Raw genomic sequence first — 41,878 nt, forward strand, 5'->3', positions numbered from 1 at the left:
CTAACTGGAGCAGATCAGTATGGCTTGCACTCGCTTTACTCTGCCGCGCAGCGGCTTCGTTCAACAATAAATTTAAGAGTGATTCACAACGCTTGGCGCTTTCATTTCAGCCAGTTTAGTGTTTATGGCACAATGCTTTAGGTTTGGGTGGAGGCGTTGTTCACACCTTCATTTGGGGTTAGGTAATTATAGGAGAATAAATTTGAGATCATATCATAATTCAGATCCGGTGGAGGATGCATTAGCATTTTTAATCCAACATGGTTTTGTTGCTTTTAATGGCTCAGAAGACAAAATAAAAAAATATCGAGAGATAGTAGTAAATAGCGCAAAAGAACGAAATATTGAAACCATTAGTGGTTGGCACGAAGTAGGAAAGAATACTGGAGAGGTAACTGACTGCTTTTACTATATATATAGTTGCGAACGATTTCCATTTGGAGATGAAAAGAGCAAGAGTCAACTGAAAGCAATGCTCGATTCTGTCACATAGAGACTCGTTCGCTTAGTGTATCTACGTCCAACTAATAAGGATTAAGGTGTTGCGCAGCCAAAACTAAATCCCAAGTGTTGAACAAGCCCGAAGCCACTTTATTAAGTAAATTGTACGATTGAACTTGAAGGGCACACCGCTTTGAGGCTTTTCTCAAGGCGAGCGAGGCCAAGATAAGATTGTGTCATCATGTGGATCTACGCATCAGTGGCATATTTTCTATTTTAGTCAGTAGTTTAGAGCGAGTTGCTGATTTATGAAGTATGACCTTACCATTTTGGTCTACGGCATGAGGACTAAAGTGGTTTTTAGCTAGGTCGATTCCGCAGAAATAAGAATAATCCGACATGGTGCCTCCGATGCATTTAAGTACCACATAAGTGTGGCAGATCCTCGGGAGGGGGAATCCATGTCATTCGTTAAATGAATTTGGTAGAGGTAGCATACAAATTGAGTGAGTCAAAGTTAGGTAGTTTACGAACACTACTTTCAGTTATTGAAGATCTTCATGACCCTGATTATGTAATATTCTATCGTGGTCATGGAAACAAGAGCTATGGGCTAACTCCTTCGATCTATAGAAAAGATGAATGGATAAATAATGAGCACAAAATGATTCAGGAGTTGCTTATTCGCTGTCCTAAAGACTTCGACGGGAAGCAATCAAGTTTCGAGAAGTTAGTTAAAATGCAACACTATGACTTGCCAACCCGTTTACTGGATATCACTGAAAATCCACTAGTTGCATTGTATTTTGCTTGTTCATCTAAGTTGGATAGCGAAAAAGATGGTGAACTTATCTTTTTCAAAATACCAAAAAAAGACATTAAGTATTTTGACAGCGATACAGTTAGTGTTGTCTCAAATATAGCTTGGTTAAAAAATAACTTTTCGTTACCTAACAAATTTAGTGGTGATAGCCAGTCTTTCCATTCCGAGGATAATGAACATGCTGATGTTTTAATGCATTGTATACGCCAAGAAAAGCCTCACTTTAGGGAAAGAGTAAACCCTAAACACATTCAAAGTGTCGTTTGTGTGAAGCCTAAACTAGACAACCAACGCATAATCAGACAAGACGGTGCATTTCTGCTGTTTGGTGTTGATGAAACGAAAAGATTCTCGGCTCAAATTGAGCCTGACTGGATACTACAACCAAATGGTAACCGATACATAATAAAGGCAAAAGACAAGCCAGAGATCAATAAACAACTTGCAAGTCTTGGTATATCAAAAGCAAAGCTGTTCCCTGAAATTGATATGGTTTCACAGTTTATCAAAGACGATTTAGATTTGAAGGTGGAGAGCCATATGGATGACAAGCCTTTAATTCTTGAGAAACCGAAGCTTTCAGATTGGTTGTAAAAATTCATTTAACAAGGCCATCAATACGACCATCAACGCTCGGTATTCTAGGTCTGAATTGGCTGTGGTGCTTTCGGTGGTTTATCAACATTATCGTAATGCGTTGTGGCGTATTATGGCGAGCGTTAAGTTTTTGGAGATATAGAAGATTTTATGAACGACTTTTTTAAGACAAAGGTTGGTTTTACTATTGGTTTACTTGCTGCTGTCTTTGCTTTTAAGCCACTTGTGGACAGTAATTCTGATGTTGGGTTTGTTATTTTTGACATTTCCTTAACGATAGAGCATACATATATTTTTCTAACTGCATTTCTTGGTTTGGCAGTGTATTTCATTTCATTGCAGTTTGCTTCTGCTAAGCATTTTAGCTTTCTCGATACTATAAGTAATGCGTGTTACGCGATAGCTTTAGCAACTCCGCCTGTATACCTTTTCCTCTGGCTTTTGGTTAAAAGCACAGCCATTGCTGAGCAACATATCGATAAAATTACTCCATTCGCTATAAATGTAGTTAGCTCAGTTTTAGCTGGTATTTTTGCAAATATATTCGCCATGTTCATTAGCAAGTCAATGAAATCAAAATTCTCAGAAAGTGAGAAGAAGATGGAGAGAAATGAAAATATTGAAATCATGGCTAAATCTCAAGAGTTAATGAATATTGGTATGTATGACATGTCCGTACTTGAATCTAGTAAAGTTGTTGAGTCATTATTAAAACGACTACTAGAGTCTAAAGGAATCAAAATTGAAAAAGGGACAATGCTAGAGTTAATTTCCCTCTCAAAAACTTACAAACTTTTAAGTCAGAGAGATATTGAAACTTTTCATGAAATTCGCAAAAAACGCAATGAATCAGTCCACACTTTGGATGCGGTAACAAAAGAAGATGCACAAAGAACCCTACAGCTCTCTAGAGAGCTAATAATTCGTTTAGACTCAGTAAACTCTTCAACAGGTTATGAATGGTTGGAGTCTCATCGCAGTAAAGTTATCGAAAGCTTTAAAAGCGGGGACAAGAAGAAGTCTCTATATGCTTTAGCGATGTTGAAAGAGGCATGGGTTAACCGAGATGGTGCTGTTTGGTTAGAGTTAAGTGAATTTTTTGCAACTATCCTCAAGTACAAACCGAGCATGCTGCTTACAGTGTTTGAAGATGATGATGATCTTCTTGATAGTTGGTTAGATAGAATTGAAGGTCAGTTATTTACAGACTTTCTTGGAGGGGAGGTAGAGCACTTGAAAGCGTTGAAAGTGGAAATAGTAACTAGCCTTGAGTCTGAAATTGAACGTTGTGAAAACGGTAAAAACTTAGCTGTGTTAAAGAAAGTCCTCGAAAGAGTAAAACAAGCTCAAATCAGTGCGGTGGACTAAAAACTTAACGAATAAGGATTAAGGTGTTGCGCAGCCAACACTAAATCCTGAGTGTTGAACAAGTCCGAAGCCACTTCATTAAGTAAATTGTACGATTGCATTTGAAAGGCACATCGTTTGAGGTTCTCTCAAGGCGAGTGAGGCCCAAATAAGGTAGCGATAACAATCTTATTAATCATTTAGCCATTTTCCTGTTTCTTTCGTCGTCACATCTCCTCTGATTCCGAAAATGCCATTCTCTTTATTTGCGATGCCTTTCGGCTGGGTTAAAGTCACCATCAAATTATGAACCGATACCGGATGTGATAATGGGAATTAATCGCATTAATCATTTACCTTGCAAGTATTGATTGGTAAGGTGTTGTTAAAGATAGGTTTATCGTATTTTAAGTTGGTTGGCTTTATGGAGGAGGAACAATGGAAAGTGGCAAAAAGAATATTTGGCTTGAGTCTGATTCGATTGTAACAAGGAAGAGCCCAAAGCCTCTTAAGCTTAATACGTTAGAAAATATCTACGTTAAAGAGCATGACATTAAAAGTAAAATCACAAGGTCGTTTTTTATTGCGGTTGTGTTTAGTTTACCTATTTTCCTTTTTCGTCCACTTGCTGGTATTGGTGTGTTTTCCATAATTGGTATCGTTGGATATCTTTTAACCAAAAAGTATGAGTTACGTGTCGGTGTTTTCAATAACGATGACGTTGGTGTTGTAGAGTCTGGGTTATATTCGTCAAACGAACGCGAGGAACTCGATGGAATAGTAAGGCTCGTGATGGAATATAAAACAGGCAAGTAATAAAAAATAAGGATTAATATGATGCGTTACGCTCGGTGGTTACAGTAAGAGTACCGTGTACTTGGCTAGCTCTGTGGGGCTCACTTTCTTACGGGCGTTAGGATTGATATTGATTATTTACACATATAATAAGTTGGTTGGTAAAAAGCATGAAACAAGCTGTAGAAATGAAGAAACTTAACTTACCTATTAAGAAGGTAGGTGCCGGAATTGCCGTTGCTTTTGTTCTCTTTAGTTCAGTTTATACTGTTAATGAGGGGCACATTGGTATTGTTAAGCGCTTTAGTGAAGCGAAAACACAGGTAAGCCCAGGTTTACATTTTAAAGTTCCGTTTATCGACAGCGTTGAAGAGATTGAAGTTCGGACACGCAAGAATGAAGAGAAAATGGCCTCAAGCACAAAAGAGCAGATGCCAGTCACGGTCGTCGTATCCGTTAACTGGACGGTAGACAAATCTGCAGCGTTAGATCTCTTTAGACAGTATGGCGGTCTTCCACAGTTTGAAGCTCGCATTCTTGACCCTAGGTTTAGGTCAGCAACTAAGGATGTGATTCCCAAGTATGATGCAGAGCAACTGATTCAAGATAGAGCAAGTGCTATTCAGGCAATTGAATCCAATTTAATTGAAGAAATGGCCGCGTTTCCAGTAAGCGTAGATAATATACAGATTGAAAATATAGCCCTACCCAAAAAATACCTTACTTCAATCGAAACGAAGCAGACTGAGAAAAACTTAGCAGCTGCCGAGAAACATAAACTGGCTAGGCAAAACTTAGAAGCTCAAAGAGCCGTAAATACGGCAAAAGCCGAAGCTGATGGTATTGAGCTTATCGCTATAGCTGAAGCAAAGGCGATTAAATTAAAAGGTTTTGCTGAAGCAGAAGCGATTAATGCAAAGGCCAAAGCTCTAGGAGATAACCCATTAATCATTAAACTGACCGAAGCTCAAAACTGGGACGGAAAGCTACCAGCAACAATGTTGGGTGGTGAAAATATGCCTATTTTGGACATGAGAGCTAAGTAGGGTTAAGGAAACTAAAAGTTGTTCCCAACACAGACTTCATGTCGGTGTTGGGTTTGTGCTTTATACCAATCTATACCAAATCACACTTCAGCGTTGAGGTACATTGTTCCTCAACGTTATCTGATTCAAAATCCTGCTGTTTGATCAAGCTAATGGCGAGACTTATTGGCATAGGTTTATAGAAGTAGAAGCCTTGAATGAAGTCGACGCCTAGTTTCGACAAGATCTTCAGTTGCGACTCGTACTCAACGCCTTCAACTATGACTTGCATGCCTAAGGTGCGTGATAGCTGAAGCATGGATTCTAATAGTGGGATACCAAAACTGGATTCGTCGGATATGTTTTTCACGAACACGCGATCAATCTTGAGAATACTGAACGGAAATTGCCTTACAAAATCTAATCCTGCGTAGCCAGTACCAAAGTCATCTATGGCAATTCTTACACCAAGATCAGATAGCTTTTGCAAGTTGTCCTTAATTTTGACCATATCGGCATCCGAACACTCACCATCCTCTGTCACCTCGAAAACCACTTGCTTGAGAATCTCAGGGTGTCTTTTAAAGATGCTAATCACTTTATTAGTGAAGTTACTGTTGGATACAACGTTTCGGCTGATGTTGACGCTGATGTACTTTGATGCAAACACCTCTTGATTACTTTTCAATGTCGTTAACACTTCATGCAGCACGAAATAGGTCAGCTTCTCAATCAAGCCTAAACTTTCAGCCAATGGAATGAAGATAGCAGGGGATACGTTACCTTCAATTGGATCGTTCCATCTCAATAATGACTCACAGCCTACGATTTTATTGGTGCTTTGATTAACGATAGGTTGCATGTGAACATGTAGGTGTTTATTTTTCAGAGCACTGGATAGCGAATATTCTAAGCTACGTTGGCTCTGTTTTTTATGCTTGAGGGAAAGGCGAATAATGGTCGTAATTCCGGCCATGAGAAAGCCAAACCATAAGTGACTCAGCATGAAGTTAATATAATACTGATAACCAATATATGAGGTGACGGTGAATGGGTAGATGTCTGACTGTATCCGTACCGTCGCGTTGTATGAGCCGAGGTCGGTAGGGTGAATGTCTCTTTTGATCACCTCAACTTTAGAGTTAATGCCATGGCTACTCAAATTAGCTTCTACAAGCTCAAAGATGAAGTGCGGAGGAATCATCAGGCTCACTCCCGAGCCTTCCTTAGTCGAGAATATCAGCATGATGGATTGCACCTTAGTAATCGCTGAGTTTGAATACGATAAGGTGGTTAAATTTGGGGCTTCATTGAGTCGCTGCCTGATGGTGTTGTATAGGCGAAATGAAACTTCACCATCGGTGGTTGAACAGTAAAATCGGTTCTCTTTGTCGAACACCGCGGCTTCTTTCACCCAATCAGCTTCAAAAACGTTTTGTCGAAGTTGTCTAACAATCGTGTCGCAAGGCTGATCTGGGGTAATTTCAGATAAAAAACGGTCGAACCTTGATTGAACCCCTTCTAACCTCGTTTCTACTAACCTTGATGTGTCTTCGGTTAACGTTTGGTAATGAGAAGGTGTCAAAGGAATGAGCAATGCCATGAAAAAAAAGAAAGAAATGGCAAAGAAGAACGAAGTTTTGGCAAAATGCTGGTACTTGATATCCATATTAAGAGAAGCGTGACCGATTGGTGTGTGCATGCAACTTAATTTATAAATTTAACGATAATAACGCAAGCTTATGCATAAATAGTGTGAACAAAAGTCTGAGTTATCGATATAAATAGCGTAACGCATGGTCGCACAATAGAAATCAGGATGTTAGCCGTACCTTTTGTTTGATGATGACGTGATGAATTTTTGTTATTGGGTCTCAGTTGAATGGCTGAATACTGGTCCGTTTTTAAACTAATCGATAATATTGCTATTCATTTTGGTGGTGACAGGATTAAGGATGTGTATGAAAAGACTTATATCAGCACTCATATCTGTGTGCTTTTCATTCTCTGCACTGGCAGGTGAAAACGTTGTTGATTGTGAGAATGCAATGACTACATTGGATATTAATCACTGTGCTGCAATTGAACTAGAATCCGCACAATTGGAGCTTGAACAGTACCTTGAAGCCAGCTTTGAGCACAATGCTTATGATGCGGAGTTGGTCAGTTCAATCAAGGTGGCTCAAGACAGTTGGCAAGCTTACATGACGGCACATTGTGACTCGGTGTATACCCAATGGCGTGATGGTACCATTCGAGGGGTTATGGCGCTTTCTTGCAAGATAAGGTTAACCAAGCAGCGTACACATGAGGTATGGGCGAATTTCTTGACCTATATGGACAGCACGCCAGCAGTTTTACCAGAACCCAAGCTGCTGAAGTCGACAAGTAAAACGCAATAGAATCGAAAAGGGCAAGGTTAGATAACCTTGCCCTTTGTGATTTAGTATGTGGAGGGCTAAGCTCTAAATCGCTTTGACGCTGCTTCGTTCAACTAACGTTGGCTCTAACTCAACAACCTGCGAATACGCATCTGGTGTTTTGAGTCGGTTCAATAGAGTGTCTACGGCCGCTTTACCTAAACGGTGCTTTGGCTGGTGGATAGTGCTTAAAGCAGGGGTCATGTACTTAGATAAATGGATGTCATCGTAGCCAATGATCGAAAGATCGTTTGGAATCGATGTGCCATCTTGAGCCGCAGCGTGAATCACACCCATTGCCATCATGTCATTGCTAACAAACAGTGCCGATGGCATTTCGCCACGCGCTTTTAAGGTTTGGTATGAGTCAAAACCGCCATCGCATTCGAAGTTTGATTCAACAATCCATTTAGGGTTGATCTCGAGCTTCGCTTCTTCCATCGCTTGCTTGAAGCCTTGATAACGAGAAGATGCTTGATTGCGGTGCAGTGGGCCAGTGATACAACCAATTTGAGCGTGACCGTTATCGATCAAGTGCTTGGTTGCCATGTAGCCGCCTTGATGCGAGTTATCTTGGATCTTATCACTCGCGAACAACATTGGGCCCCAATCCATTACAACAATAGGTAATTCTGGGTAGCGTTCAAATACATCAATGTGCTCGCCTTCAAGGGTTGAGCACATTAGCATTAGGCCATCGACACGCTTCTGCAGCAAGGTATCGATAGATGATTTCATGCGCTCGCTGTCGCCTTCGGTGTTACACAAGATAAGGTTGTAACCTTTCTCGTAGCAACGACGCTCAACACCTTTTACTACTTCACCAAAGAATGGGTTAGTAGAGGTAGTTACTAGCATACCTAAGGTTTTGGTCTGCTTCATTTTCAAGCTACGAGCCAATGCAGAGGGTGCGTAGTTGAGTTCTTTAGCCGCACTGTTAACACGCTCAGCTATCTCTTCACTGACAAAACGTGACTTGTTGATCACATGGCTGACGGTTGAAGTTGAAACCTTTGCTAGCCGAGCGACGTCTTTCATTGTTGCCATAAAAAATCCTTGTGGGAGTAACTTGCCACGTTGCGCGATATTCTGCCTGAATACAGGGGCTTATGCTTGTTATTTGTTGTTACCGAATTTGAAGGCTAACATCCGTTAACTACGGTTTAGCTCAAGAGTTTAAACCTTCAAATAGGTAGCAAGCTAAGCAGATAATTGCTCTGATAGAAACGCATCGGTTTCAGAACGGCTTGGAATTGAGGTTTGTGCACCAAAGCGAGTCACTGAAATGGCTGCCGCAGCGTGAGCAAACTTAATCGCACGCTCAAGTGGCATGTCTTCAAGTAAGCCTGTCACCAATGCGCCGTTGAAGGTATCGCCAGCAGCAGTTGTGTCTGTTGCTTCAACGCGGAACCCAGCAATAAGCTCGCCCTTGTCGTTTTTACTTACCCAAACGCCTTTCGCGCCAAGTGTGATCATCACAGTCTCGATGCCTTTCGCGTGCAAAGCCAAAGCTGCCTGATGAGCGGATGCGCTGTCAGTCACGGTAATGCCTGTTAGTACTTCAGCTTCAGTTTCGTTGGGTGTGATCACATCAACACAAGCAAGTAATGAATCCGATAATGGACGAGCAGGAGCCGGGTTTAGAATAACTTGAGTGCCATTCTCTTTTGCTACTTTTGCTGCGTATTCAATGCCTTTAATTGGCGTTTCAAGTTGAGTTAGAAGGTATTTAGCGCCACGAATCTTCTCTAGATGCGGTTCAATTTGGTCGCAAGTCAGCTTGTTGTTGGCTTCAGCAGAAAGACAAATGCTGTTTTCACCCGTTGCGGATACTTGGATCATCGCGATGCCTGTCGGCGTGTTGTCTGCAACGATCACACCGTCGATGTTGATGCCATCTTTAGCAAAATCTTGACGAATATTGATGCCGAATGGGTCGTCACCGACACAGGCGATAAAGCCGATATCTGCGTTTAGTCGCGCAGCAGCTACTGCTTGGTTTGCGCCTTTGCCGCCAGGGATGACCTGATAGTTACCGCCAATCAAGGTTTCACCCGGACGAGGGAAAGAAGGAACTTGCAGTACGTGGTCAGCGTTAACGCTACCTAAAACAATCAGTTGAGTCATGATACGAGCCTTATGATATATCGTATTTGAAAATGCATGGGTCTTTCTCATTACGTAAATTGCTCGCCTTGTTAGACGGCTTATGAGAAACAGCGATGCACTGTCGGTTTTTTTGTTTTTTCTTGAGTCGCAAGTTAGTGAGCTAATGAGCAGGGAGATAGGGGACTCCCTGCTTAATTAGATCTCAGCGTTAAACTGAATTACTTAGTAACAAACAAGCTTACTTAGCGATGATTTTTAGAGCTACTGGTACGTACTCGTCTACTGTCTCGCCTTTCAGTACTTTGTCTGCTATTTCAATACCTAAAGAACCGATTAGGTCAGGCTGTTGTGCAACCGTTGCGCCTAGTAGGCCGCGGTTAACAGCAGCGATACCGTCTTCAGTGCCATCAAAGCCAACGATCATCACTTCTTTACCTGAAGCTTGAACGGCGCGAAGAGCACCTAGTGCCATTTCATCGTTTTGAGCGAATACCGCTTGTACATCTGGGTTAGCAGCAAGCAAGTTTTCCATTACGTTCAGACCTTTAGTACGGTCGAAATCAGCAGGTTGGCTTGCAAGAAGCTCAAGGTCGCTGCCGTTTACTGCGTTCATGAAGCCTTCGCCACGTTCACGAGCAGCAGATGTACCCGCGATACCTTCAAGTTGAATTACTTTCGCTTTCTCGCCCACTTTTTCCATGATGTAGTGACCCGCCATTTCACCGCCAATTACGTTATCAGAAGCAATGTGGCTCACTACGTCACCACGGCTTGCACCACGGTCTAGTGTCAGTACTGGAATGTTTGAACGGTTAGCAATGCGAATTGCGTTAGACACTGCATCTGAATCTGTAGGGTTAATCAGGATTGCCTTAACACCACGAATGGTTAGATCTTCAATGTTCGAAAGCTCTTTGCTTGGATCGTTTTGAGAATCAAGAACGATAAGCTTGTAGCCTAGCTCTTCTGCTTTCGCTTCTGCGCCATCTTTCATGGTTACAAAGAATGGGTTATTCAGTGTAGACAGAACGATTGCCATTGTATCTTGCGCCTGTGCAGACACAGATACTGTTGTAGAAAGAAGGGCAGCAGAAATAAGAGTCGCTAATTTTTTCATGGTGTAAGTCCTTTATGTAGGGTGAGCTAGGTTGGATAACCCTAGCTCGTTGTTACATTATTTATAGATTTAATGTTTATAGGTTTGTTACTGATAGATCTTTTTATTAAAGGTGCTTTTTCTATGGGTTTTCTATAGATAAAGCAGGGTGTTGCATTGACTCAAACTAGAGTCTTATTTGTTTTTGTTATCGACCAATACTGCCAGAAGAATAACCACTGCTTTTGCAATCATCTGGTAGTAAGAAGATACGTCTAATAGGTTTAGGGCGTTGTTTAGGAAGCCGATTATCAGTGCACCAATCAATGTACCCATGATGCGACCACGACCGCCCGCTAAGCTTGTGCCGCCAAGAACCACGGCTGCGATGGCGTCTAGCTCATAACCCATACCTGCGGTAGGTTGAGCAGATGACAAGCGAGAGGCCACGATGATGCCAGCCACTGCAGCTAGCAGGCCACAGATTGCGTAAACGCCGATTTTCACTTTGTCTACGTCGATGCCTGATAGGCGAGTTGCTGATTCGTTGCCACCCAGTGCGTAAACGTAACGACCAAAGCGTGTGTGGTTTAATAGGTACCATACTGCTGCGAACACCACGACCATGATCCATACTGGAACTGGGATGCCCATTGCGTAGCCTGTACCGAACCAAGCGAATGCGTCTGCTGTGTCTGTGAAGCCTGTTGAGATAGGGCGACCGTCGGTGTAAACCATGGTTACGCCGCGAAGTAGTGTCATGGTTACAAGCGTTGCGATGAAGGCTTGGACTTTACCCTTAGCGATAATCACACCACTAATAGCACCTAATGCTGCACCAGCTACTAGAGCGGTTGGCACTGCGATCATCACAGGGATTTCCATGCCAATCATGCTGGCTGCGAATGCACCACAAAGCGCAAGTACAGAGCCGACACTCAAGTCGATACCCGCGGTTAAAATAACCAGTGTCATACCGACTGCGATAATCGCGTTAACTGAGGTTTGACGCAGGATATTCAGAATGTTGTCGACAGTAAAAAAGTTTGGGTTTAGGAAAGAAACGACAACAATCAGGAAGATCAAAGCAATCAATGACTTTTGATCAATCAGCCACTCTTTGCTGATTAATGGTTTTTTCTTTGGCGCTTCAGTTTCAGTTGTTTTGCTCATGGTTTTAGTACTCATGCTGCGTCCTCGTTGATCTTTTTACCGACCGCACACGCCAGTAATAATTCTTGGTTTGCTTCTTTAGCATCAAATTCACCGCTTACACGGCCTTCATGCATCACCATGATGCGGTCACTCATTCCTAACACTTCTGGCATTTCAGATGAGACCAAAATAATGCTCATGCCGTCGGCTTTAAATTTATTAATGAGTTGGTAAATCTCTTTCTTAGCACCGACATCGACACCACGCGTTGGCTCATCGAGAATCAATACTTTTGGTTTTGTCATCAAGCCTTTAGCGATAGCCACTTTCTGTTGGTTACCACCAGAAAGGTTGCCAATGATTTGCTCGCGAGTCGGGGTTTTGATGTTGAAGAGCTTGATGAAGTCATCCACGGCGATCACTTCGTCTTTATGTTGGATTTGACCGCTCTTTGTCAGTAGGTCAAGTGAACATAAAGACATATTCTCTTTCACTGAAAGCCCTAGAACTAAGCCATCGCCTTTACGGTCTTCAGAGATGTAAGCAATGCCATTCGCCAAGCCATCTTTCGGGCTTACCGGGTTGATGGTTTTGTTTTCTAGGTTGATGACGCCGCGTTCACTTGGAAGGGCACCGTAAATCACTTTCATCAGTTCGGTACGACCTGCACCCATTAGGCCAGATACACCAAGAATCTCGCCGCGCTTTAGAGTAAAGCTCACGTCATGAACACCAGAACCAGTCAGGCCAATCACTTCAAGGCAGGTTTCACCGTGGCTCTGTCCGATACGTGGATATTGCTCGTCCAGTTTACGGCCAACCATCATCTCGATTAGGCCATCTTCGTCGGTGTCTTTTACTTCACATTGTCCAATGAACTTACCGTCACGAAGCACGGTGATGTCATCACAAATCTCAAAGATCTCTTTCAAACGGTGAGAGATGTAAACAATGCCACAGCCTTCATCACGTAGTTCGTTAATTACTTTAAATAGAGACTCAGTTTCGGTATCGGTTAGTGCATCCGTTGGCTCATCCATGATGATGACCTTAGATTCAAACGATAGGGCTTTCGCTATCTCTACCATTTGCTGCTCACCAAGGCTTAGCTGACCTAAAGGAGTTTTTGAACTGTGTTTTACGTTAAGGCGTTTAAGTAGCTTGTCCGCTTCTTGGTACATTTCGTTCCACAAGATACGTCCCATGGTGCCTGTGATTTCACGACCTAAGAAGATGTTCTCGGCGATGGTTAGCTCAGGAATTAGGTTCAACTCTTGGTGAATGATGCTAATGCCGGCTTGTTGTGAATCACGTGGTCCTTTAAATGCTGCGGGTTTACCTTGGTATGCGATAGTGCCGCCGTCCAAGTGGTAAATGCCGGTAAGCACTTTCATCAACGTTGATTTACCTGCACCGTTTTCCCCCATTAACGCCATTACGCGCCCTGGGTAAACGTTGAGGCTCGCCTTATCTAGTGCTTTAACACCTGGGAAGGCTTTCTCAATTGAGCTAAGTTCTAAAATGGCTTGAGTCATGTCGGTTCCTTTACTCGGGGCCAGTTGTATTTGATTGTTTTGGTTCAGTGATGACACTGAGCTGTCGTTGCGCTTAGGTTCAAACGCTGAGCTTGAGTTAAAAGGTTACGCCAGCTTGGAAAATAACATTTGCGTATGGCGTGCATTCGCCAGTGCGAATAACCGCGCGGCTGTCATGCGTTCGCTCTTTGAATTCTTCATGAGTGATGTAAGTAATCGAAAGCGATTTGCCGCAACGCGCTTCTTCTGTCTTAACTAAATCAATCAGTGCAGCGTGATGGTCTGGGCTTACTTTCGCAAACTCTTCTGCAATCACAACGCCTTCAATCTGAGATTCATCCAGCATGGTTTTTACTGTTTGCTGAAAACTCGGAACACCATGAGTTAAGGCAAGATCAATACGAGTTACGTGATCTGGAATCGGCAAGCCCGCGTCACAAATCGTGATTTCATCTGTGTGGCCAAGAGTCGCCACTAAGTAAGAGAGTTCAGAATTAATTAGAGTACTTTTTTTCATATCACGACCTATCGAAAAATAACGTTTAATGGGTTGAGAACAACTCAAGAAAAACCATCGAAACGTTTCGATAGTGATAATAGTGTCTGATTTATCATTTGCACTCTTCACTTTCCTAGAGTGTGATAACGATCATCGAAACGTTTCGATGGGGCGTTTTTTAGTGATCTTAATCAACGCCATTGATTGCATAAATACGTTCACAATGGAGATATAAAGAGTGCGCTACGGCGTGTTGCTCATACAGTTTTGACACAATGTAGTGTCGCTTAAATTTAATTAAGTGGGGTCAACCGACAAAATGTAGCCAAACTTGGTGATTGTGGTTATCTGAATGTCTGGTGTTCTTAAGCGCGTAAAAACATTACGCAGATTATAGATGACGTTAGCAAGTATGTGAGGAGAGGTGAGTTCCCCTTCCCAGCACATATCAATAATATCTTCCCTAGAAACGGGATCCCCTAAATTTTCTGCCAGTAAACAGAGCACCGAAAGTAGGTGAGGGCGTAAAGTGATTTTATTCCCCTGTTCATTAGTAATCGTTCGAGAGTCAGTATCAATGATTAAGCCGTTGAGCTCTATTGTGTGGTTCATCGTGTTTCTATTCGTCTTATTCTGAATGGTTGAGATTGAGTTAAGTCGCAAGCTACTAAAGCGTGTGGATTATGCAAAATCACGCCACTCTTGAAAGTAAGCTTGCGTAAGTGCGAGGTGGAAAAACCTAAAAACCGGATGATTTGAAAGGGGATGGATTGTTAGAGTTAATGTGGGTTGTTTTTTATTTCTTTTTTATTCAGTGTCTTATGGTGTTTTAACTAATTCTGTTGGCTGGGGTTGTAAAATGATTACATTTTTATTTATTTTTTTGTTTTCTGTGAGCCTATCATGCTCGCGAATTCGACGGGGTGTCGGGTAACTCTAACAAGATTGTGCAGCACAGGAAGGCGTAATAATCTTGATTTGCACTAAGTAAGGTCAAGCAGTAATGAACAATAAATTAATTCTAAGCATCGCAATGATGTCAGTATTTGCAGTAAACAATGTAATGGCAGCGGACAGTGGTTTGTATCTAGGTGGTGCCATTGGTACTTCTGGCGTGGATGATGGTGGACTATTTTCATCAATTAAAGAGCCAGTGACGTTTGAAGCAGAAGACAATGCTTACCGAATCATTGCTGGTTATAAGTGTAACCGTATTGTCTCACTTGAGCTTCAGTACACGGATTATGGTGATGTGGTTGCTAAATACCCATTAAGTAGCGGTGGTTTTACATGGACTCCTCAAGTCTTCTCGATTACTGCAAATCTTGGTTATACGTTTGATAACGGCGTTCGCCCATTTGGTACAATTGGCTTATCTTCAATCGACCTCGATATGAAGCATTCAGACGGTTCACGTCCTTCAAGTTCTGAGTTCGATGATTCTGGTGCAGGTGTACGTGTTGGTTTTGGCGTTGAATACACGCCACTTTGTGAATTAAGTCTGAGACTTGGTTATGAAGCCGATGCATTTACAGTAGAAGTTGACGAAGGCAGCTCTTGGAAACAAAGAAAGGTAGAGAAAGATATTGTATTGGCTTCTTTCTACCTTGGTGCAACATATAACTTCTAAGTTCATACTTTGCTAAACGGAAAATCGATTTCTAAATGGGGCGTCGGTTGGCTCAACCCGTTTGGCTAAAGTGGAAGGCCGCAGTTTTTGACTGCGGTTTTTTTCATGTTCAACTCAGGTAATTCTCGATTGAAGATGTAATCGAATAGCTAGGCTTCACGGATATGAGCGGTGACAGCAACGATGGCATGGTCAGTACTGAATTGGTCGTGTTCAAAGCTGGGATTGATGAGGTGATGGTCGAGCACTGTGTAGCAAGAGATTTCCATCATGCTTGATGAGTTCTGACAGTCAAATTCGTTCGACATTAAAATGTAATCCAGAACAGAACCAGAGGCACCGTAATAGTGGGTTGGTTTGCGTTGTTCAAGTAAGTCTTGTTCATGCAATTGATGATAAATATCCCAGCTGTCTTTTAACCGGAAGTGGGAAAGCCAATGCTTGCTGTTTTCGTCTCTGTTTATTGAATAACTTAATAGCCCTTTAAACTGGTCGTTGAATAGAGGCTTATTAAAGTCACCCATTAACACAACAGGCTGATCGGTTTGGTAACGATGATTGGTGATGTATTGATGCAGCATCTGAGCTTCAAGGCCGCGCTGCACGCTAGATAACCAAGAGCCAAGTTGCTCTTGGTGGAAGCGAGTGAGCGTGTCACTTTGTGATTTTTCACCTTGCTGAGCGTTATCCACATCGATAGATTCTGCTTTGGGTTCTGTCGGACGTTGTGATTTGAAGTGCACAACATAACAGTCGGTTGAACCTAAATGGGGGAACGTAATCGTGGCATGAACAGGCGTTCTGTTGAATGAGAAATTGTCTCCAAGGTTGAACGCTGTCAGTAACTTCGAATCTGGCGTAACAGGCTGTACATTTTCAATTGGGTAGCGGGATGCGATACCAACGACAGGGGAGGTGTATAGGTAATCATCTTCAACGTCTGCGCTATCGACCACTGCAAAGTATGGATAACCTAGCTCATTCATCAATTGCTCTAAAGACTGCGGGCTAAATATCTCTTGAAAGCCAATCACATCACAATCTAATGAACGAATCGCTTCAGCCATCCAATGTTGCTTCTTCTGCCATTCTTCGAAGCTGTAGATGTTCTCAAAATCATAATAAGCATTCGGTGGCTCGAGGTAGTTCAAAAGGTTGAACGTTGCGAATGTTATGTGGTTTGGTTTGTTCAAAGTGTCATTCCATTTAGACCTAAGCAGCAAGGATACTCCAGTAAAGTATAGTTTGTTGATTATTTAGAACCTAAATTTCACTTTCAAAGCGAATCAAAGGGAATCTAAACCGTGGAGGCTTATGTCATTCTCGCTAGAGCAATCTCCTTCCCCCGTTCTTTCCAGCGCCACCAAGCTAATTAAAGGAATCAAAGCAATCAGCGCCAACTGCATCCAATAACTTCGAGCGGTGACGAGTTAATTGTAAATAAACCGTCAGAGATGAAGTGCTGATGGTTTTATTAGTTATTACATGATGTTAGATTTGAACCTATACTTGTTTTAACGGCATGCATTCAAAGCCGATTAATCAACTTGAATATAGAATTCATAACATTTGAAGGGAGAGTCAAATGGGAACAGATTTCCGAAGCAAAGCCTCGCAGCGCACTCAGTTTTTCAGGTCTAATTTGAAGTCATGTGCAGTCATGCTGCCGCTTATTGCTCTATATCCCTCCGTTACACACGCTTCTGATACCGAATCAACTCCTACTGTCACCGTTATTGAAACCACACAATTGGTTGGTTTTGGTGAAGCAAGATATCCAGCCGATTTCACTCACTTCGATTACGTTAACCCTGATGCGCCAAAAGTAGGCAAAGTGACTTATGGCAGCATAGGTACGTACGATAGCTTTAATCGATTCGGTTCCCGCGGCGTTGCTGCAAGTTATACCGGAGAGATTTACGATACCTTGATGTTTTCTCCGAGCGACGAGATTGATGCGTATTATCCATTGATCGCCTCAAAGGTTCGCTACGCCAGTGATTTCACTTGGATGGAAATCGACATCAACCCAAATGCTAAATTCCAAGATGGCGAGCCTATTACCGCGCACGATGTTGCCTTCACTTTTGACAAGTTTTCAAAAGAAGGTGTGCCTCAGTATCGCGTGTATTACAAAGAAATTGAATCAGTAACGGCTGTTTCTGATTCGGTTGTTCGTATTGAGATGAACAAGCCAAACCGCGAGAAGCTGTTCAGCTTTGCGCAAAGCACTCGTGTATTGCCGAAACATTTCTGGAAAGACAGAAAGCTGTCTGAACCTTTAAGTGAGCCACCAGTCGGTAGTGGTCCCTATAAGATCATCAGCTACAAATCAGGTCAAAGTGTGACCTACGGCCTAGATGAAAATTACTGGGCAGCAGACCTACCAGTCAACGTTGGTCGCAATAACTTCAAGCAAGTGCAGTACGATTACTATCGCGATGACACCGTAATGCTGGAAGCCTTCAAAGCAGGGGAGTTCGATCTTCGAACTGAGAACTCGGCTAAGTTCTGGGCCAATTCATACACGGGCGCAAACTTCGACAAAGGCTACATCATTAAAGAAGAGATCAACCATGAGAAGCCAGAGACGACTCAAGGTTTTGTCTTCAATATTCAATCTCCTGTGTTCTCTGATCCTAAAGTTCGTGAAGCGTTAACGTACGCGATGGACTTTGAGTGGATGAACAAGAACATGTTTTATGGTCAGTACAAACGGACTCGTAGTTATTTCCAGAACACCGACTATGAAGCGAAAGGCTTACCAAGTGCAGCTGAAGTTGAATTGCTGTCTCAGTACAAAGGTCAGATTCCAGCGCGAGTGTTTACCGAAGAATTCCAACCTTCAGTCACCGATGGCAGCGGCCGTATTCGTAGCCAAATGCGTACCGCTTTCAAACTGCTGAAAGAAGCGGGTTGGGTATTGAAAGACAAAGTGATGACCAACGAAAAGACCGGCAAGCCGATGTCGTTTGAGTTGCTGATTTACAGCCCAACCACAGAACGTATCGCAACACCTGTTCAAAAGAACCTGAAACGCATGGGTATCGAAATGAGGATTCGTACTATCGATACCACTCAGTACATTAAGCGCTTGCGTGATCGCGATTTCGATATGGTGTCGTCTTCATTTTCCGCAAACCCTTATCCTAGCCCGAACTTAATGATTGTTTGGAACTCTAACTACATTGATTCTACTTACAATACTGCAGGTGTAATGGATCCGGTGGTTGACGCGTTAACAGAAGAAATTGCGCGTAACCAACAACATCCTGAAAAGCTTCTTACACTAGGTCGTTCACTTGACCGTGTATTGCAGTGGAATTTCTACAACATCCCTCAATGGCACGTTGGTGAATATCGCGTTGCAATGTGGGACAAGTTTGAGCGTCCAGATGTATTACCTAAATACGATTTAGGTATCGATACATGGTGGATTTCAGAAGAGAAGGCGGCTTTGCTTCCTGAAAAACGTCGCTAGGAGTTAGTTAGCATGGCCGCGTATATATTTCGGCGTTTACTGTTGGTGATCCCCACGCTGTGGGCGATCATCACTATCAACTTTTTCATTATTCAGATTGCGCCAGGTGGTCCGGTAGAGCAAGCCGTGGCTCAGTTAGAAGGGCACAACTCCGGTATCATGGAGCGCTTTTCTGGTGGTGGACAAGAAGTTGATTTAAGCGAAAGTGACCAAGCGTCTGCCAGTGGTTACAAAGGCTCTCGCGGACTTGATCCGGAAGTGGTTGAAGAGATCAAAAAGCAGTTTGGTTTTGATAAACCGATTCACGTTCGCTACTTTGATATGTTGAAAAACTACGCGACCTTTAATTTTGGTGAGAGCCTGTTTAAAGGCGGTAACGTGATTGATTTAATCATCGAGCGTTTACCTGTATCCATTTCCCTAGGGCTATGGAGTACGTTAATCATTTATGTGATTTCGATACCCTTAGGCATCATGAAGGCGATACATCACGGTTCTCGCTTTGATATTTGGTCGAGCGCGGTCGTGATTGTCGGCTATGCCGTTCCGGGCTTCTTGTTTGCGATTATCCTGATTATTTTGTTCGCAAGCGGTAACTACTTCAGCTGGTTCCCATTACGTGGACTCGTGTCGAGTAACTTCGACCAGCTCAACTGGTATCAGCAAATTGGCGACTACTTCTGGCACTTAGCGTTGCCTATTTTTGCGATGGTTATCGGTGGCTTTGCAACACTGAGCATGCTGACCAAAAACTCCTTCCTTGATGAAATCAATAAGCAATATGTGGTGACGGCGCGAGCGAAAGGTTTGGACGAGAGCAGTATTCTCTACAAGCACGTTTTCCGTAACGCGATGTTGATCATTATTGCCGGTTTCCCGAGTGCATTTATTAGTATTTTCTTCACGGGTTCTATGTTGATTGAAGTGATGTTTTCACTCGAAGGCATCGGTCTGCTTGGCTTTGAGTCGACCATTCAGCGAGATTACCCAGTGGTGTTCAGTTCTCTCTATATCATGACCTTGCTTGGCTTGGTGCTGAGCATTATCTCCGACCTGACGTATACCTGGGTTGATCCTCGAATTGATTTTGAAGCGCGTTAATGGCGAATGAATAAAAAGGTATTGATAATAAATGTTTAACAACCCTTTAGCTGAAGCTCGTTGGTTACGTTTTAAAGCAAACAAGCGTGGTTTTATCTCCCTTTGGATATTTACCATTCTGTTTGGATTGAGCCTGTTCGCTGAGATCATTGCCAACGATAAGCCACTTTTAGTTTCTTATGATAATCAGTGGTTTGTGCCTGTCATTAATGAGTACGCCGAGACCGAATTTGGCGGCGAGTTTGAAACCGAAGCCGACTACAAAGACCCGTATGTTATCGAACTTATTGAAGACAGCGGATACATCGTGTGGCCAATCATTCCGTTTAGCTACGACACGATAAACTTTGATATTTCAGGCGCGGTGCCTTCGGAGCCTGATTCAGTGAACTGGCTAGGAACCGATGATAAAGGGCGAGATGTATTAGCTCGCATCATTTATGGGTTCCGTATCTCTGTGCTCTTTGGCTTTATTCTGACGATTGTATCGAGCGTGATTGGTGTGGTTGTTGGGGCAACACAAGGTTACTACGGTGGTTGGGTGGATCTGTTTGGTCAGCGCTTCATTGAAGTTTGGTCAGGGATGCCGACCCTGTTCTTGTTGATCATTCTATCGAGTTTTATCGAGCCGAATTTCTGGTGGTTGCTCGGGATTATGGTGTTGTTCAGTTGGATGAGTTTAGTTGGTATCGTTCGAGCCGAATTCTTACGCTGTCGTAATTTTGATTACGTTCGTGCCGCCCAAGCCATGGGCGTTGATGACAAACGCATTATGCTTCGTCACATGCTGCCCAACGCGATGGTGGCTTCGTTAACCATGATGCCGTTTATCCTTTCAGGCTCGGTCACCACATTAACGTCGTTAGATTTCTTAGGTTTTGGTCTTCCTGCGGGTTCACCTTCATTGGGTGAGCTGTTGGCGCAAGGTAAGGCTAACTTACAAGCGCCTTGGCTTGGCATCTCTGCCTTCGTTGTGCTTTCACTGATGCTTACGTTACTGGTCTTCGTTGGTGAAGCGGTGCGTGATGCTTTCGACCCACATCAACAGAAGTAAGGATAGGTTATGACTTCAAATACAATGCCTGCTTCTCCAGTTTTGACTATAGACAAATTGTCGGTTGGTTTCGGGCGAAAAGATTCGATAGAACAAGTGACTCATGATGTCTCGTTGGAGATATTCAAAGGTGAGACACTCGCACTGGTAGGAGAGAGTGGTTCAGGCAAATCGGTTACCGCTAATTCAGTGTTAAAACTGCTGCCTAAAGGCTCCTCACATTACTTGAACGGTAAGATTAACTTCTCTGGCTCCGATATTCTGAGTTGTTCTGAAAGACAACTGCGCGGGATTCGTGGCGGTCGCATCGGCATGATCTTTCAAGAGCCCATGGTATCGTTGAACCCACTTCATAGAGTCGGAAAACAGCTTGTTGAAACCCTCGCGATTCACCGAGGTATGCGAACCAACAAAGCGCAAGCCTTGGCGATAGAGTGGCTTTCAAAGGTGGGTATTCGCTACCCAGAGCAAAAGATCTCAGCGTACCCGCACGAGCTATCAGGTGGTGAACGTCAGCGTGTGATGATCGCAATGGCACTCATCAATGAACCAGAGTTACTTATTGCTGATGAGCCCACTACGGCTTTGGATGTGTCGGTACAAGCGCAGATCCTCGACCTGTTAAAAGACCTGCAACAAGAACTCGGTATGGCGATGCTTTTCATTACTCATGACTTGAGTATCGTTCGTAAAATTGCCGACAGAGTAGCGGTAATGAAAGATGGGCGCTTGGTTGAAAGCAATGACTGCAAAACACTCTTTAATGCGCCAGCTCACCCTTACACTCAGAAACTTATCAACTCTGACCCGAAAGGCTTGCCCGTTCCTGTATCACCCGACAGCAAACCGCTACTCGATGTAAATCAACTTCGTGTTTGGTTCCCGATCACGGGTGGTTTATTCAAGCGAACCATTTCTCATGTTAAAGCTGTGACCGACATGGAGTTCACTTTGAAGAAAGGGCACTCAATCGGTTTAGTTGGCGAAAGTGGTTCTGGTAAATCGACGACCGGTATGGCGATACTCAAGCTGGTGGATAGTGAAGGATCAATTACCTACTCGAGTGAACAGCTTCAAGGTTTAGACCGAAAACAGATGCTTCCGTTTAGAAGCCGCATGCAAGTGGTCTTCCAAGACCCGTTTTCTGCGTTGAACCCTCGAATGTCGGTCGCTCAGGTGATTGGCGAAGGTTTGTTAGTGCATCAACAATTGGATGAGCACGAACTCGACCAACGCATCTGTGACGTAATGAAAGAGGTTGACCTCGATCCTGAAACTCGCCACCGTTACCCAAATGAGTTTTCTGGCGGTCAAAGGCAGCGTATTGCGATTGCTCGTGCTTTGATTTTAAAGCCAGAGTTTATCTTGCTTGATGAGCCAACATCGTCATTGGACAGAACCGTTCAAGCTCAAGTACTGGATTTGCTGAAGTCACTTCAAGAAAAGTATGGCCTGACCTATTTGTTTATCAGTCACGATCTGAATGTCGTGAAATCCTTGTGTCATTACACCATTGTGATGAAAGCAGGCGAGGTAATAGAGAAGGGCGACACTGAGACTTTGTTTGGTAATCCGCAGCATGAATATACTAAACAGTTGGTGTCTTTATCTGAGGTTGGCACGCCTTAATCGATGAATTTCGCTTCAATGTGACAATCAAAAAAAGAGCCTGATCATTGATGATCAGGCTCTTTTTATTTAGAGCGTCTTAGCTTAAGACGTAGCGTTAGAAAACGATATTCGTTCTTAGGCCAAACAACGCGACTTTGCTTTGAGTGCTAACTGCGGGTGTGACGTATTGTGCATCCGCGGTAAAGGTTAACCATGGCGTTGCTTGGAACGCGTAGTAGATCTCAAAACCTTGCTCGTCTTTTAATTCTGCTCCTAGTGGCAAATCGCTAATGCTGTTTTGTAACGCATTAGACAAGTTGTAGTAATAGTAGCCCGCGCCCCATTGATCTTGAGGTCTGTCGAAGAAGAAAGCGTTACCTCCAAGGCCGCCAACAAACGTTCCATCTATGATATTTGGATTACCGTCTGCCGCTGCTGCTCTTAGATAGACTGCGATGGTATCGTCATTGTTCTCGTAGATATTGTGTGTTGCTTGAGCTCGAATGTTGTACTTATATTTTGCGGTCTCACCCAAAGAAGAGTAATCCACTCCTTCTTCAGTGCTATATGTACCAGACATACCAAACGTAGAACTTCTATCGAACAGTTTGAATGAGTGAGTTGCACCTAATGAGAAGTTCACGCCATCATCAAACCAATCATTGAATCCTAAGTTGTCAGCATATCGATCTCTTGGATCATAAATCATCGCCGTGATTCGTGTATCGCCGATGGTGTGGTTCAGGATGCCGCCAATAAATGATGGGGGAGTCACGCCACTTGGTGGAGCAGAAAAAGCAATGTTCATGAAGCCATGACGAGTTGCACCACCGTAGAATGGCGCATTTCGTAGTAGCTCAAACGCGTCGATCTTGCCAAAAAGTAGGTTGGTGTTGTCATCAAACTTGTGTGTGTAATACAAGGATGAGAAGAAAGGGCTACTGCTGTCTGCGTAATGGGCTGAATTCGGTACTGACAAACTGGAGAAGCCAAAGTCGTTCGCATCTCCGTTTAGATAGATCAACTGGGTGCGAAAGGTGCCGTTATTCCATAGGCCAGCATTTTCGGTATCAAGTGCTGCAAACAGGTCAAAACGGTGTGTGAACTCATTTGAATTTGATGGTGAGCCAGAAACCGCCGATTGGTAAACGTTGGTGTATTCAGCATCGAGCGAGAGTCCGTTGTCTTTAATGTGACTACGATCTCCCCCCCAATCACCGGTTAATGTATCAGAGTATGGTTGGCTTGCATTAGCTAAAGACGATAAAAAAAGTGGAGCTAAACAAAAGGGTAATGATAAAAATTTCATAATTAAATCTTATTGTTAGAACGTAATCTGGCTAAGCGCATTGAGATAGATAAGCAGGGCTGTTTAGCGTGCTGGCCAGTTGTGAATGGCGTTGATGTTTAAACAGTGCACTCAATGCATCAAACGCTTCTGAAATGGACAGATAACCTTGCTGATAAGCGAAGGAAACCGAACTTGCTTTACCGTCGTTGAGGTCGTGTCTTGAGATCGCAATGCCATGGTTTTGCGCGAGTAAAAACAATGCATCCGCGTTAAGAGGTTGCGAGTCCGCATTCTGCTGGTGACGCAACTTGTTGACGAGTGAGTGAATACGCTCAATACATTGGCTAAGTCGGTGATAGCGAGAAGTGTTCACCGTTGTCGCAATATGCTGGCAAACCTTTACCAATGCCTCCATTTGATCTGTTTTCGCTGAAGACGAAACCATCTTTTCAATAACTGCATTTAGCTCGGCAAGATATTGCGTTCTAAGCTGGGGTAATACCGTCACTTCATCATCCTTAATGTATCCGCGTAGCTCCTTGCCAAGTGACTCTAGATAACCCATATCTAATTCCCAAATGGTAGACATAGTATTGACCTGAGTTGTAATTGACCGGGTCATGTTATCGATTTTGGTGATGATAAAACTAATTTTGAAGTTTTTATTTTTTTATTAAGCTGTTGTATTTATTGTCTTTTCATTGTATTTCATCTGTTTGATAGACGTTTCAATACCGGTGTCATCAAAGGAGAACAAAAGAGAAGACTGGCTGATGAAGAATGGCGCAGTTATGGTGGTAAACAGCGCAATCAAATCAGATTTGTGTGGCTTTCATGAAGCGAGGTGAGATGCTACGAAAAGAGGTTAGCCAGTTAAAATGAGAAGGTGTGTACTCAAGGGTACATTGAGAGAAGGTGACCAATGAGCTAGGTATCTTGACGAGTTATCAGTGATGAAAAAGTCTTTGGTTCTGTAAGGATTTAATAAGGTGTCACTGTTGATGAGGAGTTGCGGGGTTTTTATCTCTCTCTGCCAAGTGCCAAGTGCCAAGTTTCAGGAATGACGAACACACTTGTTCACGGTATGGGCTCAATTCGCTAGAGCCAGTATTTAGAAAGCTGCACTTGTTGAGCTATGTTGTGGCTAATAGATTGCACCACCAAACAGCAAATGTCCTCGATGATCTGTGAAGTGTTGGGATATTTGGTTGTGATGTGGAAAGCAGTGAGATAGGGGATTGAAGGTGTGAGAGCGTGCCGGATTGAGTTTGAGATCTTTGTATAGAGATAATTGAATATAGGAGGTCTGTATCGCGGAATCGGTAAACATGTACCATAAAAAGAAAAAGTGATAGCGGACGCTGAGGTCACACTATCACTTTTTGAGAACAATGAAGCTTAAGCTATTGAGATACTTTCGCTCAGCTTAGAACGATGTTCATCGTTATTGTACCTACGTTATTTCTGTTGAATCGCTGTAAGAGCATGTTGGAAGTACAAGCTTGTCGCACACACATCGTGGTCATGATCATGATCATGATGGTGGTGATGACCGTGAGCGTTGTGGTATCTGTTGATTACATTCACAACTTTCATATTTTGCTCAGTCATGGCTAAACCAGAGTTACTGTTTTTTACAGGAGCAGGGATACCTTGGTAAATCGTTGCTTCAACTTTTATCTTGTTGATGTCTTCAGGTTTTACCGTATATGGGTTGTCGTCGAGTACCGTAAAGTTAGCGGTTTTACCGATATCAATGGTACCCACTTCATTTTCTAGACGAGCTGTGTACGCTGCATCAATCGTGATTGCGCGCATTGCTTCATCAACCGTAATGCGTTCTTGAGGTCCCATTACCGTTTTGCCAGACAGACCGATTCTGTTTACAGCAGCCCAAACTAACCCTAGTGGTTGCGCTGGTGCCATTGGTGAATCTGAGTGCAATGATAAAATACCACCCGCATCGATGAATGAACGTCCACGCGCCATCACTTCTGCACGCTCTTGACCGATACCTTGTTCAGAGTAAAGCTCAGCCAGAATATGTGTGTAGTAAGGGTTTACACTAAAGTTTGCGCCAAGTTCAACGGCTTTAGGGATGTCGTCTTTATCGGTAATACCTAGATGATGGAAGCTGGTTCTGTGATCGTCTCTGCTTTTTTCTTTGTTAAGCTTGTCGACAATGTTCAGTGCAGTCTCAAAGCCTAGATCACCATTTGCATGGATAACAATCGTGTAGTCGTCTTCCCAGTAAGGACGCATACTTGCTTCAAGATCTTTAGGCTCTTGCAACCATTCACCTGAGTGACCATCGGTGTAACCATCTTTAAGTTGCATTAACTGGCTGTACATTGCGCCGTCTGAAAACAACTTAACGAATTTAGGTAGCCATTTGATCTGTTCGCCTTGATAAGACGGGTGTTGAGTCAAACCTTCGGCAATCGCTTTACCTTTGGCAGGGTCGTTTTCTGCCATCATGTAGGTAAAGTTACCCGCTGGCATTAACCAGTAATCCATTGGGAAGTTACCGTCTTCGAGAATGTCGACTACTTGCTCGAACATCTCAGGTGTTGCAACAACACCAGGGTCAATCGCGGTAGTAATACCACCAGAGTGGATGTAATCTTTGGTTCGCTCCATCCCGGTTGCAAAAATGCCGCTATTTACCCAGAACCCCATTACATCATTGAGAAGGATTTTAGCTCCAGCTTCATAAGCATGGCCTCGTTCCCAGTCTAGTTGATCGTAGTTATAGCCTTCGCCAGTCCAGTCTTCTTCAGACCAACCTAGCATTTCCATCGCTGCATCGTTGAAGAACAATTCGTGGAAGCTACGATGCCAAATGATAATTGGTCGGTCTTCAGAAATGTTATTCAGCAACTCGCGGCTCATTTCATTGCCGTGGAAATAGTGATGGTAGCCCCAGCTTACCAATGGTTCGCCTTCTGCCAGTTCACTTTCTAACTCAGTTAAACGGGCTAAGTAGCTATCATGGCCTATTACGCCTTCAACGTTGCCCCACGGTAAATCCCAATCAGCAGGAGTAATAAAGTCTGTGCCGATCAATAACGCCATCAGCCAAAGGTGAACGTGAGGTTCAACGAAGCCCGGTGTAAGAACGCGATCTTCAAATGATTTATCAATCGTAAAACCATCTTTAGATTGGTACTTAGTGGTAAGTGTTTTTTGATCGCCAAGGTCGAGGATTTTACCGTCTTGAACTGCGATAGCGTCGACGTTGCTATGATCGTGATCTGAAAGAGTAATGATGTCGTTCGATACATAGAGCGTGATAGGGCTAGTAGAGGTTTCGGCGAAAGCAGGTGTGGCGACTAGGCCAGCAATAACCGTTGAGAGAAGTAGCTTTTTCATAATGGATCCTATTGCTCTCAACTAACGACCTTGTTCTATGAGAGGATTCAGTCGACCATCGTGCTTTGGAAAATCAATCTTCCTGTGAGCGCTTAGAAAGTCAGTTCTTTGTATTCACGGATAAGTGACAAGAAAAGAGAGGCGGTAAACCCATAATTAGCAATGCGTAACTCTGTTCAAATAAGTGTGTATAGCTAACTTCTGGGCTTACTGCCAATACATAGAGAAGCGAATTTTATCGTTCAAATACAGAGTGAAAACTCTCTTCGCCTCACATTTGTTGCTAATTTAGCAGTGTTATTACGTTTCTAATAACGCATAATGATGGGTAAAACCAAACATTAATTATCTAAGGTGGTAGGGATGTTTTCTTATGAACACTTAAACTCATTCTGTGCGACGTATGACGAACAGAGCTATAGCAAGGCTGCGAGAGCTATTGGTAAAGATAGAACGACCATTCGAGAACAAGTGAAAGCGCTAGAAGACAGCTATCGAACCATTTTATTTACTATTGAAGGAAAAAAGGCGGTACCTACCAGCTTTGCACGTTCTATTTATAAGCAATCAAAATTACTGGTGCAAAACAGTGAGCGATTGCATCTAAGAATGATGAATGCTTATCAACAAGAGCTGACCCGTTTAGATTTCTATCACGATACTCTGATGCCCAACGATTTAGTGGTGGAAATAGAGCAGCATGTTTTGAAGGCTCACCCTGACATGGTGCTCAATTGGCTGCATCGAAATCGAGATGAGATCTTGGTTGATGTGACACAAGCGCACAACAAAGTTGCGATCATGCAGCACCGAATGGAAAACATGTCGGAATACCCAATCAGTGCCATCAAACTTGGTGACGGTGATATTGCTGCCTACGCACGGATTGATAGTCCTTTGTTCAAAATCGGTGAGATTCGACTTGAAGATCTTCAATTAGAAACGCAATACATCAGTGAAAACCAAAGCAAAACCATGCCAGAGTGGTTGGGCATATCACCGTATTTTCGCACCGTTAGTAATAACGATATGTTATTGGAATTAGTGAAAGTGAATGGCTGGGCGTTACTTCCAAAAAGCTTAGCGACCGAAGCGGTGAATACGAAGCAGCTACGCCGAATAGAGTTCAATGAGTTGCTTTCACACAGCGCGAAGTTCGGGCTCTCATTCTTCTATCCAACGAGTTTTGAAAATACCAATGTGTATAAAGGTTTGGTTGAAGTACTGAAGGGTTACGCAACTAAGAATTTGTAGACCCACCTTTAGTATCGCTTTGAAAGGTACTTAATATAAGTTGAGAGTGAGAGCGCGGTAGATGCACTCTGGTTGAAGCGGAGTGTTGATTATGAATAGGACAAAGGCCAAGTGGCCTTTGTCTCAGGTTTACGCGTGCTTAGTTTGATTAGTTTGCAGATTTAATGATCGTTTCAGTCACATCTCCAATCAAACCCGGCTGGATTAACTGGAAGCTGATCGCTTTTCCAGATTCTTGGATATCTCGCATGTTGTATTGAAGCTGAGTGAAGTCATCTCCCCACTGATAGCGAAGCAACGTTTCTCCTGATTGTAGGTGATAGTTAACCGCGTATTCCGTCGCGTAGCCAGACATCACACCATCAATGGGTGCAATTGGCGCATCATGTGGGATCTTGTAAGTAAGCGAGTCCAGTTTGACCATACCGTTGATCACGCTGCTCGGCTCCGTAAGGTGTTCCATGTAGTAACTTGAATGTACAAACCTGTCTTCTGGGTTGGCATTACCGCCAGTCCCTAAGTTGGTTTGTGAGTATTGTGCTTCTTTTGGCCCCCAACCGCGTTTAGAGCGTTCTACATTGGCCAGATGTTGGTCGTAATCGGGTTGGTTGGTCATTACGGTGTATTCCGCGCCATGCCATACTCGAGGTCCTTCTGCTCTAAATTCTATAATTGCTGAGTCACCCGATGTGTCTTGAAGGCTAATGTGCAGAGCAATTCTAACGGGAATACCGGGTACGAATTCAATGGCAGGTTGCGATTTTTCAACGAATTTAACGGCCTCTTCAACAGTACTAAACTGCGATAAAACATGTTTAAGGTAGGTCAGCGTACCTAAGTCGTCAGCTTGCGTTGAGTCATCTGTATCCATGTTTCGGTCGTACAGCACATTACCACTAAGCCCTTCACTATTCATACCATCAGTAATTTGCCCATAAGTTGTTAATCCAGTGACATCATATTTAGAGGTTACTTGGTTAGAGTTATTTAAGTGGGTAAGGTAAGCGCTGTTTTTTGGAATGTTGACGAGGTGGACGTTGGTTGGTTCTGACCAGTCCACTGTACGTGAAACGAATGTGCCTTGATCTTGTGTATCCCAAAGCAAGCGGGTACATGCTTCGGCGGCAGTAACAACGCCCATAGAGAAGGTAGCAATAATAGCGGTAGATAAAATTTTCTTATTCATGATGAATGCCTTTGTAATTTGAGAACGCAATCATCATGACATTGAATCTAGAAACGAAAAATTCGCATATGCGGGTTAAAATCCATCAATATGGCTAGATAACACGTTAATATTGTTACCTAACCCATTAATATAACTATGGGGCGAAGTGTGCTTGAGTGATTTTCTTGATTGTAGGTAGTGGTTCTTTGTTACCCATTGATACTGGGTAATACAAGGTTAGTCCAAAATTAAAATGATTTGCGACCTGTTTTACTTGGAGAGCTACCAACTCGCCGCGCTGGACTAGGGGCTTTGCTAGATCGGTACTCATGATTGCCCAACCGTCATGTTTTACCAATTCTAATAAGAGGTCGTTATTGCTGACTAGGTGGTACTGGGGGGAAATAAAATAGAGCTCTGGTAGCGTGTTGAAATGGTTTTCGCTCACATATTGCTTGTCTAACTTTAAGTCTTCAATTGACAGCGCGTTGAGGTGAGGGAGTTTGCTTCTTTTTCCTGCATACATACCTAGCTTGCCATAGCCCAAAGAGAAGAACTCGATATTTTTACTAAAACGTTGGATGTTTTTATGCTCCATAAGCGCGATGCTGTTCGATTCAGATTCAATGTTATCAAACGCGTCCTCTCGATTACGATGCAGCCAATGCACACGAAGTTCAGGGCATTTTTGTTGTAAAGCGTGCTCGATTTTGACAGCCAAATTGAGTGGTAGCGAAATGTCGTGATAGATATTGAGCGTCAGCATCTCATCCATATAGATGTTTTCTAATGAGGTGCTGAGCTTCTCAGTGTTATTCAACACAACCTTGGAGCGTTGATAGATATGATCAGCCGCTTGAGTCGGTGTTGCTTTCTTTCCGATGATTTCAAATAGCGTAACGCCATATAAGTCTTCGACGGCCTTTACTTGGTCTCGTATTGTGGTGCGGTCTTTGCCTAACTTTTTGGCAGCTGCGCTGTATGAAGATGCTTCGTACGTGGTGCAAAATGCCAATAGATGCTCATAAGAAAACATGCTCAAACCTCAATAGAAAGTAAACCCAGACCTTATGATGGAAATTATCCCGCATTAATGTTGAATTCGCTAAATTTTATCTTCGGTAATGAGATGAAAATGTGATCAATACTAGGTGTTTATTTTTCGAGTTCGATTAACGCGCTTCAAGCAAATGCGGTGTGTCTATTTTTATCTGCCTTACCAAACCTATATACGGCAATTCAGTGATGATTTCATGTGACGATACAGAGATGATTTTTCTTGGCGTTGAGAACATACGGAGGATTATATCTCTTGAGAATGCGTGGAATTTTTCTTGATCAATTTTCCTTGATGCTTCTTCTAAACGAATTGAGTCTGCAATCACATCAAACTGGATATGGTTGTTTTCAAAGCGTTGCCACTCAGTGTCGAACTTCACTGTCACCTGAGCAACGGAACCTGATGGGGCGAAAAAATTGAAGTGCATGGCGTGATAAGACTTGTCTTTAGTCATGAGGACCTCAGACTCCGTCTCGACGACGCGTATATCCCATAACTGAGCCAAGTAACCAAATTGACCTGGGTATCTTCTGTGCTTATACGACCAATACTGATCGACAAACACCGATTCTGGGCTGTATTGAGAAATGTAGATGTCTTTGATGACGTAAGACATCAGCGCCACAATAATGAAACCGCTTGTGGTTATTTTAGTGGTGATAGATGACATACAAGCACCTCCTTATTGTGATCTCGCCAATACAATCTCGGCAGTGACGGGGCAGAGCTTTCTCGATGAAAGGGTAAAGTATCGAAGAGTGCACTCTGTTGAGCTTCAATCAGTAGCGATTGGCAGATTTGAATGTCTTGATCACTTGGCGTCTCAGCGTTTTGATGGATTAACATCGGGATAGGTGGCGCGATGGTCGGCTCTGCGATTAGGCGACTGAATGCGCCATTGTGGTATAAGCCGACTAAGTTCCAGCCGATAAATAGAACGCAAACTGTCCGGATAAGATTATGAATAAAAAAGGTTTTGTTATATTGAACCCAGTTTGCTGTTTTTGACCATAACGAAGCGTGGCGAGCAATCAATGATTGGTATTCTGTTTCAGTGAGCGCTTGAGTTTCTCCGATGTAGGCGTAGCCCTTCATCACTTGAGTTTGGATGAACTTTGGTTGTTCGCTCGAATCTCCCAGTTGGGCACGCAAGTTTTTTACCGCGGTGGCGACACTCGACTTTGCACGCGTACTTTCCCAAATGGCCTCAAGAATAAACGCTGATGTGAGGTCAGAACCTGAATGTTCAATGAAAAGTGATAGCAATTTCCACTCATTGGAACGCAGTTGCGTCTCTTGCAAAGACGTCAGGTTTAGCAGCTTTCCACTTTGACTGTTATAAAGCAGATTTTGATTTAATAGGTAGAAACTCATCGTGGCTCACTCAAGGTTAAGTCTAAATCTTACTTAAGGTGGATCGTATCGTCAGTAACTTTTGAGCCCACTTGCGACGCCGAGCAAGCTCAAGTGGACTCTCTTGTTTCGCCAATATGCGATCAGCGTGCGCTATTTTATTGGTCAGCCAAAGGCTTTGATACTGCAAAATATTTCTCTCTATCGTATCAGCGTTTGCTGACTTAGTATTTGATTTCAACTGTTCAATGGCTTGATTTATGTTGTCGAGTTTGGCTTTTAATCGAGCTATTTGGTCTTGAGGCGAGAGTGTGGGGCGTCCTCTCTTAACGGGTTTATCTATGGCCGAGCCACTTTCAACATCGCTACTTTGGTTAGATTTTAATTTTGAACAATCGATGGTGCGCTCATTAAACTGATGTTCTTGGCACAGTATCTGATCTTCTAATACTAGGCTCTGATTGACGAGTTTTTGCAGTTCGCTCATCGGTTTTCTACCGGCTTTTGTTTGGGTTGTTGCTTTGCTGTTTTTTTCGAGCGCCTTGGCGGCCAGTGTTTCGATGCTTAATGCTGCTTGGTTGTGTGCATGACACACCTTTCTGTATTCGAGGTACGTATCTTGAAGCGCTTGCTCTTGTCGCATTAATTGCACAGGCAAGGGGAGTGCTGGTCTGCCCGCGCTGCTTTGTGCTTGCCTTAGCAGCAATGAATCTATTTTGTTGTCAATAATATGCAGCATCAGTAAGCGAATGATCTTTCGTTGATGCTTGATGCGCTCAAGCACAAACGAAGTGTCGTCACTCCAGAAATGATTGAGACTTTCTGAACCATTCAATAAAGCTCCGTTAAGCTCTCTGATGCTTGATTTGAAGCTTTCAGTGACGGTATAGAACCAATCATCTTGTTGAAAGCCAGTCGCCTTAACTAATGTACTTTCGAGCCAAGAGGCCACTGTTTGCGAAACTAACGTTTGCGAGATTACTGTTTGAGAGATTCGCTTTTGTGAGATTCCTTTTTGCGTGACAGCCTGCTCATGGAGCCAAAGCTGATCCGCGAAATCACACAAAAGTATTGACCTTGGCTGCGCCGGAAGCGATCTAATCCGAAGCTGGTACAGGCTAATAAGTTGCAGCACATTACCTAATACCTTCTCTTGAATGCTTTGCCATTGCTGGATCGGATCAGAATGACGTTGCGCAGACAGCATTAGGTTATCAATGCTGCTCCAAATCTTATACTCCTCGGAGGCGCTGATGATGTCGGCGTTAATGAGAGCCAACTGCTCTGCGTTGTGGTCTGGGTAGTGTTGACGAAACTGAGCTTGGTAACGAAGGTTAAGGCTCACGTAATCTCGATAGTCTTTTACAACGTGTTTAGCAAGCTTCACAACTGGCGACAGCGTAGGACGACCTCGTTGATGGGTATTCATCATACTGGCTCTAATACAGAGAATGGTTTTGCCAGAGGTAGCACTTTGACGGCATTCCAGTGAGGCTTATCTTTTACTTTCTCAAGCTCCATATAAACTCGCTGACCTTCCTCTAAGTTAATTTCACCATCAAATTCAATGACACTGATGTGAATGAGTACATCAATATCACCGTGATCAGGTTTAGCAAAACCAAACCCGTTTTCTAGGTGAAACCAAGTGATGTAGCCACGAGTGCAAATCAAATCGGACATTTACGAGATTAACTCAGTGAATAGATAATGAGGTAATTCTATCAGTGGGTGCTATGACTAATTTTGATTTAAATCTATTTAATAAGTAATTAATTAAATCCAATTTCTATGTGGAACCCGACACAAAACCCTCGGTATTTGCCAGCAAATCATGACTTAGAACAAGTTTGATTCCGACGGCGCTACAGCTCAACCCCCTAAATCGCAAAACTTGACTCAAAAGGGCGCAAGTCCGTTCATCCATTTGATGTGTTGGTGGGTCATTCCATGAAAAAACAAACTTCAATGCTTCCAAGTACGGTTGCCGTTAATCGCAGAACGCCGAGATCTTCTATGAAGATCTCGGCGTTAGCTGTGCTGGTGGCCGGAGCATTAACGAGCTACGGAGCATTGGCTGAAAGTGTCAGCTTAAGCGATCTGTATCAGCAGTCTCTCGACAATAACCCTGCGTTAAAAAGTGCAGCACTAGCCATTGATAGTGCTACTTATGGTGCAGACAAAGTAGGTGCCGCGTATTTACCTCAGGTTGATGCAAACCTTGCGTATGGTGTGCTTCGAAACAGCTACACCACACTCAACGAGATAGACACCAACGCGGCACAGGCGTCTATTTCTGTTGGGCAAAATCTTTATAACGCGAAACTGAACGCGGCAAATGAGCTAAGTAATCAACAGGTTGAGCTCAGCCAAGCCTCACACCAAGTCGCGTTAGAGAGCCTCGCTTTACAAGTCGTGGTGGGTTATTTCAATGCCCTTAAAGCGCAAGAGTCCTTAAAGCAAACCAAAGCGACACAAGAAGCGATCGAAGAGCAACTTAAGCAAACCGAACGTCAATTTTCATTGGGGATGATTCCGGAAAATGACGTGATTGATACGCGCGCTCAGTTCGATTTGGTTTCTGCATCGGTGATTGTGGCTGAAAACGAAGTTGAGAAATCATTGGACGCGCTTTACGAGCTGTCTGGCAATGAGTTTACGTCGGTTTATCCACTGAATACTGACCGTTACGACGCCAATATCCCAACGCCAGAAAATGCGCTGACATGGCAGGAAAAAGCGCAGCAATTTAACCCTGAGATGCAAATTCAGAAACAGCTGGTTGAGCTAAGCAAGCAGCAGATTGAATTAGCGCAAGCTGGGCATCAACCGTCGTTAGGTTTGGTTGCTGAGTACCGTTATACGTTTGCGAGCGAGATTCGTAGAACCGAGATGGGTCAGTCAAAACAGCAGTTTAATAGCATTGACGACAACTCAACCGTGTTTGCAGGCGTTGCAATGACCTTGCCTGTCTACCGAGGCGGGGCGACCAGCAACGAAGTACAACAAGCCAAAGTTCAATACCAGCAAGCCCTTCAGCTTCAAGAGCAATCTTGGAGAAGCGTGACGCGTCAAATCCGCGGTGCAGAAAAAGACCTCAACGCCCTTATTAGTGCTCAGCAAGCCTATGCCAACTCTGTTCATTCTGCTGAACGCTCACTTGTTGCGACTCAACAAGGTTTTGAAATTGGCAGCAGAACGATTGTCGATGTGCTGAACGGAACTCGTCAGCTTTATGCGGCGAAGCAAGACCTGACTGAAGCGCAAATTGATTTCATTTTGGTGTCACTGCAGCTCAAGTTCTTAGGTGGTGAGCTTTTACCTGAAGACATCAGTGCGATTAACGCTGGATTGAAACGCTAGTCGAAAAAGCGGGTTAAAGCGCTCGCTCGAAATCATGGCGTCAACGCCGAATAGAAAACAGATCAAATGTGATGGCACCTGAGATTAAACCCTCAGATTGAATCAAGGATGCGGTCACTCAATGTATCGACGTATTTGTAGAGAACACACGATGAAAAAAACAATAACGTTATTAACCGCAAGTATCTTACTTGCAGGCTGTGGTGGTAATTCACAACCTACGGAGCAAGCTGCTGCTCCAGTACCTAGTACACCTGTCACTGTGGTGCTTGCCGAGGAAATGGCACATTCGCCAATCCAATATCATATAGGAAGAATGGAGGCGGTTGAATCTGCTCAACTGACACCAAGAACCAGTGGTTTCTTGTTAAATAAACTCTTTGATGACGGTGCTTTTGTCGAAGCGGGCGCTGTGCTTTTTGAAATTGACCCAACGTCATACCAAGCGGCATTTGATGCAGCAAAAGCAACCTTATCTGAAGCGCAATCGGCACTGAGCTTGACTCAGCTAAACCATGAAAGAACCACTCAGATGTTGAAGTCTGGCGGTATTTCACAGTCGCAGCTTGATTTGAGTATTGCGGAGCTAGAGATGGCGAGATCTCGAGTGGTGTCTGCGCGAGCAAACGTAAGAGTTCAGCAAGATAACTTAGACCAAACCCAAGTTAAAGCACCGTATTCAGGTCAGTTAGGGAAAAGTAACTTCTCTATCGGTGACATGGTAGGACCTAACTTTGGTCCATTGATTGACCTTATTAAGATGGATCCGATCGATGCCACTTTCTCGATTAAAGAAAGCGAACTGAGTCAATATCAGCTTCAAGGTAAGCAAGCGACATCAGTATTGCTTGAGCGTGATGGCCAATTGACGGATTACCAAGGCAACATCGCTTTTGTTGATAACAAAGTGAATGCAGCCAGCGGTACGGTGACGATTTCTGCCTCTTTTGATAACAGCGAAGCGGGTCTGCTGCCAAATCAATTTGTTCGTGTTGGGCTGACGAGTGCAGAACCATTAAGCGGCGTGCAAATTCCTCATAAAGCGATCCATCAAGATCAGCTCGCTCAATATGTACTTACCATCGAAGAAGGCAACGCGGTACGTCGTGATGTCGTTGTAGGTGATCGAATTGGACAAGATGTTTTCGTCGCAAATGGCTTGGACGCCGGTGAACCAGTGATTGTTGGCGGACTGCAACGTATTCGTCCTGGTGCTCCTGTTTCAGTTGCGGAGTAACAGATTATGATCAGTAAATTTTTTATCGACCGACCGAAATTTGCGTTTGTTATCTCGATCTTCCTGACCTTGATTGGTTTGATCGCGATTAAAACCATGCCGATTTCAGAGTACCCAAGCGTGACGCCTCCACAAGTTCGTGTCGTCGCGTTCATGCCGGGCGCCAGTGCTGAGACCGTAAAAGAGGTGATTGGTAATCCAATCGAAGAGGAAGTGAACGGTGTAGATGGCATGGTTTACATGCAGTCGCGTTCAACCAACGATGGCCGTTACTTCTTAAACATTACCTTTGATAACAGTGTTGATGCCGATATGGCGATGGTTAACGTATCTAACCGCGTTGCTGTTGCTGAAAACATGTTGCCGTTTGAAGTTCGTGCTCGTGGTGTGCGTATTCGTAAAGCCGCGCCGGATGACTTGCTCGCGATTGCTTTCTACTCTGAAGATCAATCGATGTCAGAGCTAGAGCTTAACAGCTGGGTTGAAGCAAACTTCATGGAGCGTATCGCTCGTATCTCTGGCTTGGCGAGCAGCGATTTGATTGGTGCGACCTATGGTATGCGTGTGTGGCTTGATATGGACCGCATGGCGTCACTGGGTGTGACAACATTTGATGTGAAGAACGCGATTCGTGAACAAAATGCAGTAGTGCCTGCAGGGCGAATTGGCCAAGGTCCAAGTCGTGAAAATGCCGCATTGCAGTTTAACTTGATCACACAAGGTCGACTGTCGAGTGCAGAAGAGTTTGAACAAATCATTATAAAAACGTTAGCAGACGGCAATCAAATCTATCTGAAAGATGTATCTAACGTAGAGATTGGCAGCCAATTCTATGATGCCTACGCAACCTACAATGGCGGAGATGCCGCTCTAGTTGCAATGCAGGCTAACCCAGATGCCAACGCTTTGGAAACAGGTGCTGCGGTTAAGTCAGTATTGAAAGACATTGAAAGCATCATGCCAGCTGGTATGACTTACGCGATCCCATACGACACCACATTATCGGTTGAAGCGTCTATTCGCAGTATCGTCGAAACCTTAATTGTTGCTGTCGGGCTTGTGATTGCGGTGACTTACCTGTTCTTGGGTAATGTCAGAACAACACTTGCACCTGTGATTGCGATTCCTGTGTCTTTGATTGGTACTTTTGCTTTCATGCAAATGGGTGGCTTTAGTATCAATACCGTTACCTTATTTGGCTTGATTCTGGCGATTGGTATCGTGGTAGACAATGCCATTTTGGTGGTTGAGAACGTAGAACGCATTCTCAATGAAAACCAAACCATTGATGCCAAAGAAGCCACCAATCGAGCGATGAAAGAAGTCACCGGCCCGATTGTCGCGTCAACATTGGTCATGCTTGCGGTGTTTATTCCTGTGGCATTGCTGCCAGGTATTACGGGGCTGATGTTTGCTCAGTTCTCTATCACCATCTGTATTGCTTTGGTGCTATCCGCTATCAATGCACTCACTTTGTCACCTGCACTATGTGCAATGGTTATGAAGCGTAACCCTAAACCTGCTAAGTGGTTTGTGGCATTCAATGCAATGTTCGACAAAGTAACAAACGCGTATGGCAAAGCAGTCTCTTTATTGGTGCGCAAATCAGCTGTGCTTCTGGTGTCGTTCGCAGTGGCTATTACTGCGATGGTGACGATGAATGACAAGCTACCGACGGCATTTGTTCCAGCTGAAGACAAAGGCGTGTTGGCGCTCGCGATGTTCTTGCCTGATAACGCATCGAAAGAGCGTACTCATGACTTGATTCGTCAAGCTGAAGCGGTATTAAACCAAGACCCAGCAATTGAAGACTTCGCAGGTGCGATTGGCTTCAATGCTCTGACCGGTGGTGTTGCCGCTAACTCAGCGACCATGTTCGTCAATTTGAAAGACTGGGATGAGCGTCTTGCAATGGATGGCGACCATACACAAGCTGCGGTTGCCCAGCGCATCAACATGCAATTGTATGGCATTGATAAGTCGATGAGCATCGCTATGGGTCTACCACCTATTCCAGGTATTGGTATCGGTGATGCACTTGAGTTCATGGTGCAAGACACGTCTGGACGCACTGCTCAAGAACTCGCGCAAGTGACTTACGCAATGATGGCAGCGGCCAATCAAGCGCCAGAAATCACCAATGCGATGACGACTTATCGTGCCAATGTTCCACATTACAACGTCGAAATTGATCGCGAGAAAGCGCGTCAGTTAGGCGTACCACTCAGTGCAATTAACGATGCGATGGCGACACATCTAGCGTCTTCATACGTTAATGATTTTGCACTAAACGGAAGAAGCTACCGAGTTTTTGTTCAAGCTAAAGGGGAACAACGAAATGATCTATCTGATGTGCTACGCATACATGTCCCGTCGGCGCTTGGCGAACAAGTTCCGCTGTCTGCTGTCGCAACGATCGAACCGACATTAGAACCTGACCTAGTTACAAGCTACAACATGTTACCTGCGGCACGTTTGCAGCTAAATCCAGCTCCAGGTTACTCATCTGGTGAGGCGATTGAGGCAATGGAGCGTATCGCCGAGGAAGTTCTCACTCAGGGTTACACCTATGAGTGGACCAACATGGCTTATCAAGAGAAGTTGGCGGGGAACACGGCTCAAATCGCTCTGGTTTTAGCTCTGGTATTTATCTACTTGTTCCTTGTAGCTCAGTACGAATCATGGGCTCTGCCTGCTGCGATCATTATTGTGGCTCCAACCGCTGCTGTGGGTACTTTCGCGGCGCTATTAGCGGGTGGGCAGGCATTGTCTATCTACGGTCAAATTGGCTTGATTCTATTGATTTCCCTTGCAGCTAAGAACGCGATTCTGATGGTCGAGTTCTCAAAGCTGAAGCGTGAAACTCAAGGTTTAAGCATCGAAGAGGCAGCTATCCAAGGCGGCAAGATGCGTTTTAGAGCCGTAAACATGACGTCATGGTCATTCATCCTTGGCATCTTGCCTTTGGTGTTTGCCAATGGGGCAGGTGCTATCTCTCAGAACACCACTGGATTGGCACTACTGGGTGGCATGTTGATGGTGCTGGTGGTCGGTTCGATGATGACTCCGGGCTTCTATGCCATTTTCCAAACACTCCGTGAAAAGCTGAAAACGAAACAACAGTAACCCATAGCCTCAATAAAGTGACGGCAAAGGTGTGTTGTTGCTTTATTGATGGTTTTTACCCCTCGTTATGAATTTTAAAGATTGTTTTTACCGTCTGATAATGGAGGGAGGCAGGGAGTATTTCTCTGACCAAGTTATTAAACATGAGCCATGTGAGTACGGAAGCGGCTATGGCTCCAATGAGAATAAGGTTTACACATGAAAAAACTATTATTGACCGCTTCAATGTTAGCTGCAATGTCTGGTACTGCTTTGGCGAATGAAGAAGAAAGCCAAGTGATTGATCCATCGGATCTAACTCGTGTTTATACACAAGCGGCTTTTTTTGTTACTTCTGACGCTGATATCCGTTTGTCTTCGATGCTAACCGGATCATGGTCTGAAACGACTCAGTTCGGTGGCTTTATCGAAGGTAACTTTGGCGACTCAGATGCTAAGCCTGGCAAAGATTCAATGGGCGTTGACTACCTTGGTAGCCGAGCTCAATATTTCCAAGTATCAGCAATTGATAGCTCATTGATGCCACGCGTTGGCTTCATGGCGGACTTCATCCACACTAAGAACTCGGCACTGGGCTTGGATGACAATACCTTGATGTCTGTGGGTGCTATTGGCTTGATTAACCCTGCTTATACCGGCGGTGCAATGCTGTTTCCAAACGTAAACTACACCATCGGTGAAGTGTTTGGTGAAACGGCAGACGGCTACATGCTAAACCTGTTTGCTACTATCCCTATGGGCGATTCTGGCGCGTTCGTTCAAGCATGGCCTGAGTACATGAACGTTTCTGGCGATACAGTGGAACTTGAGTCGACGTCTTTCAACATCATGATGAATGCTCCTATTAAGGAAGACCGAACTCAGTGGCTAATGACGAAACTCCAATACGCATCTGCAGATGTCACTCTGCCAACGGGCGTTACGCTAGAAGGTGACTACGAGCTAAAAGCAGAAGTCGGCGTGAAGTGGTTCTTTTAAAACACCTGAGTGAGCTAATTATGGTTCAACTAGCCATGGTTTAACTATCTATGGTTTAGCGACCTAACAAGCGATAACTGAGCTATGGTTTAAATAAGAAGAGAGCTAATGATGTTAGTTCTCTTCTTTTGTTTTATGGTGCTAAAGATAGCTTTAATCCAGTAAACTCGATGCTTGAACCATAATTCAACATGGTCATTTAGTTGTTTTAAGATTACACTGCGCCCAATATTTCAGAAGTACATATTTAGGTAGAGGTCACCATGGACCAAGAACATTACGAAGACGCTGACTACGAAGGTCAAGAGCTGGGCGAAGAAGGCGAAGAGATTGAGATTGAAGCAATTGGTATTGATGTATCGTCTCAGCCCATCGAACTCTACAAAGTGTTTAAAATTGCTAACTTAGTGAGTGGTGGCGGTGAAGCTAAACACATCATTTCTGAAGGTTATGTAGCGGTTAATGGTGAATTAGAAACTCGTAAACGTCGTAAAATGTACGATGGCGACTTCTTTGAATTCAACCAAGAGTACTATGTAGTGGTGTGTGATCAGCCAGTACAAGAAGAATCAGAACAGCCGAAAAAGAAAGAAGCGCCTAAAAAAGAGAACAAGGCGAAGAAAGGTCAGTCTAAAAAGGATTCTAAGAAGAAAGAATCTAAGAAAAGCAAAGCAGAAATGCTAAGCGCAACGGCTGAACCAAAGAAAGAGAAAAAAGAGAAGAAAGAAAAAAAGCCGAAAAAGAAAGCGGATACGCCAAAGCCAACACGTGACGACAAAAGCGGCCGTAACTCGATTGAATTCTTTTAAACTACAGTTCTAAACGACTGCTCTAAACTGCTTTTCTAAAACGAATCTTTTAAAACTATTCGTTTGAACATCAAGCAACGTTAGACCTAGGTTTTACGTTACGCAGATATCAAAAGGCTCACTAGTTAGTGTAATGCCGATCGTTTAA

General features: G+C 43.7%; 35 protein-coding genes and 1 pseudogene. 17 read left to right on the forward strand and 19 right to left on the reverse strand.

The window, feature by feature from the left end; genetic code table 11:
• Positions 1-202 precede the first annotated feature (202 nt).
• Complete coding sequence (locus AB4589_RS18195) at positions 203-493, forward strand: hypothetical protein (RefSeq protein ID WP_122047095.1); 291 nt, start codon at positions 203-205, stop codon at positions 491-493.
• Between the two features lie 199 nt (positions 494-692).
• Here the strand turns inward: AB4589_RS18195 and AB4589_RS18200 are convergent.
• A pseudogene (locus AB4589_RS18200) lies at positions 693-842 on the reverse strand (IS110 family transposase); the annotation flags it as partial.
• 101 nt (positions 843-943) lie between these two features.
• Between AB4589_RS18200 and AB4589_RS18205 the strand changes: the two are divergent.
• The 4 genes from AB4589_RS18205 (at position 944) to AB4589_RS18220 (ending at position 5,049) form a co-directional block, all read left to right on the forward strand.
• Complete coding sequence (locus AB4589_RS18205; protein WP_372101378.1) at positions 944-1,858, forward strand: FRG domain-containing protein; 915 nt, start codon at positions 944-946, stop codon at positions 1,856-1,858.
• Positions 1,859-2,011: 153 nt separating this feature from the next.
• Positions 2,012-3,229, forward strand: a complete 1,218-nt coding sequence (locus tag AB4589_RS18210) for a HEPN domain-containing protein (protein WP_372101380.1) — start codon at positions 2,012-2,014, stop codon at positions 3,227-3,229.
• A 417-nt stretch (positions 3,230-3,646) separates the two neighbouring features.
• Complete coding sequence (locus tag AB4589_RS18215; RefSeq protein WP_372101382.1) at positions 3,647-4,024, forward strand: hypothetical protein; 378 nt, start codon at positions 3,647-3,649, stop codon at positions 4,022-4,024.
• 149 nt (positions 4,025-4,173) lie between these two features.
• Entirely contained in the window at positions 4,174-5,049 is an 876-nt protein-coding gene (locus tag AB4589_RS18220) for a prohibitin family protein (protein WP_102257610.1), read from the forward strand.
• A gap of 70 nt (positions 5,050-5,119) precedes the next feature.
• Here the strand turns inward: AB4589_RS18220 and AB4589_RS18225 are convergent, their stop codons facing one another.
• On the reverse strand, positions 5,120-6,697 hold the full coding sequence (locus AB4589_RS18225; RefSeq protein ID WP_372101406.1) for a cyclic diguanylate phosphodiesterase: 1,578 nt from the start codon (positions 6,695-6,697) through the stop codon (positions 5,120-5,122).
• A gap of 292 nt (positions 6,698-6,989) precedes the next feature.
• Between AB4589_RS18225 and AB4589_RS18230 the strand changes: the two genes are divergently transcribed.
• Positions 6,990-7,430 (forward strand): lysozyme inhibitor LprI family protein, encoded by a 441-nt coding sequence (locus AB4589_RS18230; protein WP_372101384.1) that lies wholly within the window; start codon positions 6,990-6,992, stop codon positions 7,428-7,430.
• 63 nt (positions 7,431-7,493) lie between these two features.
• On the opposite strand, the gene AB4589_RS18235 is transcribed toward AB4589_RS18230, so the two are convergent.
• The 7 genes from AB4589_RS18235 to AB4589_RS18265 all read right to left on the reverse strand — a co-directional run bounded on the left by AB4589_RS18235 (position 7,494) and on the right by AB4589_RS18265 (position 14,454).
• Positions 7,494-8,495, reverse strand: a complete 1,002-nt coding sequence (locus AB4589_RS18235) for a substrate-binding domain-containing protein (protein WP_372101386.1) — start codon at positions 8,493-8,495, stop codon at positions 7,494-7,496.
• Between the two features lie 153 nt (positions 8,496-8,648).
• Complete coding sequence (rbsK, locus tag AB4589_RS18240; RefSeq protein WP_135443776.1) at positions 8,649-9,575, reverse strand: ribokinase; 927 nt, start codon at positions 9,573-9,575, stop codon at positions 8,649-8,651.
• A 220-nt stretch (positions 9,576-9,795) separates the two neighbouring features.
• Positions 9,796-10,674 (reverse strand): ribose ABC transporter substrate-binding protein RbsB, encoded by an 879-nt coding sequence (gene rbsB, locus AB4589_RS18245; protein WP_012600805.1) that lies wholly within the window; start codon positions 10,672-10,674, stop codon positions 9,796-9,798.
• A 174-nt stretch (positions 10,675-10,848) separates the two neighbouring features.
• Positions 10,849-11,841: a ribose ABC transporter permease gene (rbsC, locus tag AB4589_RS18250; RefSeq protein ID WP_009844905.1), complete on the reverse strand. Its 993-nt coding sequence runs from the start codon at positions 11,839-11,841 to the stop codon at positions 10,849-10,851.
• Positions 11,838-13,343 carry a ribose ABC transporter ATP-binding protein RbsA gene (rbsA, locus tag AB4589_RS18255; RefSeq protein ID WP_009844906.1) on the reverse strand — a complete coding sequence of 502 codons (1,506 nt, stop codon included), beginning with the start codon at positions 13,341-13,343 and terminating at the stop codon, positions 11,838-11,840. Before rbsA ends, rbsC begins: the two co-directional genes overlap by 4 nt.
• 97 nt (positions 13,344-13,440) lie before the next feature.
• Positions 13,441-13,860, reverse strand: coding sequence for a D-ribose pyranase (gene rbsD, locus AB4589_RS18260; RefSeq protein ID WP_009844907.1), 420 nt, complete (start codon positions 13,858-13,860; stop codon positions 13,441-13,443).
• A 279-nt stretch (positions 13,861-14,139) separates the two neighbouring features.
• Positions 14,140-14,454, reverse strand: a complete 315-nt coding sequence (locus AB4589_RS18265) for a winged helix-turn-helix domain-containing protein (protein ID WP_017099336.1) — start codon at positions 14,452-14,454, stop codon at positions 14,140-14,142.
• 391 nt (positions 14,455-14,845) lie between these two features.
• Here AB4589_RS18265 and AB4589_RS18270 point away from each other — a divergent pair, with 391 nt between their 5' ends.
• A complete protein-coding gene (locus AB4589_RS18270; RefSeq protein WP_372101388.1) occupies positions 14,846-15,472 on the forward strand; it encodes a porin family protein in 627 nt (208 codons plus the stop codon).
• Positions 15,473-15,621: 149 nt separating this feature from the next.
• On the opposite strand, the gene AB4589_RS18275 is transcribed toward AB4589_RS18270, so the two are convergent.
• A complete protein-coding gene (locus AB4589_RS18275; protein ID WP_372101390.1) occupies positions 15,622-16,665 on the reverse strand; it encodes an endonuclease/exonuclease/phosphatase family protein in 1,044 nt (347 codons plus the stop codon).
• A 392-nt stretch (positions 16,666-17,057) separates the two neighbouring features.
• Between AB4589_RS18275 and AB4589_RS18280 the strand changes: the two genes are divergently transcribed.
• Genes AB4589_RS18280 through yejF form a run of 4 tightly spaced genes read left to right on the forward strand, consistent with a single transcriptional unit; the run spans position 17,058 to position 22,737 of the window.
• The gene (locus tag AB4589_RS18280) at positions 17,058-18,953 is read left to right on the forward strand and encodes an extracellular solute-binding protein (RefSeq protein WP_372101392.1); all 1,896 of its coding nucleotides are present in this window, start codon (positions 17,058-17,060) and stop codon (positions 18,951-18,953) included.
• Positions 18,954-18,965: 12 nt separating this feature from the next.
• A complete protein-coding gene (locus AB4589_RS18285) occupies positions 18,966-20,054 on the forward strand; it encodes a microcin C ABC transporter permease YejB (RefSeq protein ID WP_004730359.1) in 1,089 nt (362 codons plus the stop codon).
• Between the two features lie 31 nt (positions 20,055-20,085).
• On the forward strand, positions 20,086-21,108 hold the full coding sequence (locus AB4589_RS18290; protein WP_048608646.1) for an ABC transporter permease: 1,023 nt from the start codon (positions 20,086-20,088) through the stop codon (positions 21,106-21,108).
• A gap of 9 nt (positions 21,109-21,117) precedes the next feature.
• Positions 21,118-22,737 carry a microcin C ABC transporter ATP-binding protein YejF gene (gene yejF, locus AB4589_RS18295; RefSeq protein WP_372101394.1) on the forward strand — a complete coding sequence of 540 codons (1,620 nt, stop codon included), beginning with the start codon at positions 21,118-21,120 and terminating at the stop codon, positions 22,735-22,737.
• A gap of 97 nt (positions 22,738-22,834) precedes the next feature.
• On the opposite strand, the gene AB4589_RS18300 is transcribed toward yejF, so the two are convergent.
• From AB4589_RS18300 to AB4589_RS18310, 3 genes are all read right to left on the reverse strand, one after another.
• Positions 22,835-24,028 carry a carbohydrate porin gene (locus AB4589_RS18300; RefSeq protein WP_172379157.1) on the reverse strand — a complete coding sequence of 398 codons (1,194 nt, stop codon included), beginning with the start codon at positions 24,026-24,028 and terminating at the stop codon, positions 22,835-22,837.
• Positions 24,029-24,059: 31 nt separating this feature from the next.
• A complete protein-coding gene (locus AB4589_RS18305) occupies positions 24,060-24,599 on the reverse strand; it encodes a hypothetical protein (RefSeq protein ID WP_228012653.1) in 540 nt (179 codons plus the stop codon).
• An 869-nt stretch (positions 24,600-25,468) separates the two neighbouring features.
• The gene (locus tag AB4589_RS18310; protein ID WP_372101396.1) at positions 25,469-27,382 is read right to left on the reverse strand and encodes an amidohydrolase; all 1,914 of its coding nucleotides are present in this window, start codon (positions 27,380-27,382) and stop codon (positions 25,469-25,471) included.
• A 363-nt stretch (positions 27,383-27,745) separates the two neighbouring features.
• Between AB4589_RS18310 and AB4589_RS18315 the strand changes: the two genes are divergently transcribed.
• Positions 27,746-28,636 carry a LysR family transcriptional regulator gene (locus AB4589_RS18315; protein WP_102535101.1) on the forward strand — a complete coding sequence of 297 codons (891 nt, stop codon included), beginning with the start codon at positions 27,746-27,748 and terminating at the stop codon, positions 28,634-28,636.
• Between the two features lie 148 nt (positions 28,637-28,784).
• Here AB4589_RS18315 and AB4589_RS18320 read toward each other — a convergent pair whose 3' ends face one another.
• The 6 genes from AB4589_RS18320 to AB4589_RS18345 all read right to left on the reverse strand — a co-directional run bounded on the left by AB4589_RS18320 (position 28,785) and on the right by AB4589_RS18345 (position 33,900).
• Positions 28,785-29,822 carry a linear amide C-N hydrolase gene (locus AB4589_RS18320; RefSeq protein WP_012600794.1) on the reverse strand — a complete coding sequence of 346 codons (1,038 nt, stop codon included), beginning with the start codon at positions 29,820-29,822 and terminating at the stop codon, positions 28,785-28,787.
• A gap of 136 nt (positions 29,823-29,958) precedes the next feature.
• Positions 29,959-30,840, reverse strand: a complete 882-nt coding sequence (locus AB4589_RS18325; RefSeq protein ID WP_009844919.1) for a LysR family transcriptional regulator — start codon at positions 30,838-30,840, stop codon at positions 29,959-29,961.
• Positions 30,841-30,976: 136 nt separating this feature from the next.
• A complete protein-coding gene (locus AB4589_RS18330) occupies positions 30,977-31,534 on the reverse strand; it encodes a hypothetical protein (protein WP_372101398.1) in 558 nt (185 codons plus the stop codon).
• Positions 31,510-32,238 carry a transcriptional regulator gene (locus tag AB4589_RS18335; RefSeq protein WP_371726634.1) on the reverse strand — a complete coding sequence of 243 codons (729 nt, stop codon included), beginning with the start codon at positions 32,236-32,238 and terminating at the stop codon, positions 31,510-31,512. Before AB4589_RS18335 ends, AB4589_RS18330 begins: the two co-directional genes overlap by 25 nt.
• Positions 32,239-32,260: 22 nt before the next feature.
• Positions 32,261-33,649 carry a hypothetical protein gene (locus tag AB4589_RS18340; RefSeq protein ID WP_372101400.1) on the reverse strand — a complete coding sequence of 463 codons (1,389 nt, stop codon included), beginning with the start codon at positions 33,647-33,649 and terminating at the stop codon, positions 32,261-32,263.
• On the reverse strand, positions 33,646-33,900 hold the full coding sequence (locus tag AB4589_RS18345) for a cold shock domain-containing protein (RefSeq protein ID WP_122047081.1): 255 nt from the start codon (positions 33,898-33,900) through the stop codon (positions 33,646-33,648). The genes AB4589_RS18340 and AB4589_RS18345 overlap by 4 nt, the downstream gene beginning before the upstream one ends.
• A gap of 267 nt (positions 33,901-34,167) precedes the next feature.
• Between AB4589_RS18345 and AB4589_RS18350 the strand changes: the two genes are divergently transcribed.
• From AB4589_RS18350 to AB4589_RS18370, 5 genes are all read left to right on the forward strand, one after another.
• A complete protein-coding gene (locus AB4589_RS18350; protein WP_372101402.1) occupies positions 34,168-35,580 on the forward strand; it encodes a TolC family outer membrane protein in 1,413 nt (470 codons plus the stop codon).
• Between the two features lie 151 nt (positions 35,581-35,731).
• A complete protein-coding gene (locus AB4589_RS18355) occupies positions 35,732-36,817 on the forward strand; it encodes an efflux RND transporter periplasmic adaptor subunit (RefSeq protein ID WP_050654035.1) in 1,086 nt (361 codons plus the stop codon).
• A gap of 6 nt (positions 36,818-36,823) precedes the next feature.
• Positions 36,824-39,943: an efflux RND transporter permease subunit gene (locus tag AB4589_RS18360; RefSeq protein ID WP_372101404.1), complete on the forward strand. Its 3,120-nt coding sequence runs from the start codon at positions 36,824-36,826 to the stop codon at positions 39,941-39,943.
• 198 nt (positions 39,944-40,141) lie between these two features.
• Positions 40,142-40,921 carry a hypothetical protein gene (locus tag AB4589_RS18365; protein WP_009844927.1) on the forward strand — a complete coding sequence of 260 codons (780 nt, stop codon included), beginning with the start codon at positions 40,142-40,144 and terminating at the stop codon, positions 40,919-40,921.
• Between the two features lie 263 nt (positions 40,922-41,184).
• Entirely contained in the window at positions 41,185-41,730 is a 546-nt protein-coding gene (locus AB4589_RS18370) for an RNA-binding S4 domain-containing protein (RefSeq protein WP_017098980.1), read from the forward strand.
• The last annotated feature ends 148 nt before the right edge of the window (positions 41,731-41,878 follow it).

The sequence above is a fragment of the Vibrio sp. 10N.222.49.A3 genome, from assembly GCF_041475145.1.
Classification (GTDB): domain Bacteria; phylum Pseudomonadota; class Gammaproteobacteria; order Enterobacterales; family Vibrionaceae; genus Vibrio; species Vibrio tasmaniensis_A.

Coding starts and splice junctions, on each gene's coding strand:
- AB4589_RS18210 (WP_372101380.1), top strand. CDS start 2,012: ATGAACGACTTTTTTAAGACAAAGGTTGGTTTTACTATTGGTTTACTT.
- AB4589_RS18215 (WP_372101382.1), top strand. CDS start 3,647: ATGGAAAGTGGCAAAAAGAATATTTGGCTTGAGTCTGATTCGATTGTA.
- AB4589_RS18220 (WP_102257610.1), top strand. CDS start 4,174: ATGAAACAAGCTGTAGAAATGAAGAAACTTAACTTACCTATTAAGAAG.
- AB4589_RS18225 (WP_372101406.1), bottom strand. CDS start 6,697: ATGGATATCAAGTACCAGCATTTTGCCAAAACTTCGTTCTTCTTTGCC.
- AB4589_RS18230 (WP_372101384.1), top strand. CDS start 6,990: ATGAAAAGACTTATATCAGCACTCATATCTGTGTGCTTTTCATTCTCT.
- AB4589_RS18235 (WP_372101386.1), bottom strand. CDS start 8,495: ATGGCAACAATGAAAGACGTCGCTCGGCTAGCAAAGGTTTCAACTTCA.
- rbsK (WP_135443776.1), bottom strand. CDS start 9,575: ATGACTCAACTGATTGTTTTAGGTAGCGTTAACGCTGACCACGTACTG.
- rbsB (WP_012600805.1), bottom strand. CDS start 10,674: ATGAAAAAATTAGCGACTCTTATTTCTGCTGCCCTTCTTTCTACAACA.
- rbsC (WP_009844905.1), bottom strand. CDS start 11,841: ATGAGTACTAAAACCATGAGCAAAACAACTGAAACTGAAGCGCCAAAG.
- rbsA (WP_009844906.1), bottom strand. CDS start 13,343: ATGACTCAAGCCATTTTAGAACTTAGCTCAATTGAGAAAGCCTTCCCA.
- rbsD (WP_009844907.1), bottom strand. CDS start 13,860: ATGAAAAAAAGTACTCTAATTAATTCTGAACTCTCTTACTTAGTGGCG.
- AB4589_RS18265 (WP_017099336.1), bottom strand. CDS start 14,454: ATGAACCACACAATAGAGCTCAACGGCTTAATCATTGATACTGACTCT.
- AB4589_RS18270 (WP_372101388.1), top strand. CDS start 14,846: ATGAACAATAAATTAATTCTAAGCATCGCAATGATGTCAGTATTTGCA.
- AB4589_RS18280 (WP_372101392.1), top strand. CDS start 17,058: ATGGGAACAGATTTCCGAAGCAAAGCCTCGCAGCGCACTCAGTTTTTC.
- AB4589_RS18285 (WP_004730359.1), top strand. CDS start 18,966: ATGGCCGCGTATATATTTCGGCGTTTACTGTTGGTGATCCCCACGCTG.
- AB4589_RS18290 (WP_048608646.1), top strand. CDS start 20,086: ATGTTTAACAACCCTTTAGCTGAAGCTCGTTGGTTACGTTTTAAAGCA.
- yejF (WP_372101394.1), top strand. CDS start 21,118: ATGACTTCAAATACAATGCCTGCTTCTCCAGTTTTGACTATAGACAAA.
- AB4589_RS18300 (WP_172379157.1), bottom strand. CDS start 24,028: ATGAAATTTTTATCATTACCCTTTTGTTTAGCTCCACTTTTTTTATCG.
- AB4589_RS18305 (WP_228012653.1), bottom strand. CDS start 24,599: ATGTCTACCATTTGGGAATTAGATATGGGTTATCTAGAGTCACTTGGC.
- AB4589_RS18310 (WP_372101396.1), bottom strand. CDS start 27,382: ATGAAAAAGCTACTTCTCTCAACGGTTATTGCTGGCCTAGTCGCCACA.
- AB4589_RS18315 (WP_102535101.1), top strand. CDS start 27,746: ATGTTTTCTTATGAACACTTAAACTCATTCTGTGCGACGTATGACGAA.
- AB4589_RS18320 (WP_012600794.1), bottom strand. CDS start 29,822: ATGAATAAGAAAATTTTATCTACCGCTATTATTGCTACCTTCTCTATG.
- AB4589_RS18325 (WP_009844919.1), bottom strand. CDS start 30,840: ATGTTTTCTTATGAGCATCTATTGGCATTTTGCACCACGTACGAAGCA.
- AB4589_RS18330 (WP_372101398.1), bottom strand. CDS start 31,534: ATGTCATCTATCACCACTAAAATAACCACAAGCGGTTTCATTATTGTG.
- AB4589_RS18335 (WP_371726634.1), bottom strand. CDS start 32,238: ATGAGTTTCTACCTATTAAATCAAAATCTGCTTTATAACAGTCAAAGT.
- AB4589_RS18340 (WP_372101400.1), bottom strand. CDS start 33,649: ATGATGAATACCCATCAACGAGGTCGTCCTACGCTGTCGCCAGTTGTG.
- AB4589_RS18345 (WP_122047081.1), bottom strand. CDS start 33,900: ATGTCCGATTTGATTTGCACTCGTGGCTACATCACTTGGTTTCACCTA.
- AB4589_RS18350 (WP_372101402.1), top strand. CDS start 34,168: ATGAAAAAACAAACTTCAATGCTTCCAAGTACGGTTGCCGTTAATCGC.
- AB4589_RS18355 (WP_050654035.1), top strand. CDS start 35,732: ATGAAAAAAACAATAACGTTATTAACCGCAAGTATCTTACTTGCAGGC.
- AB4589_RS18360 (WP_372101404.1), top strand. CDS start 36,824: ATGATCAGTAAATTTTTTATCGACCGACCGAAATTTGCGTTTGTTATC.
- AB4589_RS18365 (WP_009844927.1), top strand. CDS start 40,142: ATGAAAAAACTATTATTGACCGCTTCAATGTTAGCTGCAATGTCTGGT.
- AB4589_RS18370 (WP_017098980.1), top strand. CDS start 41,185: ATGGACCAAGAACATTACGAAGACGCTGACTACGAAGGTCAAGAGCTG.